This window comes from Aeromonas sp. S5(2024) (assembly GCF_041403025.1).
Taxonomy (GTDB): Bacteria; Pseudomonadota; Gammaproteobacteria; order Enterobacterales; family Aeromonadaceae; genus Aeromonas; species Aeromonas hydrophila.
This window is the reverse complement of the sequence record NZ_JBGLRI010000012.1, coordinates 57260-113993: the sequence shown is the minus strand read 5'-3', so window position 1 is coordinate 113993 and position 56734 is coordinate 57260. Positions and strand designations below refer to the sequence as shown.

Genomic DNA, 56734 nt, shown 5'->3' with positions numbered 1-56734 from the left:
GCCTACTTTGAACCGGTACAGCTGCTGCTGGTCGCGGCCTGCACCTCGACCCTGACGCTGGGGGGGATCGTGGCCTGTCAGGGCAAACTGCCGCTGTTGCTCGGCTACATCAAGAGTCGCCCCCTCTACTATCTGGCACTGGGGGTACTCAACCCCTTCCTCTATTACCTGCTGCTGTTCAAGGCGTATGACCTGCTGCCCGCCCAACAGGCACAGACCCTCAACTACACCTGGGCCATCACCCTCAGTCTGCTGGCGGTGCCCTTCCTAGGTCAGAAACTGCGCCGCCGCGACGGGGTGGCTATCGTGCTCGGCTACTTCGGCGCGCTGGTGATCGCCACCAGGGGGGATGTATTCGGTCTGCAGTTCGACAGCCCCCTCGGCGTCACGCTGGCACTGGTGTCGACCCTGATCTGGGCCGGCTACTGGATCCTCAACACCCGCAACCAGGGCGATCCCATCGTCAGTCTGCTGCTGGGCTTCATCATCAGCCTGCCCTTTATCGTCGCGGCGACCTGGCTGCTCTCGGACTTTGCCATGACCGCCTGGCAGGGGTGGGCCGGCGCCATCTACGTGGGGTTGTTCGAGATGGGTTTTGGCTTCGTGCTCTGGTTGATGGCGCTGCGCCACGCCACCAACACGGCCCCCATCAGCAACCTCATCTTCATCTCGCCGTTTGCTTCGCTGGTGCTGCTCAACCTGCTGATCGGCGAGACAATCCACCCGGCCACCCCGATCGGGTTGGCGCTCATCGTCGCCGCCCTGCTGATCCAGCAGCTGAAATACGGCAGGCGCTACCGCAAGACTAGCGAGCCGCAAGCCTGACATGCAAAGGGCGTATCCACGGATACGCCCTTCGTTCAATCAATCCACTCTAGCGGCTGGTTCTTGGGCAGCCGGATCTCCACCAGCAAGCCCCCCAGCTCGGAGCGCCCCAGCCTGATGGTGCCATGATGCTGGGACACGATCTTGGCGACGATGGCCAACCCCAGGCCACTGCCGCTGCCGGTACGGGCCTCGTTGCCCTGGGTGAAGGGCTTGAGCACCCGGTAGTAATCCTGCTCCGGAATGCCGGGGCCGTCATCCGACAGGCGCAGCCGCACCCAGTGGCCATCGTCCTTGAGCTCGGCCTGCAGCCGGCTTGCGCCATAGCGCAGCGAATTGCCCGACAGGTTGTTGAGGATGCGGCGGATGCTGATGGGGTTGCAGGCCACCCGTACCGCCTCGGCCGGCAACTCGAGCTCCACCTCCAGTCCCTGATCGGTCTGCACCAGCAAGCTGTCGTGGATCAGCTGGGTCAGGTCGATCTGCTGGGTATCCAGCCCCTCGTCCGGCCGAATGTAATCGATGAACTGATCGATGATGCCATTGGACTCGTCAATGTCCGCATTGATGCTCTCCTTGAGGTACTCATCCCCGGAGGACATCATTTCGGTCGCCAGCCGGATACGGGTCAGCGGGGTACGCAGATCGTGGGAGACACCCGCCATCATCAGGTTGCGCTCCTCGATCAGGCCCTTGATGGAACTCGACATGTGATTGAAGGTGCGAGTCAGCCGACGCACCTCCCGCGATCCCTGCTCCCCCAACGCATCGGGGAAATTGCCACGCGCCACCGCCACGGCCCCCGCTTCCAGATCCTCCAGCGGCCGCACCAGCTGGCGGGCAAAGCGCCAGGCGGCGAACAGGGTCACCACCAGCAGCACGCTCATGTAGAGGATCAGCGGTTCAATATCGTCGTCCTCGATCTCGGTCAGCGGGATGCGCACCCACACCTTGTTGGCCTGGGGCGGCTGGATCCAGATGATGTAGTGATCCTGGATCTCGACCCTAACCTTGGTCTTGCCCCCCAGCTCGCGGCTGATGCTCTCTTCCAGATAGGTGTAGGGCTTGGACTCGTTGAGCCCGTGCTGCTCCGCCTCGGTCTGGGTATAGATGTCGCTGCCGGTCGCCACATAGACCAGCGCCTCGGCGTCTTCACTCAGCGCCAGCTGGTTGCTCTCGACCGGGAAGATGAGCTTGACCTGGTTGGCCAGCAGGTGACTGATCTGCTTGACAGTCGGCGCCAGCAGATAGTTGTAGAAGGTGGCATAGGAGACAAACTGATAGACCACCAGCACGGCGGCCAAAAACCAGAGCATGCGGGAGAACATGCTGCTCACTTTCTTCATTCGCCATCACCGTCCGGCACGAACACATAGCCCAGACCCCAGACGGTCTGCAGATAACGGGGCTGCGCCGGATCCTGCTCCAGCAGACGACGCAGGCGGGAGACCTGCACGTCGATGCTGCGCTCGGTGGCGGTATATTCGCGACCGCGGGCCAGGTTCATCAGCTTGTCGCGGGAGAGAGGCTCGCGCGGATGACTCACCAGCACCTTGAGCACGGCGAATTCGCCGCTGGTCAGCGCAACCGGATCACCATCGCGGCTCAGCTCGCGGGTCGCCAGGTTGAGCTGATAGCTGCCAAAGCTCACCACCTTCTCGGCGGTGGAGGGGGCGCCCGGCAACTCGACGGTGTGCCGGCGCAGCACGGCGCGGATCCGGGCCAGCAGCTCACGGGGGTTGAACGGCTTGGGCAGGTAATCATCGGCCCCCATCTCGAGCCCGACGATGCGATCCACCTCATCCCCCTTGGCGGTCAGCATCAGCACCGGGATCTGGTTACCAGCCTCGCGCAGGCGGCGGCAGATGGAGAGGCCGTCTTCCCCCGGCAGCATCAAATCCAGCACCATCAGGCTGAAATTCTCACGGGTCAGCAGGCGGTCGGCCTGTTCACCATTGGCGACGCCCCGAACCACGAACCCCTGTTCGGTCAGGTAGCGCTCCAGCAGGGAACGTAATTTCAAATCATCGTCGACGACCAGAACCTTGTATTGCTGACTCATTGCTTGCCTCTCCTCTCGATATGCTGCCAATACTAGAGCTCGGGCTCGTAACGGCCAAGCCTAAATATGTTACCGGTTATTGCCCATTCAGCTGATTTTGCGCCCCTTCACCCCGCTTCTCATCACTCAGGCATCCCCTCAGACGCCCCAGTTTTTGCTCGACAGCAAGGCGACAACGGATAAGATCTGCCGAGCCATAAGAGGCTCATCAGCCCCACTGACACAGGTAACGACCGATGAAGACCAAGCTGATCACCCGTGAAGGCTACAACAAGCTCAAACAGGAGCTCGATTTCCTCTGGCGCGAGGAGCGCCCCGAGACCACCCGCAAAGTGGCCTGGGCAGCCAGCCTCGGTGATCGCAGCGAGAATGCCGACTACCAATACAACAAGAAACGGCTGCGGGAGATCGACCGGCGGGTCCGTTACCTGCGCAAGTGCCTCGAGGAGCTGGGGATCGTCGACTACTCCCCCGCCCAGGAGGGCAAGGTCTTTTTCGGTGCCTGGGTCGAGGTGGAAAACGAGGAGGGAGAGACCAAGCGCTTTCGCATCGTCGGCTATGACGAGATCTTCGAGCGCAAGGATTACATCTCCATCGACTCCCCCATGGCCCGCGCCCTGCTCAAGAAAGAGGTGGGGGACGAGGCCATAGTACGTACGCCAGTCGGTGACGCCTGCTGGTACATCAATGAGATCAGCTATCCCAAATAAGCCAGCGCCGGCCCAGATGGCCAGATCGGCTGACGAGGCCAGGAGAGACCGAGCATGTCCACCCAACGGGTATGACAAGCGTCGTTTTTGCCGGGGTGGCATCCCGCTGCCCGACCCCATATAGTGCTCACACCCGGCGCCTTGCGGCGCCAACCGGCCCGCGCGGCAGTGGTCCGGCTGGTACCTTGAGTACCGCCAGGACAGACCCCCTGCCCGGCGACATCGCCTCGCGCCTGCCCGTTGACCAGGACCCGACCAAGAGACCCTCGATGCAAAGCCACGTAATAGAACATCAGATTGCCGGTGAGCTGAATGCCCGCCCGGAACAGGTGCAGGCCGCCGTTCGCCTGCTGGACGAAGGCGCTACCGTCCCCTTCATCGCCCGTTACCGCAAAGAGGTGACCGGCGGCCTGGACGACAGCCAGCTGCGTACCCTGGAGAGTCGCCTCGGCTACCTGCGCGAACTGGCGGATCGCCGCCAGGTGATCCTGCGCTCCATCGAAGAGCAGGGCAAACTGACCCCGGAACTGGCCCGCGAGCTGAATGACGCCGACAGCAAGACCCGGCTGGAAGACCTCTACCTCCCCTACAAGCCCAAGCGGCGCACCAAGGGGCAGATGGCCATCGAGGCGGGATTGGAGCCACTGGCCGACCTACTGCTGAGCGACCCGCTGAAAGATCCCGAGCAGGAGGCGGTTCGCTTCCTCAATGCCGAGCAGGGGATCACCGACGGCAAGGCCGCCCTCGACGGTGCCCGCTACATCCTGATGGAGCGCTTCGCCGAGCAGGCGGATCTCCTCGAGAAGCTGCGGGACTACCTATGGCACAACGCCACCCTGCACGCCCGCGTAGTGGCCGGCAAGGAACAGGAAGGGGCCAAGTTCAAGGATTACTTCGAGCACGACGAACCGCTGCACAAGGCCCCCTCCCACCGGGTACTGGCCATGTTGCGCGGTCGCAACGAGGGGATCCTCAACCTGGCGCTGGTTGCCGGCGACGATGAGGGTGCCAGCCCCTGCGAAGGGATCATTGCTCATCACCTCAAGCTCAACCTGCAAAATCGTCCGGCCGACAAGTGGCTGCAGGGGGTGGTGAGCTGGACCTGGAAGATCAAGCTCTCCTTGCAGATGGAGACCGAGCTGATCGGCCGCATCCGCGAGTCAGCAGAAGACGAGGCGATCAAGGTATTCGCCATGAACCTCAAGGATCTGCTGATGGCGGCGCCGGCGGGCATGCGCTGCACCATGGGGCTGGATCCGGGTATCCGCACCGGGGTCAAGGTCGCGGTGGTCGATGCCACCGGCAAGCTGGTCGATCACACGACCATCTATCCGTTCGAACCCAAGCGCCAGGTTGACCAGAGTCTCAAGACCCTGAGCGAGCTGTGCCAGAAGCACAAGGTCGAACTCATCAGCATCGGCAACGGTACCGCCTCGCGGGAAACCGACCGCCTGGTGAGCGATCTGTTCGAGCGCTACCCGGCCGCCAAGGCGCAGAAAATCGTGGTGAGTGAAGCGGGGGCATCGGTCTACTCCGCCTCCGAGCTCGCCTCCCAGGAGTTTCCGGATCTCGATGTCTCCATTCGCGGCGCCGTCTCCATCGCCCGCCGACTGCAAGATCCGCTGGCAGAGCTGGTCAAGATCGATCCCAAGAGCATAGGTGTCGGCCAGTACCAGCACGACGTCGGCCAGAGCCAGCTGGCCCGCCGGCTCGATGCGGTGGTCGAGGATTGCGTGAACGCAGTCGGGGTGGATGTGAATACCGCCTCGGTCGCCCTGCTCAACCGGGTTTCCGGCCTCTCCCAGACCCTGGCCCAGAACATCGTCGCCTACCGCGACGAGAACGGCGCCTTCAAGAGTCGTCAGCAGCTGCTGAAAGTAAGCCGACTCGGGCCCAAGGCATTCGAGCAGTGCGCCGGCTTCCTGCGCATTCGTGGCGGCAGCAACCCGCTGGACGGCTCGGCGGTGCACCCGGAATCCTACCCAGTGGTGGAGCGGATCCTCGCCAAGCTGGAGCAGACCGTGGACAGCCTGCTCGGCAACAGCAGCCTGCTGCGCACTCTCAAACCCGCCGACTACACCGACGAGCAGTTCGGGGTGCCTACCGTCACCGACATCATCGGTGAGCTGGACAAGCCTGGCCGCGACCCGCGTCCCGAGTTCAAGACCGCCACCTTCAAGGAAGGGGTAGAGAAAATCAGCGATCTGGTGCCCGAGATGGTGCTGGAGGGGGTGGTCACCAACGTCACCAACTTTGGCGCCTTCGTCGACATCGGCGTCCATCAGGACGGCCTGGTGCACATCTCCTCCCTCACCGATCGCTTCGTCAAGGATCCCCGCGAGGTGGTCAAGGCTGGCGACATCGTCCGGGTCAAGGTGCTGGAAGTAGACGTACCGCGCAAACGAATCAGTCTGACCATGCGTCTGGATGAAAAAGCCGGCCAGCCAGCACGCAAACCGGCCGAGCCGCGCCACACCGGCAATGCCAAACCGAAGCAGGCACCGCGTCAGAGTCCCCCGGCCGATGGCGCCATGGGCAACGCCTTCGCGGCCGCACTCTCGAAGCTGAAGAAATAAGCCCCCGGAATGCAAAAAGCCCCGCGAGGGGCTTTTTTGTCGCCGTTGTTCAACCTCATTGGGCCAGCGCAGCCAGAATGGCGTCAGCCTCCCGATGGGCTGCCAGTACTTCCCGCAGCCGGTTGAATGCCTTGCAGGCCTCTTGCGGATACTTGCCATAGGAGACCACGCCGGTATGGCTCCAGCCTGCCGCCAACATCACCTTCTTCTTGAAATGGGTGCCTTCGGTACCGCCCCCGCCGAGCTGCATCAAGAACTGCTCCATCTGGAGGTGCGGCGGCGGTACACGGGAGAAGGTGGCAAAATCTTCCGGTTTGACTTCATCAAAGTGCATGACGACTCCTGTGAGCGTGGATGGGATTACCCCTCAGATTAGTTGCAAATGCCTGCTCGCGAGGGAAAAACCGGGCGGAAATACAGTGGAAACCTCAGACACTCAGGCTCAGGTTCTGCTGGGCCGCAGGCTTGACGGCCTGCTGATAACGCTGGGCGATGACCTGGTTGCGCTGCTCCATGTAGCCGTTCAGCACGCCCGTCTTGGCGCTGCCATCGGCAGCCAGGGCGGTATCAGGGTTGGATGAGAGCAGTGCCTTGCGGGCCTGCGCCTCCTTGGCTGCAGCACTTCTGGCTACGCTCAGATCCTGAGAGGAGGGCTCGGCAGGCGCCAGTGCGGCGGCCCGCACCTGTTGCATCTTGGCGATGGTGGCTCTGGGATCGCCGGGGATGGTCCCGATGTCGATGGAGACGCCACCGCCGGTCGCGTAACGCTTGCCATCCGGCCCCATGGCAAATTCATAGGTAGGGCTGCCCGCATACTGACCGCCGGTGCTCTGGTGCGCCTGCTCGTGAGTGCGCACCTCCTGATCCCTGTCGGCCAGCTCCTTGACCTGCAACTCCTGCTTCTGCTGTTGCTCCTGCTGCTTGGGATCCTGCTGCTTGTTGCGCTGACCGTCCTCACCGGTGGCCTCGACGAAGCGATTGTCGATCGCCGCCTGCGGGTTGCCGGTCTGGGAGCCTTCTCGGGCCTGCTGGGAAGTCTGATTGGGATTGGCCTGGCTGGCTCTGGACTTCTCTTTCTGGGAGCCGACTTCGGACTCAGCGTTGAAAGCCTCGCTCTGACGGCTCTGGGGGATGAGTGCCGCGCGACGATTGTCAGTGCGTGCCGATTCCGTCTGCGGTTGCAGCTGGTTGGGAATGATGGTCGGCAGACTGACATTGATGTTCATGTCACACCCGGATGTCGATCAGGGTTCCCATCATGTCGCTGGCGGTCTGGATCACCTTGGCAGAGGCGCCGGCCTGCACCTCGGCACTCTTGAGGTTGACCAACTCATCGGGCAGCTGAACCTTGTCACCGCTCGGGGTATTGAGCCTGGCGATCTGGCTGGACGCCTTGTCGGCGATCTGCTCCGCACGCTGAAAGCCTTGCACACCGCTGTTCAATGCTGAATCTATACGCATGACAACTCTCCTCTGACACTGGATTAATTATCCGTCACGCCAGAGGATTAATGAAGCAAATTGGCTATTTTTCAACCTACAAAATGTTCAATAATTTCAATGAACTGTTGTGGATGGGAAATAAAGGGTGCATGTGAGGCCTTTTCCAGCACCACACTGCGGCTGCCTGGGTAACGCTCGTCCAGCAGAGGGATGGACGCCTTGGGCACCAGCGAATCCAGCCGACCGTAGACCCGCAGCCAAGGCTGGCTCAATGGTGTCAGCTCATCACGCAGATCGACCTCGGCCAGCAAACCGAGTCCGGCCTCCAGCGCCGCCAGCTGGGGAGCGGGCCGCTCCGCCAGCCAGTGGCGCAACTGGCGGATGTCATCCCTGGCATGTTCGCTACCCATGGCCTGGATCGCCAGGAAGCGTTCGATGGTCTGCTTGAAGTCCCCCGCCAGCATCTGGTTGAAACCGGCCAGTACCTTGGGGGCGATCCCCGGCCATTCGTCACGGGCCATGAAACAGGGGGAGCTGGCCACCGTGATGAGGGAGTGCAGTCGCTCGGGATGGCTCAAGGCCAACTGGCTTGCCACCAGGCCACCGAGGGACCACCCCAGCAAATGACACTGCTCCGGCAGGATGGCTGCCACCTGTTCAGCCAGCCAGGGCAGACTGTACGCTACCTCGCCTGCCAGCGGACTGTTGCCAAAGCCGGGCAGATCCACCAGATGGACGCGATAGCGAGACGCCAGGGCCGGCACAATGCCATGCCAGACCGCGCCATTCATTCCCCATCCGTGCAACAGCACCAGATCGGGCCCCTGACCAAACCGCTCAACCGACACGCTCATCTAGACTCAGATCCTGTTCACTCTGTTGGGGTCAGCATGTTAAAGCGGCTGCTCGCCAAAGCAAGTCCGATCCTCGGCCGCCACGCCGATTGGCAGGGCAACTGCCTGCTCTGCCAGCAGCCTTGCGATGTTGACCCCTTGCTGTGCAGCTGGTGCCGGCAGGCACTGCAGCAAGCTGACCACACCTGCCGCTTGTGTGCAGCCCCCTTGCCGGCAATGCATGAAGAACGCCTGCCGATCTGCGGTCGCTGCCAGCGCAGGCCGCCGCCCTGGGAGCGGCTGCAGGTCATCGGTGACTACCGGCCACCCTACCCCATGCTGATCCCCCGGCTGAAGTATTCCGGCCAGATCCTGCTGGCCCCGCTGCTCGCCCGGCTGCTGGCCGATCATCTGGATCTCAGCGAGCCGCCAGAGGCCATCATTCCGGTGCCGCTGCACTGGTGGCGCCAATGGTGGCGCGGCTTCAATCAGGCGGAAGAGATAGCCCTCGCTCTCAGCGAGCTGACCGGCATTCCTTGTGACAAGCGCCTGCTGCGCCGGGTCAGGGCAACCCCGCAGCAAACCAAGCTCAGTGCCGGCCAGCGGCGGCGCAATCTGCGCGGCGCCTTCCAGATCCGCCCCCACGCCTACCAGCACGTGGCGCTGCTCGATGATGTGGTCACCACGGGCGCGACCGCCGGCCATCTCACCCGCTTGCTCCATGAGGGCGGAGTCACAAAGGTGGAAGTGTGGGCCGTCTGTCGCACCCTCAAGCATCTCAAGTAACCATCGGCATGCTACCCAAGCCTTGCCAAGAGAGTTATCATGAATACCCTAGTCGTACACTCAGGTTTATGAGGATAGTGATGATCAGCATTTCCGACACCGCCCAGGCCCATTTCCGTAAACTGCTGGAAAAACAGCCTGATGGCACCAATATCCGGGTGTTTGTGGTCAATCCGGGAACCCAGAATGCCGAGTGCGGCGTATCATATTGCCCACCCGACGCGGTCGATCCGGAAGATCAACACCTGCCCTTCAGCGGCTTCGACTGCCTGGTCGATCCCCTGAGCGCCCCCTTCCTGGTGGATGCCACCATCGATTTCGTCACCGATCAGATGGGCTCCCAGCTCACCCTGAAAGCCCCGAACGCCAAGATGCGCAAAGTGGCCGACGACGCCCCGCTGATCGACCGTATCGAGTACGTGTTGATGTCCGAGGTGAACCCCATGCTGGCCGGTCACGGCGGCAAGGTCACCCTGGTCGAGCTGACCGAGGACAAGCTGGCCATCCTGCAGTTTGGCGGTGGTTGCAACGGTTGTTCCATGGTCGACTACACCCTGAAAGAGGGGATCGAGAAACAGCTGCTGGAGAAATTCCCGGGCGAGCTCAACGGCGTCAAGGATGCCACCGAGCACCAGCGCGGCGATCACTCCTACTACTGATTTTCTGCCCTTGTCGCAAAGACATGCGGCAAAGAAAAGGCCCCGCCAGTTGGCGGGGCCTTTTGCATTCTGCAGCGGGCGGATCACTCGTCCTTCTTGTCTCGCGACAGCAAAGCGATGGCCGCTTCTTTCGGATTCTTGCCTTCGTACAGCACCTTGAAGATCTGCTCGCAGATGGGCATCTCGACGCCACAGCGGGCCGCCAGCAGATGCACCTCCTTGGTGTTGCGATAGCCTTCCACCACCTGGCCGATCTCGGCCATGGCAGTGTTCACATCCTTGCCGGCCCCGAGGGCCAGCCCGAAGCGACGGTTGCGCGACTGGTTGTCGGTACAGGTCAGCACCAGATCCCCGAGCCCCGCCATCCCCATGAAGGTCTTGGCATCTGCCCCGAGCGCGGCGCCCAGGCGCTGCATCTCTACCAGACCCCGGGTGATGAGCGCGGTCCTGGCGTTGGCGCCAAAACCCAGCCCGTCGGAGAGACCGGCACCGATGGCGATGACGTTCTTGACCGCCCCGCCCAGTTGCAGACCGATGAAGTCCGGATTGGTATAGACCCGGAACGAACGGCCGCAGTGCAGCAGCAGGGAGAGATCGTCAGCGAAGTCGTCGTGGGTCGACGCCACCGAGATGGCGGTCGGCAGACCGGCGGCCAGCTCCTTGGCGAAGGTAGGGCCGGAGATCACCGCCAGCGGAATCTCGTCACCCAACACCTCGCGCGCCACGTCTTGCAGCAGGCGGCCGCTGTCCGGCTCCAGCCCCTTGGTGGCCCAGGCGATACGGGTATCCGGGCGCAGGAAGGGTTTGACCTGGGCCAGTACCTGGCCGAACACATGGCTCGGCACCACCAGCAGCAGCACCGGGGCAGCTTGTACCGCCTGTTGCAGATCGGCGGTCAGCTGCAGATCGGCAGGAAAAGGGACATCCGGCAGAAAAGCCTTGTTGCAGCGGTCTTGTTCCAGCTCGGCGACATGGGCAGGGTCGTGACCCCACAGCAGGGTCGGATGACCGTTGCGCGCCAGAGAAATGGCAAGGGCGGAGCCATAAGACCCCGCCCCCAAGACCGAGATAGCGATCTGGTCGGCCATTATCAGGCTTCCGCAGTCGCCTGCTGGGCCTGTGCCTGCGCCATGTGCTGGGCAAACAGAGCATCGAAGTTGACCGGTGCCAGGTTCAGCTGCGGGAAGGAACCCTTGCTCACCAGATTGGACACCGCTTCGCGGGCATACGGGAACAGGATGTTCGGGCAGAAGGCAGCCAGGCAGTGAGCCAGTTGTGGCTCCGGCAGGTTGCCGATGGTGAAGATACCGGCTTGCTGAACTTCACACAGGAAGGCCGTTTCGGTTTCCAGCTTGCAGGTCACGGTCAGGGTCAGCACCACTTCATAGACGCTGTCGGCCAGGATGTTGGTCTTGGTGTCCATGTCCAGCTTAACGTCCGGCTGCCACTCTTTCTGGAAGATGTGCGGGGTATTCGGCGCTTCGAAGGAGACGTCCTTGGTGTAGACGCGCTGGATGTGGAATTCCGGTTGTACTTCCTGGTTGTTGATCTCTTCAGCCATTTTGTTTGATTCCTTTTTATGAAAATAGGTGGGCGCAGGCCCTTAAATCAGCGTTTTTTGGTCACCGGCAGATTCTCTGCACGCCACTGGGCCATGCCACCGCTGAGCACATACACCTGCTTGAAGCCGGCTTTGCTCAATTGGCGACCCGCGCCACCAGCGGTCATCCCCGACTCGCACACCACTATGATGGGGGCATCTTTATGCTTTTCAACCGGGCCCAGATTATTGCTCTGGATCTGGCTGAGCGGCAGGTGCTGGGCACCGGCCAGATGGCCCTTGGCAAACTCTTCCTGACTGCGAATATCCACCACGGTGGCGTTTTCACGGTTGATCAGCAGGGTTGCGGTGTGGTTGTTCACCGACTTCACCGGAGAAAAACGAGCACGCACCGTGGTGTAAACCAGGGTGCCTGCTAGGCCGAACCAGGCTGCGGTCAGCAGCGGGTTGCGGGCCGCAAAATCCAAATACTCTTGCATCTTCTACTATCCAGGGACCAAGACAAGTGCCCGAGTATACATGGGGACCCAGCCAAGATCAGCCATCTTGGCGGCAAAGCGGGAGCGGGCTCCCACCAGACGGGGACGGGGGAAAGCGGCGGCATAAAAAGTGGCATTCAGCCCGCTAGGGCGAGGATTCGTCGAGTGGTGCGACAAGCCGGCGACAAAGCAGAAACAGCTCGGCAACAGCGTGCGGCCCCCACCGGACGGGGCTTGGCTATCAGGTGACTATTTCGGCAGATGTAGTAATATTACGCTAGTTTCACTTCCCGCAATTCATTCCTATCCGAGAGGACATAGCCTTATGTCAACAGCTAAGAAACCTTTGGTTCTGGTCATCATGGACGGTTGGGGCTATAGCACCAAGCAAGAGCACAACGCCGTCGCTGCCGCCAAGACTCCCAACCTCGACCGTCTCGCCCGTGACTACACCAGCACCCTGATCTCCGGCTCCGGCCTGGACGTGGGTCTGCCGGATGGTCAGATGGGGAACTCCGAAGTGGGCCACGTCAACATCGGCGCCGGTCGCATCGTCTATCAGGAACTGACCCGCATCTCCAAAGACATCCAGGACGGCGACTTCTTCCAGAACGTCGAGCTGGCCAAGGCGGTCGATGCTGCCGTGACCAAGGGCAAGGCCGTACACATCATGGGCCTGATGTCCCCGGGTGGCGTGCACAGCCACGAAGAGCACATCATGGGCATGATCGAAATGGCCGCCAAGCGTGGCGCCGAGCAGATCTACTTCCACGCCTTCCTGGATGGCCGTGACGTGCCGCCGCGCTCCGCCCAGTCTTCCATCGAGCAGTTCGATGCCCTGTTCGCCCGCCTGGGCAAGGGTCGCTTCGCCTCCATGATCGGCCGTTACTACGCCATGGACCGCGACAACCGCTGGGATCGCGTGCAACAAGCCTATGACCTGATGACCCAGGGCAAGGGCGAGTTCACCGCCGACAGCGCCAGCGAAGCCCTGGCCGCCGCCTACGCTCGCGACGAGAACGACGAATTCGTCAAAGCCACCCGCATCGGTGCCGCCGCTCCCATGCAGGATGGCGATGCGCTGATCTTCATGAACTTCCGTGCCGACCGTGCCCGCGAGATCACCCGCGCCTTCGTCGACAGCGACTTCACCGGCTTCGCCCGCACCGCCACCCCGGCGCTGAACTTCGTGATGCTGACCGAGTACGCGGCCGACATCAAAACCGCCTGTGCCTACCCGCCGACCGCGCTGGTCAACACCCTGGGTGAATGGCTGGCCAAGCAAGGCAAGACCCAGCTGCGCATCTCCGAAACCGAGAAGTATGCCCACGTCACCTTCTTCTTCAACGGCGGCGAAGAGGCCTGCTTCACTGGCGAAGATCGCGAGATCGTCGCCAGCCCGAAAGTGGCCACCTATGACCTGCAGCCGGAGATGAGCTCCGAAGAGCTGACCGACAAGCTGGTCGGCGCCATCAAGAGCGGCAAGTACGACGTCATCATCTGCAACTACCCGAACGGCGACATGGTCGGCCACACCGGCGTGTTCGACGCCGCGGTCAAAGCCTGTGAAGCGGTCGACCACTGCATCGGTCGCGTCACCGACGCCCTGGCCGAAGTGGGTGGCGAGTGCCTGATCACCGCCGACCACGGCAACGCCGAGAAGATGATGGACGAAGAGACCGGTCAGGCGCACACCGCCCACACCAATCTGCCGGTTCCGCTCATCTATTTCGGTCGCAAGGCCGAGGTGGCTGAAGGCGGCAAATTGTCCGATCTGGCCCCCACCATGCTGACCCTGATGGGTCTGCCGGTACCGCCGGAAATGACTGGCAAGCCCCTGATGATTCTGAAATAATCCTTCCCCATGCGGGGATGCGAAGTTATTTCAACCAAAACCAGTCGCGTCGGCCTGTTGGCCGGCGCGCTGTTTTTTTGTCTGTCGTTCGGGCCGGCCACGGCTTGGGCTGCCAACCAGCAGCTCGGTGCCATGCAGTCCCAGATCAAGGAACAGCAGAAGACCATCAAGCTCAGCAAGCAGGAGCTTGCCAAGCTCAATACCCAGCTCAAGGCTGATGAGCAGGCCATCTCGGCCGCCGCCGCCAAGCTCGAGCAGACCAAGCAGCAGCTCAGAGAGAACCAGCAGAAACTGGTGGGGCTGCAGCAGGACAAGCTGGATCTGGAACAGCAGGCCAGCCATCAGAAGCAGTTGCTGGCCAAGCAGGCGGAGAGCGCCTTCACCGCCGGCAACCACGATTACCTCAAACTGCTGCTCAATCAGCAGGATCCGGCCAAACTGAGCCGCTCCCTCGATTACTACGACTACCTCAACAAGGCTCGCATCGAAGCCATCGAGGCGCTGCGTGCCACCCGCACCAAGCTGGCCAAAAACCAGCAGGCCACCAAAGAGACCGAAAGCCGGCTGCAAAGCCTGCTGAGCGAACAGCAGCAACATCATCAGAGCCTGCTGGCCAGCCAGCAGAGCCGCGCCAAGGTGCGCAACCAGCTGCAGCAATCGGTTCAGGATGACGAACAGAAGCTGAGCAAACTGGTCAAGGCGGAAAAAACCCTGAAAGCCCGGCTGGAAGAGCTGCGCCGCCAGCGGGAAGAGCAGGAACGGCGCGAACGGGCCGAGCGGGAACGCCTCGCCAAGCTGAAGGCGGAGCAGGAGCGGCAGCGCAAGCTGGCAGAGCAGCGCCGTGCCGAGCAACAGCGGCTCGCCGCCCAGCAAAACCAGGCAGCCCAGCAACAGCAGCCGACCGAGGAAGTGGCCAGCAGCAAACCCGAGCGAGGTTCGGGGATCAGCAGTGCCGGCTATTACAGCGGACTCAAGACCAACGGCAGCCTGCGCTGGCCGGTGCAGGGCCCCATCCTCATTGCCTACGGCTCGCCGCGCACCGCCGAACTGAAGTGGAAAGGCACCCTGATCGGCGCCAGTGAGGGTACCCAGGTCAAGGCGGTGGCACCGGGCCAGGTGGTCTATGCCGACTGGCTCGATGGCTTCGGCATGCTGCTGGTGATCGATCACGGCCGCGGCTACATGAGCCTCTACGGTCACAACCAGTCGCTGCTGCGCCAGGTGGGGCAGAACGTGGAACAGGGTGAACCGGTGGCGCTGGTCGGCGACAGTGGCGGCCAGGACAGGCCCGGCCTCTACTTCGAGATCCGCTATCAGGGCGAGGCGATCAACCCCACCAAGTGGCTGGCCAAGCGCTGATCACCGCCACCCGGCCGCCAACCTGTCATCCAAAAAAGCCTGCATCATGCAGGCTTTTTTGATCGCCGCCAGCAGCGGGCATGACGGCAGATGACGAAAACTTACCTCTTTTCCTGCCAGCTCAGGGGAAGACGATCAGCCCGATCTGCTCCAGCAAGGCCTGCTGCTGATCTTCGTTGATCTGCACCCCGTCCAGATTGACCCGCCGCAGATCCAGCCCCGGCAGATCGCACTGGCGCAGGTCACAACCCTGCAGGTTGACGCTGGCCCAGTCTATTTGGCCAAACTCGGATCCGCTGAGATCGGAGCCCGCCAGCGAGGCACCGAACAGGTTGACCCCCTGCCAGCGATTGCCGCTCAATTCGCATTGCTCCAGCAGGCACCCTTCGAAATTGGCGTAACTGAAGTTGTTGCCGGTCAGGTGCGCCTCGCAGAAGTAGCTCTTGACGGTGATCTGGTTGGCAAAGCTGGCGCGGGAGAAGTTGATCCCCAGCGCCTGACAGTCGCGCAGCTCCAGCCCCAGACATTGGCTTTGGCTGCAGTCGGCCATGGTGAGATCGCAGCGCAGGAAGCTGGCCTCGCGCAGGTCGCAACCCTGCAGCAAACAGCTCAGCTCGCGCTCCCGGTCATAGAAGCTGCAGTCGACGAAGCGGCATTCGGCCAGATCGAGCCAGGAGAAGTTGCAGCCGATGAAACGGCAACCCTGGAACTGCTCCCCCTCCAGGTCTTGCTGCTCGAAGCGCACGCCCTCGAAGCACTTGTCCTTGATCATCCCGCGACTCCCCCTGTTGATGGCGTCATATGCTGACTTTGTTAAACAAAAACGGTAATGTTACGTGTAACATTTCTGCCGGATCCCGAGATGAACGACACCCGCAAGCGCCGCCCCACCCTGCAGGACATAGCCGACCTGACCGGGGTCACCAAGATGACCGTCAGCCGCTACCTGCGCGACCCACAGGCCGTGGCCGAGGGCACCCGCGAGCGGATCGCCGCCGCGGTGGAAGAGCTCGGCTACATCCCCAACCGGGCACCGGACATTCTCTCCAACGCCACCAGCAAGGCGATCGGCATCCTGATCCCCTCCCTCTCCAACCAGGTCTTCTCCGCCGTGGTGCACGGCATCGAGTCGGTGACCCGGCCCGCCGGCTACCAGACCCTGCTGGCCCACTACGGCTACAGCCCGGAGCGGGAAGAGGAGCAGGTCGCCTCCCTGCTCTCCTATCACGTGGATGGGCTGATCCTCTCCGACAGCCAGCACACCGAGCGCACCCGCAAGATGATCGCCACCGCCGGCATCCCGGTGGTGGAGACCATGGATCTGCCGCAGAACCCCATCGACATGGTGATCGGCATGGATCACCGGGCGGCCGCCCGGGCCATGGTAACAGAGATGCTGCGCCGGGGCCGACGCAAGCTGGTCTATCTCGGCGCGCGGCTCGACGTGCGCACCCAACTGCGGATGGAAGGCTACTACCAGGCGATGCAGGACTTCGGCCTGAGCGGCCAGCACCTGCTGACCGAGCAATCCTCCAGCTTCACCCTCGGCGGCCAGCTGCTGGAGCAGGCGCTGGTGCGCTATCCCGACCTGGACGGCCTGTTCTGCACCAACGATGACCTGGCCGTGGGCGCCCTGCTGCAGTGTCAGGCCAAGTGGATACCCGTGCCCCAGCAGATCGCCATCGCCGGCAGCAACGCCCTCGACATCGGCCACGCCATGACCCCCAAGCTGGCCAGTATCGTCACGCCGCGCAAGGAGATCGGCCGTGCGGCCGCCACCATGCTGCTGGCCCGCCTCAACGGCCAGCCGCTAGCCGACACCCGGCTCGACATGGGCTTCTCCCTGTACGAAGGGGACAGCCTGGGCTGAGGGCCAGATCCCCGCCATGCAGCCAAAACAGAGCGGGCCACCCGAGGGTGGCCTGCTTGCTTGGCAAACGGAAGGTCCGGCTCACGCCGGCGTCAAATCAGGATACGACCAGGGCGACGGCTTCGCGGGAGAGGCGGGTCACCTCTTCCCAGTTACCGTTCTTGACGGCCTCTGCCGGCAGCATCCAGGAGCCGCCGACGGTGGCGACGCATTTCAGCGCCAGGTAGTCGGCCACGTTTTTCGGGCCAATGCCGCCGGTAGGGCAGAACTTCACCTGGGGCAGCGGCGCGGCGATGGCGGAGAGCGCCTTGGTGCCGCCGTTCGCCTCGGCCGGGAAGAATTTGAGGTGGTCGTAACCCGCTTCCAGCGCCTGCATCACCTCGGACGGGGTGGCCACGCCCGGGATCAGCGGCGCCGTGCTGTTGGCCGCGTGGGCCAGCAGGGCCGGGGTCATCCCCGGGGAGATGACGAAGCGGGCACCGGCGGCCACGGCGGCGTCAAACTGCGCGCAGTTGAGCACGGTACCAGCACCGACCATGGCGTCCGGCATCGCCTTGGCGATGAGGGCGATGGCCTCCAGCGCAACCGGGGTGCGCAGGGTGATCTCGAACACCGAGATGCCGCCGTCCAGCAGCGCCTTGGCCATCGGCAGGGCTTGCTCCAGCTCATTGATGACCATCACGGGTACCAGCGGGGAGGCGGCAAACACCTCGGCCGGGGTCACTTTCCAGTTCTGCATAGCTCTTCCTTAGTCAGCTCTTAATCAAAGATGGTGGCGCCGCACTCGGCGCTCGATACCGCGCGACGCATCACGCTGAACAGTTCACGGCCCCACCCCTCTTGTTCCAGAGTGAGGTCGATCTCGGCCTGGGTACGGCCACTCAAGTCGGTCAGGCAGTCGAGGCTGCCGTTGACCGCGTCAACCCGTAGCAGGTCGCCATCGGCAAGCAGGCCGATGGCCCCGCCGTGCAGCGCTTCTGGGGTGACGTGGATGGCGGCCGGGATCTTGCCGGAGGCACCGGAGAGACGGCCATCGGTGACCAGCGCCACCTTGTAACCCGCCTTCTGCAGGTTGCCGAGCACCGGCATCAGCTTGTGCAGCTCCGGCATGCCATTGGCGGCCGGGCCATTGTGGCGCACCACGATCACGGCGTCCTGATTGAGATCGCCCGCCTTGTAGGCCGCCTCCACCGCATGCTGGGAGGAGAAGACCCGGGCCGGCGCCTCGATGACCCGATACTCGGGAGCCACGGCGGAGACCTTGACCACGGCGCGGCCCAGATTGCCCGCCAGCAGCTTGGTGCCGCCGGTGGCCTGAAATACGCTGCCGGAAGGCGACAACACGCCCGCATCGCCGCTCTCGCCCACCGGCTGCCATACCAGCTGGCCATCCACCAGTGCCGGACGGCTGAGGTAATCCTGCATCTCGCCAAAGACCGGGGTGGCGTCCAGGTGGATCAGCCCCTCTTGCGCCAGCCGGCGCATCAGGCCGGGCACACCGCCCGCCTGTTCGAAGGCGTTGACGTCGGCCGGGCCGTTCGGGTACATGCGCACCAGCAGCGGCACCACGTCGGAGAGATCGCTGATGTCGTCCCAGGTCAGGTGCAGGCCGGCGGCGCGGGCCAGCGCCACCATGTGGATGCTGTGGTTGGTGCTGCCGCCGGAGGCAAGCAGGGCCACCAGCCCGTTGACCAGCGAGCGCTCGTCGATCACCGCACTCAGGGGGCGATAGGCCGGGGAACCCGGGATCATGGCGCTGATGCGGCGGGCCGCCTCCTCGGTGAGGGCGCGGCGCAGCTCGCTGTGCGGGTGCACGAAGGCGGAGCCCGGCAGCATCAGGCCCATGGCCTCGAACACCAGCTGGTTGGTGTTGGCAGTGCCGTAGAAGGTACAGGTGCCCGCCGCGTGGTAGGCACCGCACTCCATCTGCAGCAGGGCTTCACGGCCCACTTCGCCGGCTGCGTACTGCTGGCGCACCTTCACCTTCTCGTCGTTGCTGATGCCGCTCGCCATCGGACCGGCCGGCACGAAGGCGGTGGGCAGGTGAGCGTGGGAGAGCGCCCCCATGATCTGGCCCGGCGCAATCTTGTCGCAGATACCGAGCAGCAGGGTGGCATCGAAGGTGTTGTGGGAGAGCGACAGCGCGGTCGCCTGGGCGATCAGGTCGCGGGAGAACAGAGACATGTCCATCCCCGGCTGCCCCTGGGTCACGCCGTCACACATGGCGGGCACGCCACCGGCCACCTGGGCGCTGTGGCCCAGCTCGGCCAGCGCGGCCTTGATGATGTCCGGATAGCCCTGATAGGGCTGATGGGCGCTCAGCATGTCGTTGTAGGCGGTGACGATGCCGACGTTGGCGCGGGTCATGTCGAGGATGCGCCCCTTCTCGTCACAGCTGGAAGCGGCCACGGCATGGGCCAGGTTGCCGCAGGCCAGCGCGGCGCGGGTCTTGCCCTGATCGGCCTGACGCTGGATGCGGGCCAGGAAGGCCTGGCGACGGGCGGCACTGCGCTCGCGAATGCGGGCGGTGACGCTGGAAATGACCTGATGGATCATTGGGCTTGCTCCAATGCTGTGACGGCGCGATCAACCACCTGTTCGAAGGTGCCGTCGATATCGATGTGGAATACACCGGCTTCGCCGTCCGGGCGCTCCAGGGTATCGAACTGACTTTGTACCATGCTTTCGCGCATGAAGTGGCCCTTGCGGGCCCGCATCCGCTCGAGGATCAGCGGCTGGCTGCCGTCGAGGAAGAGGAAGCTGACCGACTCGTTGCCTTCACGGATCTGGTCGCGGTACTGCTTCTTGAGGGCCGAGCAGACGATGACGCCCACCTCGTTCTTCTGCTCCAGGCTGTAGGCCGCGTCACGGATCCGCTCCAGCCAGGGGGCGCGGTCCTCGTCGTTGAGCGGGTTGCCGCCGGCCATCTTCTGGATATTGGCCCTGGGGTGCAGATCATCACCGTCGATGAACTTGGCGCCCAGCACGTCGGCCACCTTGAGGCCCACGCTGGACTTGCCGCTACCACATACACCCATCACGATAATGCTCTTACCCGCCATTGTTTGACCTCTATCTCATTTTTCAAAAAACGTGCTGCCGATGGGTTCTAACTTAGCACGTTACCGGTAACATGTTACCGGTAACAACAAGAATTGTGAAGTCTGCCACAGACTGAGCGCACTCATAGTCACCTGGGCAATCGAGTTTGAGCCCTGGCCATAAATCTAAATAAATCATAAAGATATGGTCTGCCGATGGATCGGCAGGGTGTCGACACTGAACTTGGAACAAGGAATGCACAACAATGTCTGACCTCTCCCTGATCATGACGGCCGCCGGCTCCATCGTGCTGCTGCTCTTTCTGGTGATGAAGGCCCGCCTGCACGCGGTCGTCTCGCTCATCCTGGTCTCCATGGTGGCGGGGCTCGCCGCCGGCATGAACCCGGCCGACATCGCCGCCACCATCCAGAAAGGGATGGGCGGCACCCTCGGCTTCGTCGCCGTGGTGGTGGCACTGGGCGCCATGTTCGGCAAGGTGATGGAAGTCACCGGCGCCCTCGACCGGGTGGCCCACACCCTGCTCGGCAAGTTCGGCGTCAAGCGCGCCAACTGGGCCATGGCGCTGACCGGCTTCGTCTGCGCACTGCCGCTGTTCTTCGACGTGGCCGTGGTGCTGCTGATCGGCGTCGCCTTCGCCATCGTCCGCCGTGGCGGCGGCAGCGTGGTGAAGATCGGCATCGCCCTGCTGGCGGGCATCGCCACCTGCCAGGCCTTCCTGATCCCGGCGCCGGGCCCCATTCTGGTGGCATCCCAGCTGGGTGCCGACTTCGGCTACATGATCCTGTTCGGCCTGATCGCCGCCGTTCCGGCCCTGATCCTGGCCGGCCCGCTGTTTGGCGAGCTGATCAGCAAGGTGGTGGATGTGCCGCTGCCGGCCGACGCCCAGAGCAGCGCCCACGACGACGGCCAGAACCTGCCCTCCTTCGGGCTGGCCATGGGCCTCATCGGTCTGCCGCTGCTGCTGATCGGTCTCAAGACCATCGTCGGCCGCTTCGTCGAGGCCGGCACGCCCCTGCACGGCTGGCTGGAGTTCATCGGCCACCCCTTCACCGCCATCATGGTCGCCTGTCTGGCCGCCTTCTACCTGCTGGGGATCCGTCGCGGCATGTCCCGTGACGAGGTGATGAACGTCTGCAACAGCGCCATCCAGCCGGCCGGCGTCATCATCCTGGTGACCGGTGCCGGTGGCGTGTTCAAGCAGATCCTGGTGGATTCCGGCGTGGGTGCCGCTCTTGGCAACATGCTGGCGGACTCCGGCCTGCCCATCGTCGCGCTGGCCTTCATTCTGGCGGCCGCGGTGCGGGTCATTCAGGGTTCCGCCACCGTCGCCATGCTGACTGCCTGCGGTCTGGTGCTGCCGATACTGGAGCCGCTCGGCCTGAACGGCGCCCAGCTGGCGGCGGTCACCATCGCCATCGGCGGCGGGGCCATCGTGCTCTCCCACGTCAATGACTCCGGCTTCTGGCTGGCCAACCGCTACCTCGGCCTCACCGAGAAGCAGACCCTGCAGACCTGGACCGTGATGGAGACCATCATCGGCACCACCGGCGGCGTGATGGCGATGATCATCTACAGCTTCCTCTGATCGCAACCGTGCGGAAAAAGGCCTCCAATGTGAGGCCTTTTTCATCTTTATGACGATTCTTTCTTTGGCTAACAGGGCGAGATTGCTAGAATCGCCTATCCATCGCTCCGAGTGGAACGCTTAACGCAGTGATTTCAGGTTTCTCTATGCATTCATCGGCACATTATCGACAGCTGCTGGCGCGCCTGCCCCAGATCGCCGTCGCCGCAGACCAGTTTGAAGTGCTCAACAGCGCCAAGGACTTCAAGAGCCGGATCCTTTCGCTCATCGCCAGCGCGCGTCAGCGCATCTATCTGGTGGCGCTCTATCTGCAGGATGACGAGGCGGGACGGGAGATCCTCTCCGCCCTCTACGCCGCCAAGCAGCGCAACCCGGCCCTCGACGTCAAGGTGTTCGTCGACTTCCACCGTGCCCAGCGCGGCCTGATCGGCAAGGGCAAGCAAGGCGGCAACCACCTGATGTATCAGGAGATGGCCGCTCGCCACGAGCACCAGATCGCCATCTACGGCGTGCCGGTGAAGGGGCGTGAACTGCTCGGGGTGCTGCACCTCAAGGGCTTCATCTTCGATGACATCCTGCTCTACTCCGGTGCCAGCCTCAACGACATCTACCTGCACCAGCAGGATCGCTACCGTTTCGACCGCTATCACCAGATCACCAGCCCGGAGCTGACCCGCAGCATGGTCAACTACGTGGATGACCTGTTCCTGCGCAGCGAGGCAGTGCAGCGGCTGGATCGCACCGACATCCCCAGCGCCAAGCAGCTGAAGGGGCCGATCCGCCGCTTCAAGCACAACCTGCGCCTCGGCCAGTACCGCTTCGACACCATGCCGGTCAACAGCCAGGAGGTGGCCATCACCCCGATGAGCGGCCTGGGCAAGCGCGGCAACCAGCTCAACAAGATGATCCGTACCCTGGTGCGGGCCACCGAGCGGGAGATCTTCATCTGCACCCCCTACTTCAACCCGCCCAAGGAGTTGAACAAGGATATCGAGGCCCTGCTCAAGCGCGGCTGCAAGGTGACCATCGTGGTGGGCGACAAGACCGCCAACGACTTCTTCATTCCGCCGGAGGAGAAATTCTCCACCATTGGCGGTCTGCCCTATCTGTATGAGACCAACCTGCGCAAGTTCGCCGAGCGCAACCAGCATCACATCGATGCCGGCCGTCTCAACCTGATGCTCTGGTGCTGCGAGCGCAACTCCTACCACCTCAAGGGGATTTTCGTGGATGACGAGTGGGCCCTGCTCACCGGCAACAACCTCAATCCCCGCGCCTGGGCGCTGGATCTGGAGAACGGCCTGCTGGTCTACGATCGTCGTCACCTGCTGCGGCCCCAGTTCAACGCCGAGCGCGAGAACATCCTGGCCAACACCAAGCGCATCAGCCACTTCGATCAGATCGAGCAGATCCAGGACTACCCGGATCAGGTACGCAAGCTGCTGGCCCGGATCCACAGGGTCAAAGCCCACATCCTGCTCAAGCGCATCATCTGACCGGGACGCATCGCACCCTCAGGGATCCCCACAAGGGCCTGCCGCACATCGGCAGGCCCTTGTCATTGTGGGCTCAGCTCCCCACCAGCTGAGCCCCAACCGCACGACGCGGCTTGCGTCGAGACAGCAATAAACCCTATCATCTGGACATATTTACAGTGTTTTCGGGCATCTAATTGATGAAATTGGATAAAATCTCCCTCGACAGCCTCAAGGGCGTCGGCAGCAAGATGCAGGAAAAGCTCGAGCGGCTGGGGCTGGCCACGGTGCAGGATCTGCTGTTCCACCTCCCCCTGCGCTACGAGGACCGCACCCAGGTGTGGCCCATCGGCGATCTGCCGCCCGGCCTGCACGGCGCCGTCGAGGGGGAGATCCAGGACACTCAGCTGGTGATGGGGCGTCGCCGCATGCTGGTCTGCCGCATCAGCGACGGCACCGGCACCCTCACCCTGCGCTTCTTCAACTTCACCGCTGCCCAGAAGAACAGCCTGAGCCCGGGCCGGCTGATGCGCTGCTTCGGCGAGGTGCGCCCCGGCAAGTACGGGCTGGAGATGGCCCACCCCGAGTACAAGCTGCTCGGCGAGGAGCAGGCCGGCCAGACCGAAGAGGTGCTCACCCCCGTCTACCCGACCACCGAAGGGCTGCGCCAGCTCACCCTGCGCAGCCTCACCGATCAGGCGCTGGCCCAGCTCGACCTCTACGGCGTGGAGGAGCTGCTGCCCGCCGGCCTCTATCCCCAGCAGATCGATCTGGCCGCTGCCCTGAAGCTGCTGCACCGTCCGCCCCCCTCGGTGGCGCTGGCCCTGCTCGAGAGCGGCCAGCACCCGGCCCAGCAGCGGCTGGTGCTGGAAGAGCTGCTGGCCCACAACCTCTCGGTCTTGAAGGTGCGGGCCCAGGCACAAACCCAGCTGGCTCGCGCCCTCAAACCGGCACCTGCGCTGGTCGAACAGCTGCTCGGCGCCCTGCCGTTCACCCCCACCGGCGCCCAGAGCCGGGTGGTGGCGGAGATCGGCCGGGATCTGCAACAGAGCCACCCCATGATGCGGCTGGTGCAGGGGGACGTGGGCTCAGGTAAAACGCTGGTCGCGGCGCTGGCCGCCCTGCAGGCCATCGGCAACGGCTGCCAGGTGGGGCTGATGGCGCCGACCGAGCTGCTGGCCGAGCAGCACGCCATCAACTTCGCCAAGTGGCTGGAACCGCTCGGTATCGGGGTCGGCTGGCTGGCGGGCAAGCAGAAGGGCAAGGCGCGAGAAGAAGCGCTGGCCGCCATCGCCGATGGCAGCGTCAAGATGGTGGTAGGTACCCACGCCATCTTCCAGGAGCAGGTGGTGTTCCAGCGCCTCGCCCTGGTCATCATCGACGAACAGCACAGATTCGGCGTGCATCAACGGCTCGCCCTGCGGGAAAAAGGGGAGCGGGAAGGGGTACATCCCCATCAGCTGATCATGACCGCTACCCCCATCCCCCGCACCCTGGCGATGACCGCCTATGCCGACCTCGACACCTCTATCATCGACGAGCTGCCGCCGGGCCGCACCCCCATCACCACGGTGGCGCTGCCCGACAGCCGCCGCCAGGACGTGATCGAACGGGTTAGACTGGCCTGCGAGGAGGGCAAGCAGGCCTACTGGGTCTGCACCCTGATCGAGGAGTCGGAGGTACTGGAGTGCCAGGCCGCCGAGGACACCGCCGCCGAGCTGCAGAACCTGCTGCCCGGCCTACACATCGGGCTGGTACACGGCCGGATGCGGCCGGTCGAGAAACAGCGGGTGATGGAAGAGTTCAAGGCGGGCATACTGCAACTGCTGGTCGCCACCACCGTCATTGAGGTGGGGGTGGACGTGCCCAACGCCAGCCTGATGATCATCGAGAACCCGGAGCGACTGGGGCTGGCGCAGCTGCACCAGCTGCGCGGCCGGGTCGGGCGTGGCTCGGTGGCCTCCCACTGCGTGCTGCTCTATCATGCCCCCTTGTCCAAGACGGCCCAGAGCCGGCTCGGGGTGTTGCGGGAAACCAACGACGGCTTCCTCATCGCCCAGCGGGATCTGGAGCTGCGCGGCCCGGGCGAGCTGCTCGGCACCCGCCAGACCGGCCTGGCCGATCTCAAGATCGCCGATCTGGTACGCGACCAATCGCTCATCCCGCAGGTGCAGAAGATGGCGCGCTTCTTGATGGACCGCCATCCAAGCCATGTCGAGCCCTTGATACGGCGCTGGCTCGGTCTGCGGGATCACTATTCCAATGCTTGACCAAGGCAGATGCATAAGATGGTCACATTGCCTGATGGACCGCCACCCGAGCCATGTCGAACCCTTGATACGACGCTGGCTCGGCCTGCGGGACCACTACTCCAATGCCTGACCAAGCAACAGAAACAGGAGGAAAGCACTGATGAATTCCTGGCTGCGCGGCCTGCTCTACACCCTTGCCTTCCTGTTGCTCTTTGTCTGGGTCGGGCTCGGCCTGTTCGACGCCGAGCGCGCCAAGGGGCCCATCGCCGGCTGGCTCAGCCAGCAGACCGGCGTGCCTGTCACCATAGGCCGGCTGGTGTTCAACCCGCTTCACCCCTACACCCTGCTGGCAGAGCAGGTGAGTTACGGCAACGCCGTGACCCTCGACAAGATCTATCTCGAGATAGAGAGCATCGACTGGCTGAGCCGCGATGTGCGCATCGCCCATCTCGATCTCATCCGCCCGGCCATCAAGCTGCCGCTGCCCAACCAGCTGCCGAGCCTGCCGGTGCACTCCCTCACCATCGCCGACAGCACCATCGACCGGCTCAGCCTGGAGAGCGACGGGCTGACCCTGCGCGGTCTCAACGCCACCCTGAGCGACTGGCAGCTGCTCAATCCGGTGCGCCCGCCCCAGGCCAACCTGACCCTCAACATAAATGAGCTGGCGACCCCGGCCTGGGCCCTCTCCCGCCTCAACCTGGCCGGCCGGCTGGAAGGTCAGGTGCTGAGCACCGACAAGCTGACCGCCAACCTGTTCGACGGTCTGCTCGAGACCGGCATGGTGCTCGACTGGCCCGCCCGCAGCCTGCGGCTGAACAACCTCAAGACCCAGGGCATGCGCATCGAGTGGGGCACCCTTGCCAAAGCCGAATCCCCCCTGCGCCAGGTCAGCCTGGATCTCGGCCAGATCCGGGATCTCAGCTTCAACGACATCGAGCAGGAGCTGGCCCTCAACAACCTCAACGGCCAGCTGACCGCCTTCAACTGGCAGGCCGGCAGCACGCCCAGCGGCTACTTCTCAGGGACCCTCGGCGATCTCGGCCGTGGCCTGTTCCAGCTGGAATCCATCCAGGGCAAGGTCGCCTTCTCGCCCCAGCAGCTGGATGCCGAGTTGCAGGGCAAGGCCTATGAAGGGGAGTTCAATCTGGAGCTCTCCCTCGATCCCCTGCAGCAGAAGCTGACCCTCAAGGACATGGCGCTGAGCGGCATGGACATCAGCTTGCCGGAAGGGTGGTGGCAGGATTGGCAGCGCTGGCGACCGCAACAGATCGACATCCGCAAGCTGGCCTTCGACAAGCTCAAGGTGCTCTCCTTCGACGATACCCTGCCCCTGTCGCTGACCGGCTGGCAGTTCTATCTCACCGATCTCAGCCTGCGTAGCAACCAGCCGGGGCCGCTGCTGGGCCGGGCCCGCCTCGAGAGCGCCTGGTTCGAACTGGTGTGGGACGGCCTCAGCGCCCGCAACGGCGAGCTGGATGGCGAGCTGACAGCCGGCTCCTGGCAGCTCAACAAGCTCACCAGCTCGCTGCCGGATGAGGGCAGCCTCAGCCTGAGCGGCCAGTGGGGACGTGAGCCGGGCCAGACCAGCCGGTTGCAGCTCAAGGGCGAGAAACTGGATCTGGTGCAGTGGGGCAAGATCCTCCACTCCCCCGTCTCCTTCGCCGGCAAGATGGATCTGAGCGCCGATCTGCAGGCGCTGCACGGCGGCACCCCGGGCGCCTGGCGCAGCTCCCTGCAGGGGAACATTGCGCTTGATGCCACCGAGCCGTTCTGGGACAAGGTGAAGATAGATCCGCTACTGGATCAGTGGTTCAAGCAGGCGGCGGCACCAACCCTCAGCCCGACCGAGCTCTGGCAGGCGATGCAGGAGGGTGACACCCCCTTCTATCGCATCAAGCTGCAGGGCAAGGTAGCGCAGGGCCAGCTGAAGATCGAACAGGCCGGCGCTTCCACCATCACCCACCTGCTGGGGGTGCAGGGCAGCGTCGATCTGGTCAATGAGCAGTGGCAGCTGGATTTGGGCGTCCTCAACGGCCAGCACTGCGCCGAGCTGCTCGGCCAGTGGCGCGGGAAGCTCGCCGAGCCGACCCTCAGCTGGGGCTTCCAGCAAAAACCGGACGGCTGTGGCTGGGAAACCGGCGTGCGCTACCCGCCCCAGGGCAACAGCAGCCCGCTCTGGCGACCGGCGCCGAAGGCCCCGGCCGCGCAGGCGGCCAATGGCTAGTCGACAGAAAGCAACAAGGCCTCGTGATGAGGCCTTGTTGCTTGATGGGATCCCGCGCGGGGCTACTGGCCCGGCCGCTTCACCGGCTGCACCACGTAGTGACCGAGGAACTCGGCCGCCAGCTTGTCGCCGCTGAACAGCTTGATCTTGAGGCTGAACTTGGCGGATTCACCGCCCTTGAGCGGCTCGAGCACGGCAGGCATGCCTTCGCGCGCCACCCGCGCCTCCGGCTCCTCCTTGACCGGCCGGTAGTACTTGATGTTGCCCTCCGCCAGAACGGTATCCCCCACCAGCCCCGCCTCCTTGAGCTGCAGCCAGATCAGGCCCCAGCCCGCCAGCACGCACTGGCTGTAGATGCTGCCGGCGAACATGGTGTCGTGCACGTTGAGATTGGCCGCCAGATTGGCCTTGAGGTGGAAGGTCTGGCCGTCGTAGTGGGTGATGTGCACCCCCATCTTCTCGCTGATGGGAATGCCGCGCGACCAGCGGGTGGTAAGGTCCTGGCACCACTCCGGCCGGTACTGGATGGTCTGTAGCGGGCTCAGGGACTTGATCATCTGGCGGTGCGGGATGCGGCCGAAGGAGACGGGGCCTTCCCCCACCTCGAGAAAGCCGCACTTGCGGTAGAACTCCACCGCCTCCTGGCGCGCATTCATCACCAGCCGCTTCACCTTCTCGCTGCGGGCCAGCTGTTCGAGATCTTCCACCATGCGGGCACCCAGCCCCTGACCACGAAATTCGGGGCGCAGCGCCATGAAGCGGATCTGGGCCTCGTCACCGCCGACAAACAGCCGCCCCACCGCGATGGGCGTCCCGTCGGGGGCCAGCATCAGCCGGTGAATGGCGACGGTATCGTATTCATCCCGCTCGGAACCGACGGGCAGATTGAAGGGTTTACGCAGTAGTTCCCAGCGCAACTGGTAGTAAGCGTCCAGCTCGGCTGCCGTTTGAGGAGTGACTACCCGGTACATAAAACGCTCCTTGAGTTAGCGCCGACGGACAGACGGAAGGGCTTGCGCACCCATGCCTCCCAGCTCAACGGATAATGGGCATCCGGTTCGGCTGCCGTCTGGGGGGTGACCACCCGGTACATAGTTCCATCCTTGAGTTACACTGGTCGAAAACCATCTTGCCGTGCAAATTCATGGACTTCAATCTGCAAGCGTACCAAGCCGACCACTTATTGCACCTCAGCGCCAAGCCCCAGCGCCGGCTCACCGTGCAGGAAAATGCCCATCATCGCTGGCTGGAGATCGACGGCGTGGTGCAGTCGGCCATGTCCCTGGCCGAACCCGCCACCCTCTGCCTGCCGCACCAGCAGGTGATCGCCTGTCTGCTGCCCGAGCAGGCCGGCAGCATCCTCGAGCTGGGGCTGGGGGGCGGCGATCTCACCCGCCATCTGCACCAGCGCTGGCCCGATGCCCGTCACGAGTGCGTCGACCTCGACGAAGAGGTGATCACCCTCTATCAGCTGTTCTTTCAGCCCGACCACCACCCGCAGCGTACACCGACCCTGCACCAGGCCGATGCCCTCGCCTTTCTGGAGCAGAGCGAGGCGCAGTACGACCTCATTCTGCTCGACCTGTTCAGCCAGGACGGCAATCCGCCGCTGCTGTTCCAGGAGCGGATCTATCAGGCGCTGGCCCCCCGCCTGAACGGCGAGCTCATCATCAACCTGCTGCCGCGCACCCGCCTCGAGCTGACCCGGGTGCTGATGCTGCTGGAGCAGTGGGTCGGCCCCACCACCCCCTACCCGGTGCCGGGGCTGCGCAACGTCCTGCTGCACACGGCCCCCCGCTACGAGCTGGCGTCAGACCTGTAGCCAGAAGGTGACCGGACCGTCATTGACCAGCGCCACCTTCATGTCGGCCGCGAAGCGGCCGGTGGCGGTCGGGATGCCGCTGGCAGCGGCCTGCGCCACGAAGTAGTCGTACAACCGCTCGGCCTCGACCGGATGGGCGCCGCCGGAGAAGCTGGGCCTCATCCCCTTGTTGGTATCCGCCGCCAGGGTGAACTGGGAGACCACCAGCAGGCCGCCGCCGGCCTGGCTTACGTTGAGGTTCATCTTGCCATTCTCGTCGGAGAAGATGCGGTAACCGCTCACCTTGTGCAGCAGCTTGTCGGCCTTGGCCTCGTCATCCCCCTGCTCCACCCCGAGCAGCACCAGCAGACCCTGGCCGATGGCCCCGGTCACCTCACCCTCTACCGTTACGCTGGCCTCGCTGACCCGCTGAATCAGTGCAATCACATCCCTCTCCTCTCAAAACGAAACGACCGCCCCATCTGCTGATGGGAGCGGTCGTCGATGCTAACAGCAAGGGACCGGATCAGGCCAACTCATCGGCACCCGGTCGCTCATATTCACCGAGGCAGGCGGTGGTTTCCGCGCCAAGCAAGACCACCAACCAGCTCAGGTAGACCCATACAAACAGGATGGGGATGGTCGCCAGCGCGCCATAGATAGCCTGATAGGAGGGGAAGTTGGTGATGTAGATGGCAAAACCGCGCTTGGCCAGCTCGAACAGGGTGGCCGCCACCAGAGCACCGATGAAGGCGTGCATCAGCCGCACCTTGCAGTTGGGCACCACGGTATAGACCAGCAGGAAGGTGAGCACCGAGAACAGGAACGGCAGGCCGCGCAGCAACAGATAGCCGATGCCGAACAGGCTCTCGGCCCCGAACAGCCGCAGCGAGAAAATGTAGGAGGAGATGGCGATGCTGGCTCCGATGAGCACCGGGCCCAGCGTCAGGATCATCCAGTACATGGCGAATGCCTGGGCCAGCGGCCGGCTCTGGGTGGAGCGCCAGATGTAGTTGAGGTTCTTGTCGATAGCCGAGATCAACATCAGCGCCACCACGATCAGGGCGCCGATGCCGACTGCCGTGGTGTTGGTGGCGTTGGCCACGAAGCCGTCGATGTACTCCTTGAGCATCTCGCCGGCGGTCGGCACGAAGTTGTGATAGACGAACTGCTCCATCGCCTGCTTCAGACTCTGGAACACCGGAAAGGCCGACATCATGCCGAATACTACGGCGATCATGGGCACCAGGGAGAGCAGGGTCACATAGGCCAGATAACCGGCGGTGACCGTCAGCCTGTCCTGCTGGAAACGGCCCCAGACGAACTGGGCGAAGTGGCCACCATCGTGGCGTAAAAAAGAGAGGGCATGGCCAAGACGGCCGCCGAATTTCTGCTGCATTGTCGCTCCCAACGTCTTCATAGTGCAGACATTGTGTCAGATAGCATGGTCATTTGACCACCCATGGGCCGGCCGGGTGCGACTCGCACCGGCACCTGCAACCGCCTGCCCGCAACGAGCAGGCATAAAAAAAGAGGCCCGAAGGCCTCTCTCTGTCTGTCGATGAACAGATATCAAGCACGACCGGCGCGCTTGCGATCCATCTCGGTCAGCAGTTTCTTGCGGATACGGATGCTCTTCGGAGTGACTTCAACCAGTTCGTCGTTGTCGATGAACTCCAGAGCCTGTTCCAGCGACATGCGGATCGGCGGAGTCAGCACCTGGGCTTCGTCGGTACCGGAGGCACGCATGTTGGTCAGCTGCTTGCCCTTCAGGCAGTTTACAGTCAGGTCGTTGGAACGGGAGTGAATACCGATCACCTGGCCTTCGTACACTTCGGTCGCGTGACCGATGAACAGACGACCGCGGTCTTGCAGACCGAACAGGGCATAGGTCAGCGCCTTGCCGGTAGCGTTGGAGATCAGCACGCCATTCTGACGCTCGCCGATGCTGCCACCCTTGTGCGGACCGTAGTGGTCGAAGGTGTGGTACAGCAGACCGGTACCGGAAGTCAGGGTCATGAACTCGGTCTGGAAGCCGATCAGGCCACGGCTCGGGATCATGAAGTCAAGGCGAACACGGCCTTTGCCATCCGGGGTCATGTTGGTCATCTCGCCCTTACGCAGGCCGAGTTGCTCCATCACGGAACCCTGGTGCGCTTCTTCCACGTCCACAGTTACGGTTTCGAACGGTTCTTGCAGAACGCCGTCTACGGTGCGCAGGATAACTTCCGGACGGGATACCGCCAGCTCGTAACCTTCGCGACGCATGTTTTCGATCAGGATGGACAGGTGCAGTTCACCACGGCCGGAGACACGGAACTTGTCCGGATCATCGGTCTCTTCCACGCGCAGGGCCACGTTGTGGACCAGCTCCTGGTTCAGACGCTCCAGGATGTTGCGGGAGGTCACGAACTTGCCCTCTTTGCCGGCGAACGGTGAAGTGTTGACCTGGAAGGTCATGTTCACGGTCGGCTCGTCAACGGAGAGCGGCGGCAGCGCTTCAACGGCGCCGTTGTCACAGATGGTGTCGGAGATCTTCAGCTCGCCCAGACCGGTGATGGCGATGATGTCGCCAGCTTGCGCATCGGCCACTTCGGTACGGGACAGACCCAGATAACCCAGCACCTGACCGACCTTGCCGGTACGGGACTTGCCGTCGGCACCAACGATGGTGACCTGCTGGTTGGTCTTGACGCGACCACGGGTGATGCGGCCGATACCGATGACGCCAACATAGGAGTTGTAGTCCAGCTGGGAGATCTGCATCTGGAAACCACCGTCGGCATCAGCCTTGGGCGCTTCCACGTTGTCGACGATGGCCTGGAACAGCGGTTCCATGTTATCGGACTCAACGTCCTGATCCATGGTGGCCCAACCGTTCAGTGCAGAGGCGTAAACAACTTTGAAGTCCAGCTGTTCGTCGGTGGCACCCAGGTTGTCGAACAGATCGAATACCTGATCCATTACCCAATCAGGACGAGCACCCGGACGGTCGATCTTGTTGATGACCACGATCGGCTTCAGACCCTGGGCGAATGCTTTCTGGGTCACGAAACGGGTTTGTGGCATCGGGCCGTCAACGGCGTCAACCAGCAGCAGCACGGAGTCAACCATGGACAGTACGCGCTCTACCTCACCACCGAAGTCGGCGTGACCCGGGGTATCAACGATGTTGATGCGGTAGTCGTTCCAGCGGATCGCAGTGTTCTTGGCGAGAATGGTGATGCCACGTTCCCGTTCCAGATCATTGGAGTCCATGATCCGTTCCTGGCCTTCCGTGGAGCGGTCCAGGGTGCCGGACTGCTGCAGCAGCTTATCAACCAGAGTCGTTTTGCCGTGGTCAACGTGCGCAATAATCGCAATATTGCGTAAATTCTCTAACATTCTCGCCTCAATCACCGGGTAAAATTGGGCGCTAATTGTACTCTCGCCTTTGTGATCTGCCTAGCAGAATTGCAGTACATTCGCGCACAACAGGGGATCAGGATCATAGACCTTCCGATCAAAGCCTGCTTAGATGGGGGCTGACCGTATAACGCGCACCATTTTAGTGCACCAAAACGATCCATGGATGCACTACTTTGAGGCGTAACGCGCTGAGATGGCGGGTCTCAGGACTGGCTTATCGCCCCAAATGCCCTGAAATCAAGCTGTCACAAACTTGGCACGATACTGGCTTATGTGAATGTGATGACGCATTCACCCTAAGAGTTTTAACACCGGAGGTTACTTAGCATGTCAGCCCAGAACGTTTTGGCCCTGATCCAGGAACACGAAGTCAAGTTTGTCGACCTGCGCTTTACCGACACCAAGGGTAAAGAGCAGCACGTATCCATCCCTTCCCATCAGGTTGACGAAGATTTCTTCGAAGACGGCAAGATGTTCGATGGGTCCTCCATCGGCGGCTGGAAGGGCATCAACGAATCAGATATGGTGCTGATGCCGGATGCGGCCTCCGCCAAACTGGATCCGTTCACCGAAGAGACCACCCTGAACATCGTCTGTGACGTGCTGGAACCGGCCACCATGCAGGGCTACGACCGCGATCCGCGCTCCATCGCCAAGCGTGCCGAAGACTTCCTGAAGTCCAGCGGCATCGCCGACACCGTGCTGTTCGGGCCGGAGCCGGAATTCTTCATGTTCGACAACATCACCTTCTCGAACACCATGGGCCACAGCTTCGTGAAGATCGAATCCGAAGAAGCCGCCTGGAACTCCGGTACCGATTACGAGCACGGCAACAAGGGTCACCGTCCTTTCGTCAAGGGTGGCTACTTCCCGGTTGCACCGGTTGACTCCTCTCAGGACATCCGTGCCGCCATGTGTCTGGTGCTGGAAGAGATGGGACAGGTCGTTGAAGCTCACCACCACGAAGTGGCGACTGCCGGTCAGAACGAGATCGCGACCCGTTTCAACACCCTCACCCTGAAAGCGGATGAAGTGCAGGTGCTGAAGTACGTGATCCACAACGTGGCCCACGCCTACAACAAGACCGTCACCTTCATGCCGAAACCCATGTTCGGTGACAACGGCTCCGGCATGCACTGCCACCAGTCCCTGGCCAAGAACGGCGTCAACCTGTTCGCCGGCGACCTGTACGGCGGTCTGTCCGAGATGGCGCTGCACTACATCGGCGGCATCATCAAGCACGCCAAGGCCATCAACGCCTTCGCCAACCCGACCACCAACTCTTACAAGCGTCTGGTACCGGGTTATGAAGCACCGGTCATGCTGGCCTACTCTGCCCGCAACCGCTCTGCCTCCATCCGTATCCCGGTCGTGCCGAGCCCGAAAGCTCGCCGCATCGAAGTCCGCTTCCCGGATCCGGCTGCCAACCCGTACCTGGCCTTCGCAGCCCAGCTGATGGCCGGTCTGGACGGCATCATCAACAAGATCCACCCGGGCGATGCCATGGACAAGAACTTGTATGACCTGCCGCCGGAAGAAGCAGCCGAAGTGCCGACCGTGGCCGGCTCTCTGGACGAAGCCCTGGCCGCGCTGGATGCGGATCGCGAGTTCCTGACCCGCGGCGGCGTATTCAGCGACGACTTCATCAACTCCTACCTGGAGCTGAAGCAGCAGGACGTTGACCGCGTGCGCATGACCCCGCACCCGCTGGAGTTCGAACTGTACTACTCCGTTTAATCCGGAACCCAGCTCAGAACTTGACCAAACCCGCCGACAGGCGGGTTTTTTCTCTGATAGGATTAAGCAAAATCCCGTCAAGGAGAGATGGATGAAAAACGCCAACCCAGTATGGATGCTGAGCCTGTTGCTGCTGGCCGCCACCAGCGCCCAGGCTGCCAAGGTATACTCCTGGACCGACAGCCAGGGGGTCGTTCACTACACGGATGCCCCTCCCCCCGGCCAGAAAGCCAAGGAGGTCGATCTGCGCGTCGCCCCCTTCATCGGCAGTTCCCCCCGCTCGGTGCAAGTTGACAACTTCAACAGCCTGACCGGCGTCGACGCCAAGAAAGAGAAGGAAGCGGCCAAGCTGGTGATCGAACTGCTCTCCCCGGAACAGGGCAGCACCCTGCGCGACAACACCGGCAACGTGGTGTTTCAGGGTCAGATCAGCCCCCAACCGCCGACCCAGTACGATGTGCGCCTGACCCTGGACGGCAAGGCTGCCCCCATCGTTAAAAACTCGCTCGCCATTCGGGTCGAAAACCTCGATCGCGGTGCCCATGAGGCCCAGCTCGAGCTGCTCGCCAAAGACGGTACGATCCTTGCTAAATCCAAGCCAGTCACCTTCTACCTGCACCGGGCCAGCATCGATCCTGCACCCAAAGTGACCCCCCTCAACAACAAGGGGTGATCCTGTGCCTCGATACGGGTAGACTAAATGCACCACATTGGTGCATTGCTGGTGTATAGCACCGTTTTAGGGAGAAATCTGTGCCAACCCGCCCGGATCAAGCCAAGATACTGCTCGATAACTTGCTGACCGCCGTCATCCTGATGGATGAGCGGCTCTGCATACAATTCGTCAACCCGGCCGCCGAGCAGTTGCTCTCCCTCAGTCAGCGCCGGCTGATCGGTATCGAACTGCCCCACCTGCTGGAGCACATCTCCCTCGATCTGCAGCGGCTAAAGCAGTGCCTCAGCTCGGGGCAGGGCTTCACCGACAGCGAAGTCACCCTGGTGGTGGAAGGGGAGCCCAGACTGGTGGAGATGAGCGTCAGCCCGCTGGCCGATCATGAGCAGCGGCTGATGGTGGTGGAGCTGCGCAAGATCGACCAGCAGAAGAAGATCAGCCAGGAGCTGCAGCAGCATGCCCAGCAGCAGGCGGCCAAGGAGCTGGTACGCGGCCTGGCCCACGAGATCAAGAATCCCCTCGGCGGTCTGCGCGGCGCGGCCCAACTGCTGCAAAAGGAGCTGCCCGACCCCGCCCTGCGCGAATACACCGGTATCATCATCGAACAGGCCGATCGGCTGCGAGTGCTGGTCGACCGGTTGCTCGGTCCCCAGCGCCCGGGTCGTCACCAGATGCACAACGTCCACTCGGTACTGGAGCAGGTGCGTCGGCTGGTAGAGCTGGAGCTGCCGCCGACGGTGCGCATCGAGCGGGATTACGATCCCAGCATCCCAGAGTTCGAGATGGAGCCGGACCAGCTGCAACAGGCCTTCCTCAACATGGTGCGCAACGCCGCCGAGGCCATCGGCGAGCAGACTGGCCTCATCCGCATCAAGACCCGCACGGCCTTCCAGATCACCATCCATGGCCAGCGCTACCGACTGGCGGCCGAGATCAAGATCATCGACAACGGCCCCGGCATCCCGGATGCCATCCGCGACACCCTCTTCTATCCGATGATCACCGGCAAGGAGGGGGGCACCGGGCTCGGCCTCTCCATCGCCCAGAACCTGATCGACCAGCACAAGGGGCGGATCGACTGCATCAGCTGGCCCGGCCACACCGAATTCACCATCTTTCTACCGCTTCGCAAATAAGGGAACGTCATGACAGCAAAAGTGTGGATCGTCGATGACGACAGTTCTATCCGCTGGGTGCTGGAGCGCACCCTCGGCAGTGAAGGTTTCGAGTGCGAGAGCTTCGCCGATGGCGAGGCGCTGCTGAGCTCGCTGGAGATGCGCTCGCCAGACGTGATCCTCTCCGATATCCGCATGCCCGGCATCGACGGCCTCAGCCTGCTTGAGCAGATCCATCGCCGCCAGGCCGACCTGCCCATCATCATCATGACCGCCCACTCGGATCTCGACAGCGCGGTCAATGCCTACCAGCGCGGCGCCTTCGAATACCTGCCCAAGCCGTTCGACATCGACGAGGCGGTCACCCTGGTGCGCCGCGCCGAGAATCATCTCAAGGAGCAGCGTACCAAGCGCAAGGCACGCCAGCAGGATCCGGCCAGCAGCCCGGAGATCATCGGCGAGGCACCGGCCATGCAGGAGGTGTTCCGCGCCATCGGCCGGCTGTCACGCTCCAGCATCTCGGTGCTGATCAACGGCCAGAGCGGCACCGGCAAGGAGCTGGTCGCCCATGCCCTGCACAAGCACAGCCCGCGCGCCCACAAGAACTTCATCGCTCTCAACATGGCCGCCATCCCGAAAGATCTCATCGAATCGGAACTGTTCGGCCATGAGAAAGGGGCCTTCACTGGCGCCAACAACATTCGCCACGGCCGCTTCGAACAGGCCGACGGCGGCACCCTGTTTCTCGACGAAATCGGCGACATGCCGCTGGATGTGCAGACCCGACTGCTCCGGGTACTGGCCGACGGCCAGTTCTACCGGGTCGGCGGCCATCAGCCGGTGCAGGTGGATGTGCGGATCATCGCCGCCACCCACCAGAATCTGGAGAAGCGGGTGGCAGACGGCGAGTTTCGGGAAGACCTGTTCCACCGCCTCAATGTCATCCGGATCCACATTCCCGCCCTCAAGGAGCGGCGTGAGGACATTCCCCAGCTGGCCCAGCACTTCCTGCTGCGCGCCGCCAAGGAGCTGAACGTGGAGGCCAAGAGCCTGCATCCGGATACCCAGGCCTACATCAGCCGCCTGCCCTGGCCGGGCAACGTGCGCCAGCTGGAGAACGTCTGCCGCTGGCTTACCGTGATGGCCTCGGGCCAGGAGGTGCTGGTGAGCGATCTGCCCACCGAGCTGCTCACCCCCATCACCAGCACCGCCGAACCGGGTCAGCCGGCCCTGTCCGGCGGCTGGCAGCAGCAGTTGCAGGACTGGGTCGCCGCCAAGCTGGCGCTGGGGGAGACCGATATCCTGGCCGATGCCCTGCCCCAGTTCGAGCGGATCATGCTGGAAACCGCGCTGGATCATACCCATGGTCACAAACAGGAGGCGGCCCGCCTGCTCGGTTGGGGGCGCAACACCCTCACCCGCAAGCTGAAGGAACTCGACCTCTCCTGAGTCCTTGGGAAAAACGATTCCCATCACGCCTTGGCAAATCACCGACCAATAAGACCCCGTTTGATTTCAAACGGGGTATCTTTTTTGAGATCCCTGCCTAGAATGGCAGGCTTTCACACCCGACTCGAAGAAGGCGCCATCATGATTGACAGATCTCTTCCCCTGACCGACCTGCACCGCCATCTGGACGGCAACATCCGCCCGCAGACCATCCTCGAGCTGGGCCGTCAGCACAATATCCAACTGCCCGCCTTCGAGCTGGAGGCGCTGCGCCCTCATGTGCAGATCGTCGAGAATGAACCGAGCCTGGTCGCCTTCCTCAAGAAGCTGGACTGGGGCGTGGCCGTACTGGCCGATTACGACGCCTGCCGCCGGGTCGCCTACGAAAACGTGGAAGATCTGCTGCGCGCCGGTATCGACTATGCCGAACTGCGTTTCAGCCCGGCCTACATGGCGATGGCCCACAAGCTGCACCCACAGGGCGTGGTCGAAGCCATCATCGACGGCGTGGCGGCCGGCAGCCGCGACTTCGGCATCAAGACCAACCTGATCGGCATCATGAGCCGCACCTTCGGCACCGAGCAGTGCAAACAAGAGCTGGATGCCTGTCTGGCCCATCGTGATCGGCTGGTCGCCATCGATCTGGCCGGCGACGAGCTGGGCTTCCCGGGCGAGCTGTTCACCGACCACTTCCGCCGGGTACGTGATGCGGGCATGCGCGTCACCGTGCACGCCGGTGAAGCCGCCGGCCCCGAGAGCATGTGGCAGGCCATTCGCGAGCTGGGTGCCGAACGTATCGGCCACGGCGTCAAAGCCATTCAGGATCCGGCCCTGATGGCCTATCTGGCCGAGCACCGCATCGGCATCGAGTCCTGCCTCACCTCCAACGTTCAGACCACCACGGTGGCGAGCCTGACCGAACACCCGATCCGCCAGTTCCTGGCCGCCGGCGTGCTGGCTTGCCTCAACACCGACGACCCGGCGGTGGAAGGCATCGACCTGCCCCACGAATACGAGGTAGCGGCCCCGGCTGCTGGCATGACGGTGAGCGAGATCCGCACCGCCCAGCAGAACGGCCTGACCCTGGCCTTCCTGAGCGAGGCCGAAAAGGCCGAGCTGAGCGCCCGTGCAGCCCGCCGCTGAGTGCAGCCAAGCCCAATAAAAAAACCGCCTCTCGGCGGTTTTTTTATTTTCCAACAGCATCGACCGGCTTAGATCACCCGGGAGAACTGCTGCTGACGCGCCTTGCTCCGCAGGTAGACATCGAAACACATGCAGATGTTGCGGATCAGCAGCTGACCGGTGGAGACCACCTCCAGCCCCTCTTCGGTCATCCGCACCAGGCCGTCATCGATGAAGGTCTGCAGCAGCTTGAGATCCTCCGCAAAGTACTCCTTGAACACCAGGCCATGGGCCTGCTCGACGGCGGCAAAGTTCAGGCGAAAATCGCAGATGAGGCGCTTGATCACCTCGCGGCGGATCAGGTCGTCCTGATTGAGAGAGCACCCCTTCCATTGGGCATGCCCCAGCGTTTCCACCTGGTCATAGTAGGCCTTGAGCTCTTTCTGGTTCTGGGAATAGGCATCGCCAATCATGCTGATGGAAGAGACCCCCAGCCCCAGCAGATCGCAATCCCCCTGGGTGGTATAGCCCTGGAAGTTGCGGTGCAGCTTGCCCTCACGCTGGGCTACTGCCAGCTCGTCGTCCGGCTTGGCGAAGTGATCCATGCCGATGAACTGATAACCACGGCCGGTCAGGAAGGCGATGGTGTCCTGCAGCATGGCCAGTTTTTCCTGCGGCGCCGGCATGTCCGCCTCTTTCAGCTTGTGCTGAGCGGCAAAACGGCTGGGCAGGTGGGCATAGTTGAAGATGGAGAGGCGGGCCGGGTCGGTCTTGAGCACCTCTTCCAGGGTGTGATGGAAGCTCTCCCGGTTCTGGTGCGGCAGGCCGTAGATGAGATCCAGGTTGGTGGAACGAAAGCCCAGTTCGCGGGCCCGTTCCAGCATGGCGCGGATGAAGTCGTTGTCCTGCTCGCGGTTGACCGCGACCTGGACCTCCTTGTTGAAGTCCTGCACGCCGAGGCTGATGCGGTTGAAGCCGATCTCCCGCAGCACGTCCAGCATGGAGAGTTCGATCTCGCGCGGATCCACCTCGATGCTGATTTCGCCCTCTTCGGCGAAGTGGAAATGCTCACGCAACATGGCCATCAGCCGGCGAGTCTGGGGTTCATCCAGATAGGTGGGCGTGCCGCCGCCCCAGTGCAACTGGGTCACCAGCCGCTGTTTGAACAGCGGAGCCTGCGCCTTGATCTCCTGCTCGAGAAAATCGAGGTACTGATCGGCCTTGTGGCGGTGACGGGTGATCACCTTGTTGCAGCCGCAGTAGTAGCAGAGCTTGTGACAGAAGGGGATATGTACGTAGAGCGACAGGTTGCGCGCCGGATACTGGCTCGCGGCCTGGACGAAGTCCGGATAACCGAAACCCTCGTTGAACTCCAGCGCAGTGGGATAGGAGGTGTAACGCGGACCGCTGTAGTTATACTTCTCGATCAGGGCCTGATCCCACACAATCTGTTCTGCTTGCACGCTTGCTTCCTCTTTTTTGTTATCGGCTCACCGGCTTAACTGAAAATCCTTCAGTCTGGCCACATCCTCGAGGATCTGCGCCTCCAGCTCGGCCTCATAGCCACTGCGTTCGAGATCCATCTTCATTACTTCATTGCGCTTGAGGGCCCGTCTCGCCTCATGAGTCGGCATCTCCTTCACCTTCTCGTAGAGACCGTACAAACCCGGAAATTCGCCGGCAAAGGCGCGACCGCCCTTGATCTGCAACGCATCCAGCAGATTGGTCAACCGGATGGCGCCCTCGGAGTAGTCGCACTGACCATCCCGTACCGCATGGGCAATGACCCTGACACTCTCGAGGATCCGTTCATTGCGGGCCGCGATAGCCTGCTGCTGACTGTCGTGCTGGCGCTTGAGACGTGCCAGCAGGGTACCGGCATACCACGCCAGTCCCAACAAAATCAGGCCGCCCAACAAGGCGGCCAGCATCCATCCACTCATCACTTTTTCTTCGGCTCAGGCTTGAGCTCTGGCTGATAGTCGACCTGGGTGAAACGGTCCCACAACTCCTCTTCGGAGGCTGGTTGACCCGGCTCGTCAAAGTCGACCTCATCAAAGTCAGCTTCGTCTTCGTCATCATCGGTGTCGATGATGCCAAGCTCGTCCATCAGCTCCTGATAGCGGTCAACCCGCTGATCTACCCAGGCCTGCTCGGCTGCTTCCAGGGTCTCACCGGCATCGAGCCGATCCAGCAGGTCATTCAGGCGATCATCATTCTCGATGGAGGCCAGCTCCTGCTCCGCCGTCATCACCAGCTTCTTCTCTTTGACCTGCTTGGGCGCGACCGGCTTGCTGCTCTTCTCTTCCACGATCAGGGCAACCGGCTTGCGGGAACCGATGCGCGGATCCTTGGCCTGTTTGGTTCCACTCTTCTTGCCGGCCTGCTCGACCTGCTGGCGGGATCCTGCCTTCAAGCCCTTGCGCTTGGCGGCGCGTTTGCGCTCACGGCCTTCCTGGGCACTGGCATCTGATTCTTTGCGCTTACCGGCAGGTTTGCGATTGGGTTGTTTAGCCGACATGAATGAATGACTCCGACAAATAACTGGATTGAAACCCGTTTCCGGTTCGAAAAGGTCCGGAAGAGGATGCTGACACGGGGGACGATGGATTAGAAACAGAGCGGGATCCCGCACCAATCCGGCCATAAGTGGCCTTCGAATACCGCAGGATCGGCATCCTCTGGGCATGTTGCTGGTATTTTGACACAGAATGACCAAGCGGGTTAATGACCCAAAAGAAAAAAGGCAGCCGAAGCTGCCTTGATATGTTTATGCGAGTCCCATCCCTGGCGGCAAATCACCCTTGTCCATGGTGATACTTCTGCGCATCATATCTTGTGTATGGTCATCCTGACCTTAATTGGTCGATCCTGAATGTGCGTGTGCTTGCCTGACCCATGCAGACGACGTCCGGCTATCTTCTGGGGTGGTTGCTTCCCGCAGCCCCGCTCTTCCTGAACGGTCACCATCCTGGTCTTTCAATCCATTGCCTGCCACTTGCGTGGCCCTTGGCATCCAGCCTCATCGACATCCTGTCTTCACGACATCCCGGTCGTGAACCGCCGCGTGGGCCATTCCATGCATCCACTGTATCAATTTAATAAAGTGACTCAATCCATCAGGAACGTTTTCAAACGGAGATAAACGACTTATTGTCATTTAACATATTGAAATTAATGAATTACTAAGCATTTTTCTAAAAATTTTTAAGCCCTGGCCAGGCTGATGAATGGGAGATCTCTTACAACAATGCGAGAAAAAATTGGCCAAATGGTGTTAAAGGCCAAAAAGAAACGAGGAGCCGGCGGCTCCTCGTCAATATCAATGAGATAATATCATCCAGCTTGATCAGTGCAGACCTGCCACATATTTGGACAGTACTTCGATATCCTGATCGGTCAGCTTCTTGGCAACGTCCCGCATCATGCTGTTCGGGTCGTTGTCACGAGCAGCGGCCCTAAAAGCCGTGAGCTGAGCCTTGATGTAGGCAGGATGCTGGCCGGACAGGCTCGGATACTTGGCCTGCTCGACGCCCGAGCCGCGCGGACCATGACAGGCAGTACAGGCAGCCAGACCACGGCTCATGTCCCCTCCCATGTACAGCGCCTTGCCTGCAGCGACGGCGTCATCGGGTACCGCGAGCGGCGTCACCTTCTGACTGGAGAAGTAAGCTGCCAGGTCTTCCATGTCCTGTTCAGACAGAGGAAGCGCCATCGGCCCCATGATGGGTGCAACCCGGCCAGTTTGACCAGAAGCTGCAGCCTTCAGTTCAACTAACTGCTTTTTGATATATGATGCGTGCTGACCAGCAATCTTGGGGTACATATCGACTAGGCTGTTGCCGTCCGGTCCATGACAAGCCGCGCAAACGGCCGCCTTGGTTTGTCCCGCAGCGGCATCGCCCTTGGCTTGTGCCATCCCCGTTACGCCAACCATCAGAGCAAGAGTAATGACTAGGTTCTTCATGGCGTTCCAACTTCTCGTTATTAGGCTTCCAGATCCCATGCCGCTGAAGGCATGTTAAAATAAACGCGTTTAAGCGACGCCATTTTACACGATTTCACAAAAAAGTAACTCTATAACCCTCTATCTCTATGGGGAATTTACGTTGGATACACAAACTCTGAATTTCAATAAGGTGCATTTTGTGACCAGCGCACCCGACATCCGTCACCTGCCAAATGATGGGGGTGTCGAGATTGCGTTTGCCGGCCGTTCCAACGCCGGTAAGTCATCTGCATTGAATACCTTGACCAAGCACAAGAACCTAGCTCGCACCAGTAAGACGCCGGGACGCACCCAGCTGATCAACCTGTTTGAGCTGGAACCGGGCAAGCGTCTGGTCGACCTGCCGGGCTACGGTTATGCGCAGGTTCCGCTGGAAATGAAGCTCAAGTGGCAAAAGTCGCTGGCGGAATATCTGCAGCGTCGTGAGTCATTGAAAGGTCTGGTGATCCTGATGGACATCCGCCATCCGCTCAAAGATACCGATATGAATATGCTGGAGTGGAGCTCTCACCGCAAACTGCCGGTCATGCTGCTGTTGACCAAAGCCGACAAGCTGAGCCCAGGTCCGCGCAACAATCAGGTCATCAAGGTACGTCAGGCCGTAGCCGAGCTGGGTCCGCAGATCCAGGTGGAAGCCTTCTCTTCCCTGACCCAGATCGGGGTCGAAAAACTGGCACAGACGCTGACTGGCTGGTATCTCGCAGGCGCCGATGAGATGGCTGACGATGAGCAAGCACCGCTCGAGGAGTAAGCTACGTCCTGTATACACCACAACCAAACCCTGCAATTGGCGGAGCAGCTCCTCCGCTGATTGAAAGGCTTTCAGTCTGCTTGCCATAACCCCCTCTCGCCAGTGACATCGCCCACTCCCTACGATGAGTTCTTGAAACATCATTTTTATCAATGGGATAAATAGTTAATTCTATATAACAATTAACTTTTCATCCCATTGGCAACGTTTTCAAAAATAGATGCCGGCGGGGGCACTCCCTCATCAAATAAGTACCAAAGTGAAATTTTATTACAAAGCAGTCAATGGAAAGGATAAAAATGAGGCCGGTTCTGCAAACGCAGTACCGGCCTTAAACAATCAGTTCAAAAATTGGGAAGAAGCTAAATCTTGAGAACAAAGACGACTGGTTTTCCTCAAGAAGCCCTTTCATTCTAACAAACATTCGCCAACATTAAAGCATTTACTCTAAACGCAACCCATAAAAAAACACCCCGATGATGACTCACCGGGGTCGCTATTCAGCCACATTCAATTACGTGAAATAAAAGGTCTGAAAGATAGAACATCTTACCTCTGTACCCTACGTTGCTAACTGTATAGCAAAGCAGCAGAAAGTGAAAGTAATTTATGTAATTAAGTTTCACGAAAAATGAATTACATAAATCATGTTACTTTTCATATAGATAAAAAAATCCCCAGTACGAATACCGGGGAGTTATAAAGGTGACTAGCTAGCACTTCCTCAACTATCTAGTTAGTCAGCACAACTTGGCGCAAGTTCCGCTGCTTTGAGAAAAAACTTGAAAAAATCAGAGGTAGATGGCGCCATCTTCTGCAAACTCTTGTTCCTCAATGAGTTTTTCAGCAATTTCCTCGATGTCAAAACGCACGCTTTCGAAGGCACGCAGGATGTCTTCCTCTCTGGCGAGGGAGAGCCCGGTCATTTTCTCCAGACGCCGGCGACTGATGTAGCAATCCACCAGCGCCCCCATCTTCTGGGCAGGAAAGTGGATCCGCTGTTCATGCGCTTGCCAGTCGGCCAGCTCGGGAAACAAGATACCTTGATTCATAGGGCCCCCAGATTTCGTTTCAGTTCTCTCAATACCTGTTTAGTCCCTGGCCGGATTCCGCGCCACACGGTAAAGGCCTCTGCCGCCTGTTCCACCAACATGCCGAGGCCATCTACGGTCTGGCGAGCCCCCTGCCCTTTGGCCCAGGCGATAAAGGGGGTATCGGTCGCGCCATACATCATGTCGTAGATGGCAATATCGGCATGGATCAGCGCCGGAGGGAGCGGCGGCAGCTCCCCCTGCAGGCTGGCGGAGGTGGAGTTGATGATCAGATCGAAATGGCCGCTCAGCCGCTCATAGGTCTGGGCACTGACCGCCCCTAGATCGCGAAACTCGGCAGCCAGCTGCTCCGCCCTGGCGTGAGTACGGTTGGCAATAACCAATGCTTCGGGTTGCTCGGCCAGCAGCGGTGCCAGCGCACCGCGCGCCGCGCCACCCGCCCCCAGCAGCAGGATCCTGCTGCCGGCAAGTGCCACACCATGCGCCTTGAGATCGGCCACCAACCCGGCACCATCTGTGTTGTCACCCAGCAGTACGCCATCATCGGTCAGCTTGATGGTGTTGACGGCCCCCGCCCGCCGGGCCCGAGGGCTCAGTCGATCGACCAGGGCAAATGCCTGCTCCTTGAAGGGGACGGTGACATTGCATCCCTTGCCACCCTGGGCAAAGAAGTCTCTCAGACTGGTGGCGAACTCTTCGACGGCCGGCTCGGCCAGACCATATTCCAGCTCTTGCTGGGTTTGTCTGGCAAACAGGGTATGAATAAAGGGAGATTTGCTGTGGCGCACCGGGTGGCCAAAAACCAGATAACGATCCATCAAAAAGTTCCTTCAGAGGGCAATCTCCCGATTTAACGGGTTTTCGCACTCAGGAACAAGCCGAATATCGGCCAATAAGAAGGGGCCATCATGGCCCCTCTGGTCACAACCACTCGCGCGGTTTTAGGTAGTCAGTGTAGAGCAATGCTTCCGGGCTGCACGCTGACGGCTGCCAGTCATATTCCCAGCGCGCCAGCGGCGGCATCGACATCAGGATCGACTCGGTACGCCCGCCAGTCTGCAAGCCGAACAGGGTTCCACGGTCATACACCAGATTGAACTCCACATAGCGGCCACGACGATAGAGCTGGAATTCCCGCTCCCGTTCGCCATAAGCCAGCGCCTTGCGGCGCTCGACAATCGGCAGGTAGGCATCGAGATAGCCCTTGCCGACCGCCTGCATAAAGGCGAAACAGTCGGCAAACGGCCAGCGATTCAGATCATCGAAGAAGAGGCCGCCGACGCCGCGCGTCTCGTCCCGGTGCTTGAGGAAGAAGTAGCGATCACACCAGGATTTGAACTCGGGATAAATGTCGGTGCCGAACGGCTGACAAAGATCGAAGGAGACCTGATGCCAATGCCGCACGTCCTCTTCGAACGGATAAAACGGGGTGAGATCGAAGCCGCCACCAAACCACCAGATCGGCTCCTCACCCTCTTTCTCGGCGATGAAGAAGCGCACATTGGCATGGCTGGTCGGCACGTACGGATTGTGTGGGTGGATCACCAGCGACACCCCCATGGCCTCAAACCGGCGGCCCGCCAGTTCCGGCCGATGGGCCGTCGCCGAGGCAGGCATGGCATCGCCATGAACGTGGGAGAAATTGACCCCTCCCTGCTCGATCACCGCACCGTGACGCAGCACACGAGTGCGACCACCACCACCTCCTTCGCGGCGCCAGGCATCTTCCACAAAGTGTCCGGTGCCGTCGGCCAGTTCCAGACCACGGCAGATCTCGTCCTGCAACTGCAGCAGGAAGGCCTTGACCTGGGCCACATCCGGTTTGCTCATCTTGTCTCCAGTCAGCCAGGATCGTCGCCTGACCCTATTATTGTGATGTCGCCGGATGGGCTAAGCCGATCCGCATTGCCGCTCTCCGAGCGGTTCAAGAGGGGCGAATGATGGCGCCGGTTCTGGCATCCTTGATCTCGGACGGATTGGCCTGTCCCCCCACTTCGCCGGGCAGGATATAGGCCAGCTGACTCGCCAGCAATTCGCCGATGTCCGCCACCTGGCGGGCCGGCTCTTCACCGGTCAGGTTGGCACTGGTAGAGACCAGCGGCTTGCCAAAGGCACGACACAGCCCTTGTACCTGCAGATGGGACGTCACACGCACCGCCAGGGTAGTGAACTGACCGGTCAGCCAGGCAGGGGTATTGCTGCGCGCCGGCATGATCCAGGTGAAGGGACCAGGCCAGCTCGCTTCCACCCGGGCCAGCTGCTCGCTGGTGAGCTGGTCCAGATCGATGTAATCCTGCAACTGAGCCAGATCGGCAGCGATCAGGATCAACCCCTTCTCCACCGGGCGTTGCTTGATCGCCAGCAGACGGTGTACCGCCGATTCGGAGTCAGGATCACAACCCAGGCCAAATACCGCCTCGGTCGCATAGGCAATCACCCCATCGCGCTGGAGGGCGGCAACTGCAAGTTCAAATTCATTGGGCATAAAAAATGCGACAGCCGGGCTGTCGCCTCATCATTGATTAACATTGAGCCTACGGAACGGCGACCCTGGCGTCCCTCCCTCATCGACCAGCGAGGGGCTGATGGCGAACGGGGTGGTGGTTGCCGTCTCGGAGCTTACTTGAGCAGGGCCTGCAAGGCGGCGTCCTTGGCCAGTACCTCGTCGGCATTTTTCTGGCGTTCTGCCTGCACCTTGGCCGCCAGTTCATCATCCTCCACTGCCAGCATCTGAGCTGCCAGATAGCCTGCATTCTTGGCGCCGGCCTTGCCGATCGCCACGGTCGCCACCGGCACCCCGCCCGGCATCTGCACGGTGGAAAGCAGCGCATCCAGCCCCTTGAGCGGGCCGCCATCGATGGGCACACCGATCACGGGACGAGTCGTGATACCCGCCACGGCGCCTGCCAAGTGAGCGGCGAGGCCGGCGGCACAGATAAAGACCTTGCAACCACGGGCTTCGGCGTCGGTCACGTACTGATGAGTCGCAGCCGGTGTACGGTGTGCGGAGGTCACTTTCACTTCTACCGCGATATCGAATGACTTGAGCACCTCGAGGGTGGTCTGCATCACCGGAAAATCAGAATCAGAGCCCATCAATACGGCAACAAAAGGTTTATTCATGGTGGGAATTTCCTTACTCCAAGTGGGGGGTTGAAGTTCGCCGAAAACGTTTCAATTTGTTTGTGGCGGCCGGATTATACCTGCTCGCTCTGGTGGCCGCATTTCTTTTGCGGGCAGATCCAGCGCAGGGCTCCCCTCACCTTTTTCTCGACCATGATACCCCAGCCACATTGCGGGCAAGGCATGGGGACCGGCTTGTCATTCACCACATATTTGCAATGGGGGTAACCGTCGCAAGAGTAGAACTGCTTGCCATAGCGAGAGGTTCGGCTGATGAGGTGCCCCTTGCCACACTCCGGGCAGAGGATCTGGGTATCATCGCTCTCCTGCAGGGATTCGATGTGCTGGCAGGCCGGATACTGGGTGCAGCCGACAAACAGGCCATAACGCCCCTTCTTGATCGCCAGCGGCTGGCCACAATCCGGGCAGGCCGAGCCCTCAAGCACCTTCTCGATGTCACGACCAGATGGGGTCAGGGAGCGGATGTAATCGCAGGCAGGATAGGCGGAGCAACCGAGGAAGGGACCATGCTTGCCCTGGCGGATCACCAGTTCAGCCCCACACTGCGGGCACGGTTCGCGCTCGAAGGCATGTTCGTGGGCTGAAAAGAGGTGATGATCGATTTTTGACATGGGCCGCGCCTTGAAATCCAGATGACCTGAATTCTACCAGCGCGGCACCGGGCTGTCAGTGGATGACACCGTCTGACTCGTCAAACACCAGCTCTTCCATCTGCTGGTAGGCATTTTCACTGCCCGGTACGTTGAACAGCACCATCATGACGACCCACTTCAGATCGTCCAGCTCGATATCCGGTTTATCAAGCTCGAGCAGGCGCTCGATGCAGATTTCGCGGGTTTCGGCATTGAGTACCTGGGCTTGTTCCAGAAACAGCAGGAAACCGCGGCACTCGGTGCTGAGGCGTGCCAGTTCTTGTGGAGCATAGATACGCATGGAGCCTTGCGCGCTGGCGGCCACGTAGACCTCCCGCTCGCTGTCATGCAGGTTGGCCAGTCGCTCCAGCCAGTTGAGCGCCTTCTCGATCTCGTCTTTGTCGAAACCTGCCCGGCTCAGTTCGTCGGTGAGTTCATTCTGCTCGACCATCACATCTGCATCGCTGTGGATGTAGGTCTCGAAAAGGTACATCAATACATCAAACATGATTCGCCCTCCTCGCTCTGACGTATCCACCGGCTACCGCCATCACTGCACCGGCCAGCTCCAGCTCTACCAACCTGCCCAATACCACTTCGACAGGAAGCTGGGACCGTTCGGCAACGGTATCCACGCTCGTGGTCTCATAATCTACGTTATCCAACAAATCGGCATAAGGCAATTCGCTATTATTCGAATGCTCAGACAAGTCAGCCACTTGCTGCAGCAGACCGACAAATCCGGGCAGCTCTTCCACTATATCGGCCGCGCTCAATACAAGTTTGGCCCCCTGCTGGATTAATTTGTTGCAACCCAGTGCCTGCACGTTTTGCGGGGCACCAGGGACGGCAAAGACCTCTCGCCCCTGTTCCAATGCATAACGGGTCGTGATGAGCGAACCACTCTGCTCGGCCGCCTCTACCACCAGGGTACCCAGCGACAAGCCGCTGATGATGCGATTGCGTCGTGGAAAGTGCTCGGCCAGCGGTCCCTTGTCGGGTGCCAGCTCGGAGATAAGCAAGCCGCCTTGCGCCAGGATTTCCATGGCCAACCCCTGATGACGCTTCGGGTAGAGGCAGTCGAGCCCTGAGCCCAGCACGGCCAGGGTAGTTCCCCCTGCCGCCAATGCCTGCTGATGACACACCCCATCGATGCCAAGCGCCAGTCCGGAGGTGATGGCCAGCCCGCAGGCGACCAGCTCACTGCAGAGGCGGGCAGCATTGTCCTTGCCGGCATAGGTAGGATGGCGCGTGCCGACCATCGCCAACTGAGGAACAGACAGGGCAGCCAGGTCGCCACGGCAGTAGAGCAACAGCGGGGCGGCAGGGATCTCTTTGAGCAAAGCGGGATAGGCGGGGTCATCCGGACACAGGAGATGATTGTCGGGCTCGGCGGCCCAGCTCAGCGCCTGTTCGACAACCGGCTGGGGCCACCTCATCTGCTGGATTTGAGCGCTCTGCAGACCAAGGGATCGCAGGGTGCCGTCATCGGCGTCGAACAAGGTGACGATGTCACCGCCAAAATGGGCCAGCAGGCGAGCGGCGGTGACCGGACCAATGCCGGTGACGGCATCCAGCGTCAACCACTGCGCGAGTCGCCCGGATGGAAGATACACGTCAGAAGTTGCTGACCTGATAACCGGTGCTGACCATGTCCTGACTCTGCAGGATCAGGCCATAACTCAGCTTGTCGTACACCTTGAACAGCATGACCCGGGCCACGGCCTCCGACGGCAAAGGTGGCTTGCCGGCCGAATAGAACGCCTTGTCATAGACCGAGGAGTACTCCCGGTAGGCGACCTTGCCATTCTTGCTCACCAGCCGGGCACCGGGGCGCAGAATCTCCAGCACATCACCGGGGGCAACCTGATCACGTATGCCCTTGTTGATGAGCACGACGTCGAACTTGCCACCGCCGCGAGCCTTGCTCGGCAAGTCAACGATATAGCCGGGCGAGATGACGGGGGCAGCCTTGGGAATGAACACGGCGGAGAGGCTCTCCTGCGGCGGGAACGGCATAAGCTTGTCCCCCTGATACACCTCGCGCTGGTTGTGGCTGAGGGTAACCCGGGTGCGGCCGTCTGGCAGCAGGGCTTCCGCCCTGGCCGTGCCGACGAAGACCGCCTCTTGCCCCAGCTGTTCGCCACTCTTCTTGTCTTTGTAGATGGTCCCCGGATGATAGATGCCATAGTCCTGACCCGGGATCAGCGAGCCCTGTACGTAGAGGGTATCCCCCTCCAGCATGCCGATGTGTGCCTCATCATTGCCCAGCACATAAGGCAGCTGCTTTGCCTGCTGGCTGTCAGCCAGAATATGATCGGTTTGCAGGAAAGGGCCGATCTCGCTGAGCGGCAGGGTTGGAATGGGGTTGGCCTTGTTCTCGTAACGACTCTTGGGAGAGAGGTGAACAACCTGCTTGCCACCCTGCATCGCCTTGCCAAGCCGCGGTTCGCCGTTGACCCAGCTCAGATGCAGCACATCGCCCGGGTAGATCCAGTGCGGATTGGCGATCTGCGGGTTGATGTTCCAGAGCCTTGGCCATAGCCAGGGTTCTGCCAGATACTGGCCGGAAATATCCCAGAGGGTATCGCCTTTTTGCACCACATAGGTCTCGGGATAACCCGCTTTCAGTTTCAGCTGGTCGGCCAGCACGCCCTGGCTCAGGGTGGCCAACAGACAGGCGAGGATGGTTTGCTTCAGATACATAACACTCCCTGTTACTTCTGCGCGCAAAGTGTTGCTGTTTTTTGTCGGCGTAAATGACTAGAATTACGCCAATATTGACTGCATTTATACGAAACTAAAGAAAAAACTATGGCCATTCTAGATGTATTGCGTTTCCCCGATGAGCGTCTGCGTACCGTCGCAGCCCCTGTCGAGACCTTTACACCCGAGTTACAACACATTGTAGATGATATGTTCGAAACCATGTACGCGGAGGAAGGCATCGGCCTCGCCGCCACTCAGGTCGACATTCATCAGCGCATCATAGTGATCGATGTCTCTGAAAACCGTGAAGATCCTCTGGTATTGATCAACCCCGAGATCATCGAGCAGGCCGGCAGCACCGGCATCGAGGAAGGGTGCCTCTCCGTGCCCGGCAGCCGTGCCCTGGTGCCCCGCGCCGAGTGGGTCAAGGTGCGTGCCCTGGATCGCCACGGCAAGGCATTCGAGCTGGAAGCAGACGATCTGCTCGCCATCTGCATCCAGCATGAGATGGACCATCTGGTCGGCAAGCTGTTTGTGGATTACCTGTCCCCGCTCAAGCGCCAGCGCATTCGCCAGAAGCTGGAAAAGATGGCCCGTGAAGATCGCAAAGTCCTCTGAGGATCTGCCCCGTTGAATAAGCTGAAACTGATTTTTGCCGGTACTCCCGACTTCGCCGCCCGTCACCTGGCGGCGTTGTTGTCTTCCGACCACGAGGTCGTCGCCGTTTATACCCAGCCCGACAAACCTGCCGGCCGCGGCCAGAAGCTCACCGCCAGCCCGGTCAAGGAGCTGGCGCTGGCCCACGGCCTGCCGGTCTATCAACCCGCCTCCCTGCGCAAGGAAGAGGCCCAGGCCGAACTGGCCGCCCTTGACGCCGACCTGATGGTAGTGGTCGCCTACGGCCTGATCCTGCCGAAGGCCGTGCTCGACACTCCGCGTCTGGGTTGCATCAACGTGCACGGCTCCCTGCTGCCGCGCTGGCGCGGTGCCGCCCCGATCCAGCGTTCCATCTGGGCGGGCGATGCCGAAACCGGCGTCACCATCATGCAGATGGATGTGGGGCTGGATACCGGCGCCATGATCCGCAAGGTGAGCTGCCCCATCGCCGCCGACGAAACCTCCGCCAGCCTCTATGACAAGCTGGCCGGACTGGGCCCGCAGGCACTGGTCGACACCGTCAATGCCATGGCTGCCGGCAACACCGCCGCCGAAGCGCAGGACGATGCACAGGCCAACTACGCCGAGAAGCTCTCCAAGGAAGAGGCCCGCATCGACTGGGCCATGGAAGCCGTCGCCATTGAACGCTGCATCCGCGCCTTCAACCCCTGGCCCATCAGCTGGTTTGAAGTCGCCGGCCAGACCGTCAAGGTATGGCAGGCCGAGGTCGTCGCACAGGATCACGGCCAGGCGGCCGGTACCCTGCTCAAGGCCGACAAGCAGGGGATCGACATCGCCACCGGCAAGGGCGTGCTGCGCCTGCTGACCCTGCAGCCACCCGGCAAGAAGGCCATGTCCGTGACGGACCTGCTCAACTCTCGCCGCGACTGGTTTGAACCCGGCACGCAATTGAATTGAACTGAATTGACACAAGGCGGGGCCCAGGCCCCGACTTGCGCATCTAAGGTACCACTATGAAAACACGCGCACAGGCTGCTCTCGTCATTCAACAGGTGCTGGATCAGGGCCAGTCCCTCTCCGCTGTTCTGCCTGCTGCCCAGGAGAAGGTTGCGCCCCGCGATCGCGCCCTCCTGCAAGAACTCTGCTACGGCACCCTGCGCTGGCTGCCCCGTCTCGATGCGGCGGTCGGCGAGATGATGGACAAGCCGCTCAAGAACAAGAGCCGCATCTTCCACTACCTGATCTTGGTCGGTCTCTATCAGCTCATCTACACCCGCATTCCGGCTCACGCCGCGGTGGCCGAGACCGTCAACGCCGTCAAGCTGCTCAAGGGCACCTCCTTGCGCGGCCTCATCAACGGTGTACTGCGCAACTTCCAGCGCAGCGCCGAAGTCATTCTGCTGCGCATCGATCGTGTCCCCAGCATTCGTCTCGGCCACCCGGAGTGGCTCACCAAGCGGCTGCGCCAGGCCTATCCGGATGAGTGGGAATTCATCATGGAGGCCAACAACCAGCGCCCGCCCATGTGGATCCGCAACAACAGCCAGCGCCAGAGCCGCGAGCAGATGCTGGCCCGCATGGCCGAGGCCGGCATCAATGCGATGGCCGGTGAAGAGGGTGAGGATTGCATCCTGCTGGAACGTCCCTGCGACGTGACCAAGCTGCCCGGCTTCGAGGTCGGCGACTGCTCGGTACAGGATGGCGCAGCACAACAGGCCGCCGCGCTGCTCGATCCGCAGCCGGACGAGTGGGTGCTGGATGCCTGCGCCGCCCCCGGTGGAAAAACTGCCCACCTGCTGGAGCGCCAGCCCGCGCTGGCTGGCGTAGTCGCCGTCGATGCCGACGACAACCGCCTCAAGCGGGTGCAGGAGAACCTGGATCGCATCGGCCTCACCGCCAAGGTGATCCACGGTGATGCCAGCACACCGGACCTGTGGTGGCCGGAGGGTCAGTTCGACCGCATCCTGCTGGATGCCCCTTGTTCCGCCACCGGCGTCATCCGCCGTCACCCCGACATCAAGTGGCTGCGCCGGGATCAGGACATCCGCGAGCTGGCCGAGCTGCAACACCGCATTCTCGGCGCCCTCTGGTCGAAACTGAAAAGCGGCGGTACTCTGCTGTATGCCACTTGCTCCGTGCTGCCGGAAGAGAACCGCGACCAGATCCGCGCCTTCCTCGCGGCCACCCCGGACGCCACCCTGGTACCACTGCATGCGCAGGACACCCCGGAGTGTCCGGGTCGCCAGTTCCTGCCGGGCGAGGCCGAGATGGACGGCTTCTACTATGCCAAGCTGATCAAGCGGTAAGCAGGGCCATCATCACGACGGGTGCCGCTTGCGGCACCCATTACTGCCCAACATCGAGCGCGCTTTCCCTATGAGATTCATCCTGTTGATGACCGTCCCCACGCACCCTGGCCGCCGTTGCAACGGCGACGCTCATGAGGCCGTCCTATGAAGATCATCATTCTGGGTGCCGGTCAGGTCGGCGGCACCCTGGCCGAGAACCTGGCCGGCGAGAACAACGACATCACCATCGTCGACACCGACAGCGACCGGCTGCGCGAGCTGCAGGACAAGTTCGACCTGCGGGTAGTGAACGGCCACGGCGCCCATCCCAAGGTGCTGCGCGAAGCGGGCGCCCAGGATGCCGACATGCTGGTCGCGGTCACCAACAGCGACGAGACCAACATGGTCGCCTGCCAGGTGGCCTACTCCCTGTTCAACACCCCCAACAAGGTGGCGCGGATCCGCTCGCCGGCCTATCTGGTGGAGCGGGATCGATTGTTCCTGCCCGAATCCGTGCCGGTGGATCACCTGATCGCCCCCGAGCAGCTGGTGACCGACTACGTGCGCCGCCTGATCGAGTACCCGGGCGCCCTGCAGGTGGTGGACTTCGCCGGCGGCAAGGTGGGTCTGGTGGCGGTCAAGGCCTACTACGGCGGCCCGCTGGTGGGCAACGCCCTCTCCACCCTGCGCGATCACATGCCCAACATCGAGACCCGGGTGGCGGCGATCTTCCGTCAGGGCCGCTCCATCCGCCCGCAGGGCACCACCATCATCGAGGCCGATGACGAGGTGTTCTTCGTGGCGGCGGCGGGCCATATCCGCGCCGTGATGTCGGAGCTGCAGCGGCTCGAGAGCCCCTACCGGCGCATCATGATCGTCGGCGGCGGCAACATCGGTGCCGGCCTCGCCCGCCAGCTGGAGAAGCGCTACAGCGTGAAGCTGATCGAGCGCAACCAGAAGCGGGCGGAGCAGCTCTCCGAGGTGCTGGAAAACACCATCGTCTTCTGCGGCGACGCGGCGGATCAGGAGCTGCTGGCGGAGGAGCACATCGACCAGATCGACGTCTTCATCGCGGTGACCAACGAGGACGAGGCCAACATCATGTCGGCCCTGCTCGCCAAGAAGATGGGCGCCAAGAAGACCATGGTGCTGATCCAGCGCAGCGCCTACGTGGATCTGGTGCAGGGCGGCTCTATCGACATCGCCATCTCGCCGCAGCAGGCCACCATCTCGGCCCTGTTGACCCACGTACGCCGGGCCGACATTGCCAACGTCTACAGCCTGCGCCGCGGCGCGGCCGAGGCCATCGAGGCGATCGCCCACGGTGACGAGAACACCTCCAAGGTGGTCGGCAAAACGGTGGGCGAGCTCAAGCTGCCGCCCGGCACCACCATCGGCGCCATCGTGCGCGGTGACGAGGTGCTGATCGCCCACGACCGGACCCAGATCCAGCAGGATGACCACGTGGTGATGTTCCTGGTGGACAAGAAGTACATTCCGGAAGTGGAACGTCTGTTCCAGCCAAGTCCCTTCTTCCTGTAATCTGCCCATGCACCCAGGCAGCACAACCCGGACCCGGCACAGCCTCTACCAGGGATTGTCCGGGTCTTTTGTCAATCAACGACCAGGTTATCTTGCATGATCAAGCTGCGTCCCATCATCTTCACCCTCGGGCTGGTGCTCTCCAAGCTGGCCCTGTTCATGTGGCTGCCCACCCTGCTGGCCCTGCTGACCGGCTCCGAGGGGTTCGTCGAGTTTCTCAAGTCGGTGCTGATCACCCACGGTGCCGCCCTGCTTTGCCTGCATTACGGCCGCAAGGCGGTGTTCCACCTCGGCGTGCGGGAGATGTTTCTGCTCACCACCTCGGTCTGGGTGGTGGCCTGCATCTTCGGCGCCCTGCCCTTCTTCTTCATCAACCACATCGACTTCACCGACGCCTACTTCGAGACCATGTCGGGGGTCACCACCACCGGCTCCACCGTGCTGTCGGGGCTCGACGGCATGGCCCACAGCATATTGCTGTGGCGCTCCATCCTGCAGTGGCTGGGCGGGGTGGGCTTCATCGTGATGGCGGTGGCGGTGCTGCCCTACCTCAACGTGGGCGGCATGAAGCTGTTCCAGACCGAGAGCTCGGATTGGTCCGACAAGAGTGCGCCGCGCGCCAAGACGGTGGCCAACAACATAGTGCTGGTCTACCTGGTGCTCTCCATGCTCTGCTTCCTGGCCTACTGGGTGAGCGGCATGACCCTGTTCGAGGCGGTCAACCACTCGATGACCACCCTCAGCACCGGCGGCTACTCCACCTCCGATCAATCCATGTCCCACTTCTCCAACTCGGCGCACTGGATCGGTACCGTCTTCATGTTCCTCGGCGGCCTGCCCTTCCTGCTCTACGTGCAGAGCCTGAGCCGGCGCGACAACAGCCTGCTCAAGGACGCCCAGGTACAGGGTTTCTTCTGGCTGGTGGTCTGGGTCACCGTGGTGGTCACCTTCTACCTGTGGCTAAGGGACATCTACGGCTTCATGGATGCCCTGCGCATCAGCTGCTTCAACATCGTCTCTGTGCTCACCACCACCGGCTTCGGGCTTGGTGACTTCGGCACCTG

Annotated in this window: 54 protein-coding genes (2 of these 54 cut by a window edge); 24 read left to right on the top strand and 30 right to left on the bottom strand. The window is 61.8% G+C overall.

Translation table 11 applies throughout. From position 1 onward, the window contains the following. Positions 1 to 825 carry the 3' portion of a DMT family transporter gene (locus ACB032_RS19680; protein WP_371138603.1) on the top strand. 90 nt of this gene lie to the left of the window's left edge, so 825 of the gene's 915 nt are visible here — the last part of the coding sequence; its start codon lies beyond the left edge, outside the window; its stop codon occupies positions 823 to 825. 35 nt (positions 826 to 860) lie between these two features. Here ACB032_RS19680 and envZ read toward each other — a convergent pair whose 3' ends face one another. Next, complete coding sequence (gene envZ, locus ACB032_RS19675; RefSeq protein ID WP_017410611.1) at positions 861 to 2171, bottom strand: two-component system sensor histidine kinase EnvZ; 1311 nt, start codon at positions 2169 to 2171, stop codon at positions 861 to 863. Then, positions 2168 to 2887, bottom strand: coding sequence for a two-component system response regulator OmpR (ompR, locus tag ACB032_RS19670; protein ID WP_005307934.1), 720 nt, complete (start codon positions 2885 to 2887; stop codon positions 2168 to 2170). Before ompR ends, envZ begins: the two co-directional genes overlap by 4 nt. Positions 2888 to 3123: 236 nt before the next feature. On the opposite strand from ompR, the gene greB reads away from it, so the two are divergent. Both greB and ACB032_RS19660 read left to right on the top strand, forming a co-directional pair. Beyond that, a complete protein-coding gene (gene greB, locus ACB032_RS19665; protein ID WP_011704309.1) occupies positions 3124 to 3597 on the top strand; it encodes a transcription elongation factor GreB in 474 nt (157 codons plus the stop codon). Between the two features lie 269 nt (positions 3598 to 3866). After that, the gene (locus tag ACB032_RS19660) at positions 3867 to 6173 is read left to right on the top strand and encodes a Tex family protein (protein WP_371138602.1); all 2307 of its coding nucleotides are present in this window, start codon (positions 3867 to 3869) and stop codon (positions 6171 to 6173) included. A 55-nt stretch (positions 6174 to 6228) separates the two neighbouring features. Here ACB032_RS19660 and ACB032_RS19655 read toward each other — a convergent pair whose 3' ends face one another. The 4 genes from ACB032_RS19655 to bioH form a co-directional block, all read right to left on the bottom strand. After that, positions 6229 to 6507 (bottom strand): hypothetical protein, encoded by a 279-nt coding sequence (locus ACB032_RS19655; RefSeq protein WP_011704307.1) that lies wholly within the window; start codon positions 6505 to 6507, stop codon positions 6229 to 6231. Positions 6508 to 6601: 94 nt separating this feature from the next. Beyond that, entirely contained in the window at positions 6602 to 7399 is a 798-nt protein-coding gene (locus ACB032_RS19650; protein ID WP_286042186.1) for a putative metalloprotease CJM1_0395 family protein, read from the bottom strand. A 1-nt stretch (position 7400) separates the two neighbouring features. Further along, entirely contained in the window at positions 7401 to 7634 is a 234-nt protein-coding gene (locus ACB032_RS19645) for a flagellar hook protein FlgE (RefSeq protein WP_042065963.1), read from the bottom strand. Positions 7635 to 7705: 71 nt separating this feature from the next. Further along, positions 7706 to 8470: a pimeloyl-ACP methyl ester esterase BioH gene (gene bioH / locus ACB032_RS19640; RefSeq protein WP_371138601.1), complete on the bottom strand. Its 765-nt coding sequence runs from the start codon at positions 8468 to 8470 to the stop codon at positions 7706 to 7708. A gap of 36 nt (positions 8471 to 8506) precedes the next feature. On the opposite strand from bioH, the gene ACB032_RS19635 reads away from it, so the two are divergent. Further along, the gene (locus ACB032_RS19635) at positions 8507 to 9235 is read left to right on the top strand and encodes a ComF family protein (protein ID WP_371138600.1); all 729 of its coding nucleotides are present in this window, start codon (positions 8507 to 8509) and stop codon (positions 9233 to 9235) included. Positions 9236 to 9315: 80 nt separating this feature from the next. After that, positions 9316 to 9894 (top strand): Fe-S biogenesis protein NfuA, encoded by a 579-nt coding sequence (gene nfuA, locus ACB032_RS19630; protein ID WP_011704302.1) that lies wholly within the window; start codon positions 9316 to 9318, stop codon positions 9892 to 9894. Between the two features lie 83 nt (positions 9895 to 9977). Here the strand turns inward: nfuA and gpsA are convergent, their stop codons facing one another. From gpsA to ACB032_RS19615, 3 genes are read right to left on the bottom strand one after another with little or no spacing between them, the layout of a single operon-like run. Further along, positions 9978 to 10982 carry an NAD(P)H-dependent glycerol-3-phosphate dehydrogenase gene (gene gpsA, locus ACB032_RS19625; RefSeq protein ID WP_371138599.1) on the bottom strand — a complete coding sequence of 335 codons (1005 nt, stop codon included), beginning with the start codon at positions 10980 to 10982 and terminating at the stop codon, positions 9978 to 9980. A 2-nt stretch (positions 10983 to 10984) separates the two neighbouring features. Beyond that, positions 10985 to 11455 carry a protein-export chaperone SecB gene (gene secB, locus ACB032_RS19620; protein ID WP_011704300.1) on the bottom strand — a complete coding sequence of 157 codons (471 nt, stop codon included), beginning with the start codon at positions 11453 to 11455 and terminating at the stop codon, positions 10985 to 10987. Between the two features lie 47 nt (positions 11456 to 11502). Beyond that, positions 11503 to 11934 carry a rhodanese-like domain-containing protein gene (locus ACB032_RS19615; protein ID WP_005307875.1) on the bottom strand — a complete coding sequence of 144 codons (432 nt, stop codon included), beginning with the start codon at positions 11932 to 11934 and terminating at the stop codon, positions 11503 to 11505. 325 nt (positions 11935 to 12259) lie between these two features. Between ACB032_RS19615 and gpmM the strand changes: the two genes are divergently transcribed. Then, positions 12260 to 13789 carry a 2,3-bisphosphoglycerate-independent phosphoglycerate mutase gene (gpmM, locus tag ACB032_RS19610; protein ID WP_016349104.1) on the top strand — a complete coding sequence of 510 codons (1530 nt, stop codon included), beginning with the start codon at positions 12260 to 12262 and terminating at the stop codon, positions 13787 to 13789. A 9-nt stretch (positions 13790 to 13798) separates the two neighbouring features. Further along, positions 13799 to 15148, top strand: coding sequence for a murein hydrolase activator EnvC (gene envC / locus ACB032_RS19605; RefSeq protein ID WP_323967672.1), 1350 nt, complete (start codon positions 13799 to 13801; stop codon positions 15146 to 15148). Positions 15149 to 15269: 121 nt separating this feature from the next. Here the strand turns inward: envC and ACB032_RS19600 are convergent, their stop codons facing one another. Next, positions 15270 to 15920, bottom strand: coding sequence for a Qnr family pentapeptide repeat protein (locus ACB032_RS19600; RefSeq protein WP_219255893.1), 651 nt, complete (start codon positions 15918 to 15920; stop codon positions 15270 to 15272). Between the two features lie 90 nt (positions 15921 to 16010). On the opposite strand from ACB032_RS19600, the gene ACB032_RS19595 reads away from it, so the two are divergent. Continuing rightward, a complete protein-coding gene (locus tag ACB032_RS19595) occupies positions 16011 to 17018 on the top strand; it encodes a substrate-binding domain-containing protein (protein ID WP_371138604.1) in 1008 nt (335 codons plus the stop codon). Positions 17019 to 17115: 97 nt separating this feature from the next. On the opposite strand, the gene ACB032_RS19590 is transcribed toward ACB032_RS19595, so the two are convergent. Genes ACB032_RS19590 through ACB032_RS19580 form a run of 3 tightly spaced genes read right to left on the bottom strand, consistent with a single transcriptional unit; the run spans position 17116 to position 20080 of the window. Continuing rightward, on the bottom strand, positions 17116 to 17757 hold the full coding sequence (locus tag ACB032_RS19590; RefSeq protein ID WP_371138598.1) for a bifunctional 4-hydroxy-2-oxoglutarate aldolase/2-dehydro-3-deoxy-phosphogluconate aldolase: 642 nt from the start codon (positions 17755 to 17757) through the stop codon (positions 17116 to 17118). A 20-nt stretch (positions 17758 to 17777) separates the two neighbouring features. After that, positions 17778 to 19574 (bottom strand): phosphogluconate dehydratase, encoded by a 1797-nt coding sequence (gene edd / locus ACB032_RS19585; protein WP_371138597.1) that lies wholly within the window; start codon positions 19572 to 19574, stop codon positions 17778 to 17780. Further along, complete coding sequence (locus ACB032_RS19580; protein ID WP_039215262.1) at positions 19571 to 20080, bottom strand: gluconokinase; 510 nt, start codon at positions 20078 to 20080, stop codon at positions 19571 to 19573. Before ACB032_RS19580 ends, edd begins: the two co-directional genes overlap by 4 nt. Positions 20081 to 20325: 245 nt before the next feature. Between ACB032_RS19580 and gntU the strand changes: the two genes are divergently transcribed. The 4 genes from gntU to ACB032_RS19560 all read left to right on the top strand — a co-directional run bounded on the left by gntU (position 20326) and on the right by ACB032_RS19560 (position 27620). After that, entirely contained in the window at positions 20326 to 21666 is a 1341-nt protein-coding gene (gntU, locus tag ACB032_RS19575; protein WP_371138596.1) for a gluconate transporter, read from the top strand. Between the two features lie 146 nt (positions 21667 to 21812). Next, positions 21813 to 23162, top strand: a complete 1350-nt coding sequence (pssA, locus tag ACB032_RS19570) for a CDP-diacylglycerol--serine O-phosphatidyltransferase (RefSeq protein WP_371138595.1) — start codon at positions 21813 to 21815, stop codon at positions 23160 to 23162. Positions 23163 to 23341: 179 nt separating this feature from the next. Continuing rightward, positions 23342 to 25411: an ATP-dependent DNA helicase RecG gene (gene recG, locus ACB032_RS19565; RefSeq protein WP_371138594.1), complete on the top strand. Its 2070-nt coding sequence runs from the start codon at positions 23342 to 23344 to the stop codon at positions 25409 to 25411. A gap of 142 nt (positions 25412 to 25553) precedes the next feature. Further along, positions 25554 to 27620 (top strand): AsmA-like C-terminal region-containing protein, encoded by a 2067-nt coding sequence (locus tag ACB032_RS19560; RefSeq protein ID WP_371138593.1) that lies wholly within the window; start codon positions 25554 to 25556, stop codon positions 27618 to 27620. Between the two features lie 62 nt (positions 27621 to 27682). Here ACB032_RS19560 and ACB032_RS19555 read toward each other — a convergent pair whose 3' ends face one another. Then, the gene (locus ACB032_RS19555) at positions 27683 to 28591 is read right to left on the bottom strand and encodes a YiiD C-terminal domain-containing protein (protein ID WP_371138592.1); all 909 of its coding nucleotides are present in this window, start codon (positions 28589 to 28591) and stop codon (positions 27683 to 27685) included. 173 nt (positions 28592 to 28764) lie between these two features. Between ACB032_RS19555 and ACB032_RS19550 the strand changes: the two genes are divergently transcribed. Beyond that, positions 28765 to 29442: a spermidine synthase gene (locus ACB032_RS19550; protein ID WP_044801139.1), complete on the top strand. Its 678-nt coding sequence runs from the start codon at positions 28765 to 28767 to the stop codon at positions 29440 to 29442. Here the strand turns inward: ACB032_RS19550 and dtd are convergent. From dtd to typA, 3 genes are all read right to left on the bottom strand, one after another. After that, positions 29431 to 29868 carry a D-aminoacyl-tRNA deacylase gene (dtd, locus tag ACB032_RS19545; protein ID WP_045790865.1) on the bottom strand — a complete coding sequence of 146 codons (438 nt, stop codon included), beginning with the start codon at positions 29866 to 29868 and terminating at the stop codon, positions 29431 to 29433. The two genes, ACB032_RS19550 and dtd, sit on opposite strands and share 12 nt — an antisense overlap. Before the next feature lie 79 nt (positions 29869 to 29947). Then, positions 29948 to 30820 carry a virulence factor BrkB family protein gene (locus tag ACB032_RS19540; protein WP_011704286.1) on the bottom strand — a complete coding sequence of 291 codons (873 nt, stop codon included), beginning with the start codon at positions 30818 to 30820 and terminating at the stop codon, positions 29948 to 29950. A gap of 173 nt (positions 30821 to 30993) precedes the next feature. After that, on the bottom strand, positions 30994 to 32805 hold the full coding sequence (typA, locus tag ACB032_RS19535) for a translational GTPase TypA (protein WP_011704285.1): 1812 nt from the start codon (positions 32803 to 32805) through the stop codon (positions 30994 to 30996). A gap of 351 nt (positions 32806 to 33156) precedes the next feature. Between typA and glnA the strand changes: the two genes are divergently transcribed. The 5 genes from glnA (at position 33157) to add (ending at position 38946) form a co-directional block, all read left to right on the top strand. Further along, complete coding sequence (glnA, locus tag ACB032_RS19530; RefSeq protein WP_011704284.1) at positions 33157 to 34566, top strand: glutamate--ammonia ligase; 1410 nt, start codon at positions 33157 to 33159, stop codon at positions 34564 to 34566. Between the two features lie 91 nt (positions 34567 to 34657). Further along, the gene (locus ACB032_RS19525; protein WP_024944671.1) at positions 34658 to 35239 is read left to right on the top strand and encodes a DUF4124 domain-containing protein; all 582 of its coding nucleotides are present in this window, start codon (positions 34658 to 34660) and stop codon (positions 35237 to 35239) included. A gap of 80 nt (positions 35240 to 35319) precedes the next feature. Then, the gene (glnL, locus tag ACB032_RS19520) at positions 35320 to 36375 is read left to right on the top strand and encodes a nitrogen regulation protein NR(II) (protein ID WP_011704282.1); all 1056 of its coding nucleotides are present in this window, start codon (positions 35320 to 35322) and stop codon (positions 36373 to 36375) included. Positions 36376 to 36384: 9 nt separating this feature from the next. After that, positions 36385 to 37803: a nitrogen regulation protein NR(I) gene (glnG, locus tag ACB032_RS19515; RefSeq protein WP_010635441.1), complete on the top strand. Its 1419-nt coding sequence runs from the start codon at positions 36385 to 36387 to the stop codon at positions 37801 to 37803. Between the two features lie 141 nt (positions 37804 to 37944). Next, positions 37945 to 38946, top strand: a complete 1002-nt coding sequence (gene add, locus ACB032_RS19510) for an adenosine deaminase (protein WP_045791089.1) — start codon at positions 37945 to 37947, stop codon at positions 38944 to 38946. Between the two features lie 68 nt (positions 38947 to 39014). On the opposite strand, the gene hemN is transcribed toward add, so the two are convergent. The 4 genes from hemN to ACB032_RS19490 form a co-directional block, all read right to left on the bottom strand. Next, positions 39015 to 40388: an oxygen-independent coproporphyrinogen III oxidase gene (hemN, locus tag ACB032_RS19505; protein WP_371138591.1), complete on the bottom strand. Its 1374-nt coding sequence runs from the start codon at positions 40386 to 40388 to the stop codon at positions 39015 to 39017. Between the two features lie 27 nt (positions 40389 to 40415). Continuing rightward, positions 40416 to 40856: a DUF2489 domain-containing protein gene (locus ACB032_RS19500; RefSeq protein ID WP_016349087.1), complete on the bottom strand. Its 441-nt coding sequence runs from the start codon at positions 40854 to 40856 to the stop codon at positions 40416 to 40418. A gap of 11 nt (positions 40857 to 40867) precedes the next feature. After that, on the bottom strand, positions 40868 to 41446 hold the full coding sequence (yihI, locus tag ACB032_RS19495; protein ID WP_371138590.1) for a Der GTPase-activating protein YihI: 579 nt from the start codon (positions 41444 to 41446) through the stop codon (positions 40868 to 40870). Between the two features lie 828 nt (positions 41447 to 42274). Next, positions 42275 to 42892: a cytochrome c gene (locus ACB032_RS19490; protein ID WP_016349084.1), complete on the bottom strand. Its 618-nt coding sequence runs from the start codon at positions 42890 to 42892 to the stop codon at positions 42275 to 42277. 142 nt (positions 42893 to 43034) lie between these two features. Between ACB032_RS19490 and yihA the strand changes: the two genes are divergently transcribed. Continuing rightward, the gene (yihA, locus tag ACB032_RS19485; protein WP_029302461.1) at positions 43035 to 43685 is read left to right on the top strand and encodes a ribosome biogenesis GTP-binding protein YihA/YsxC; all 651 of its coding nucleotides are present in this window, start codon (positions 43035 to 43037) and stop codon (positions 43683 to 43685) included. 791 nt (positions 43686 to 44476) lie between these two features. On the opposite strand, the gene ACB032_RS19480 is transcribed toward yihA, so the two are convergent. From ACB032_RS19480 to ACB032_RS19440, 9 genes are all read right to left on the bottom strand, one after another. Then, a complete protein-coding gene (locus ACB032_RS19480; protein WP_371138589.1) occupies positions 44477 to 44737 on the bottom strand; it encodes a DUF1488 domain-containing protein in 261 nt (86 codons plus the stop codon). Then, positions 44734 to 45555 (bottom strand): shikimate dehydrogenase, encoded by an 822-nt coding sequence (aroE, locus tag ACB032_RS19475; RefSeq protein WP_371138588.1) that lies wholly within the window; start codon positions 45553 to 45555, stop codon positions 44734 to 44736. Before aroE ends, ACB032_RS19480 begins: the two co-directional genes overlap by 4 nt. A 103-nt stretch (positions 45556 to 45658) precedes the next feature. After that, positions 45659 to 46567 (bottom strand): oxygen-dependent coproporphyrinogen oxidase, encoded by a 909-nt coding sequence (gene hemF / locus ACB032_RS19470; protein WP_371138587.1) that lies wholly within the window; start codon positions 46565 to 46567, stop codon positions 45659 to 45661. 94 nt (positions 46568 to 46661) lie between these two features. Continuing rightward, a complete protein-coding gene (locus tag ACB032_RS19465) occupies positions 46662 to 47222 on the bottom strand; it encodes a Sua5/YciO/YrdC/YwlC family protein (RefSeq protein ID WP_244089335.1) in 561 nt (186 codons plus the stop codon). Positions 47223 to 47356: 134 nt separating this feature from the next. Continuing rightward, positions 47357 to 47860: a 5-(carboxyamino)imidazole ribonucleotide mutase gene (gene purE, locus ACB032_RS19460; RefSeq protein WP_371138586.1), complete on the bottom strand. Its 504-nt coding sequence runs from the start codon at positions 47858 to 47860 to the stop codon at positions 47357 to 47359. A gap of 74 nt (positions 47861 to 47934) precedes the next feature. Next, positions 47935 to 48492 (bottom strand): type I DNA topoisomerase, encoded by a 558-nt coding sequence (locus ACB032_RS19455; RefSeq protein ID WP_017410581.1) that lies wholly within the window; start codon positions 48490 to 48492, stop codon positions 47935 to 47937. 55 nt (positions 48493 to 48547) lie between these two features. Beyond that, positions 48548 to 49021 carry a DUF494 family protein gene (locus ACB032_RS19450; RefSeq protein ID WP_011704269.1) on the bottom strand — a complete coding sequence of 158 codons (474 nt, stop codon included), beginning with the start codon at positions 49019 to 49021 and terminating at the stop codon, positions 48548 to 48550. Then, the gene (gene dprA / locus ACB032_RS19445) at positions 49014 to 50129 is read right to left on the bottom strand and encodes a DNA-processing protein DprA (RefSeq protein WP_371138585.1); all 1116 of its coding nucleotides are present in this window, start codon (positions 50127 to 50129) and stop codon (positions 49014 to 49016) included. Before dprA ends, ACB032_RS19450 begins: the two co-directional genes overlap by 8 nt. Before the next feature lies 1 nt (position 50130). Continuing rightward, positions 50131 to 51219 carry a LysM peptidoglycan-binding domain-containing protein gene (locus ACB032_RS19440; RefSeq protein ID WP_201976120.1) on the bottom strand — a complete coding sequence of 363 codons (1089 nt, stop codon included), beginning with the start codon at positions 51217 to 51219 and terminating at the stop codon, positions 50131 to 50133. A gap of 108 nt (positions 51220 to 51327) precedes the next feature. Between ACB032_RS19440 and def the strand changes: the two genes are divergently transcribed. From def to ACB032_RS19415, 5 genes are all read left to right on the top strand, one after another. After that, positions 51328 to 51840: a peptide deformylase gene (def, locus tag ACB032_RS19435; protein WP_011704266.1), complete on the top strand. Its 513-nt coding sequence runs from the start codon at positions 51328 to 51330 to the stop codon at positions 51838 to 51840. 12 nt (positions 51841 to 51852) lie between these two features. Next, positions 51853 to 52797, top strand: a complete 945-nt coding sequence (fmt, locus tag ACB032_RS19430; protein ID WP_371138584.1) for a methionyl-tRNA formyltransferase — start codon at positions 51853 to 51855, stop codon at positions 52795 to 52797. Positions 52798 to 52853: 56 nt separating this feature from the next. Continuing rightward, the gene (rsmB, locus tag ACB032_RS19425) at positions 52854 to 54146 is read left to right on the top strand and encodes a 16S rRNA (cytosine(967)-C(5))-methyltransferase RsmB (protein ID WP_371138583.1); all 1293 of its coding nucleotides are present in this window, start codon (positions 52854 to 52856) and stop codon (positions 54144 to 54146) included. 147 nt (positions 54147 to 54293) lie between these two features. After that, positions 54294 to 55670, top strand: coding sequence for a Trk system potassium transporter TrkA (trkA, locus tag ACB032_RS19420; RefSeq protein WP_011704263.1), 1377 nt, complete (start codon positions 54294 to 54296; stop codon positions 55668 to 55670). 96 nt (positions 55671 to 55766) lie between these two features. Further along, positions 55767 to 56734 carry the 5' portion of a TrkH family potassium uptake protein gene (locus ACB032_RS19415; protein WP_024944658.1) on the top strand. It continues 475 nt past the right edge of the window, so 968 of the gene's 1443 nt are visible here — the first part of the coding sequence; its start codon is at positions 55767 to 55769; its stop codon lies beyond the right edge, outside the window.

Bases quoted from the DNA above. Each gene is read 5' to 3' on its own strand.
- envZ (WP_017410611.1), bottom strand. From the start codon at position 2,171: ATGAAGAAAGTGAGCAGCATGTTCTCCCGCATGCTCTGGTTTTTGGCC.
- ompR (WP_005307934.1), bottom strand. From the start codon at position 2,887: ATGAGTCAGCAATACAAGGTTCTGGTCGTCGACGATGATTTGAAATTA.
- greB (WP_011704309.1), top strand. From the start codon at position 3,124: ATGAAGACCAAGCTGATCACCCGTGAAGGCTACAACAAGCTCAAACAG.
- ACB032_RS19660 (WP_371138602.1), top strand. From the start codon at position 3,867: ATGCAAAGCCACGTAATAGAACATCAGATTGCCGGTGAGCTGAATGCC.
- ACB032_RS19655 (WP_011704307.1), bottom strand. From the start codon at position 6,507: ATGCACTTTGATGAAGTCAAACCGGAAGATTTTGCCACCTTCTCCCGT.
- ACB032_RS19650 (WP_286042186.1), bottom strand. From the start codon at position 7,399: ATGAACATCAATGTCAGTCTGCCGACCATCATTCCCAACCAGCTGCAA.
- ACB032_RS19645 (WP_042065963.1), bottom strand. From the start codon at position 7,634: ATGCGTATAGATTCAGCATTGAACAGCGGTGTGCAAGGCTTTCAGCGT.
- bioH (WP_371138601.1), bottom strand. From the start codon at position 8,470: ATGAGCGTGTCGGTTGAGCGGTTTGGTCAGGGGCCCGATCTGGTGCTG.
- ACB032_RS19635 (WP_371138600.1), top strand. From the start codon at position 8,507: ATGTTAAAGCGGCTGCTCGCCAAAGCAAGTCCGATCCTCGGCCGCCAC.
- nfuA (WP_011704302.1), top strand. From the start codon at position 9,316: ATGATCAGCATTTCCGACACCGCCCAGGCCCATTTCCGTAAACTGCTG.
- gpsA (WP_371138599.1), bottom strand. From the start codon at position 10,982: ATGGCCGACCAGATCGCTATCTCGGTCTTGGGGGCGGGGTCTTATGGC.
- secB (WP_011704300.1), bottom strand. From the start codon at position 11,455: ATGGCTGAAGAGATCAACAACCAGGAAGTACAACCGGAATTCCACATC.
- ACB032_RS19615 (WP_005307875.1), bottom strand. From the start codon at position 11,934: ATGCAAGAGTATTTGGATTTTGCGGCCCGCAACCCGCTGCTGACCGCA.
- gpmM (WP_016349104.1), top strand. From the start codon at position 12,260: ATGTCAACAGCTAAGAAACCTTTGGTTCTGGTCATCATGGACGGTTGG.
- envC (WP_323967672.1), top strand. From the start codon at position 13,799: ATGCGGGGATGCGAAGTTATTTCAACCAAAACCAGTCGCGTCGGCCTG.
- ACB032_RS19600 (WP_219255893.1), bottom strand. From the start codon at position 15,920: ATGATCAAGGACAAGTGCTTCGAGGGCGTGCGCTTCGAGCAGCAAGAC.
- ACB032_RS19595 (WP_371138604.1), top strand. From the start codon at position 16,011: ATGAACGACACCCGCAAGCGCCGCCCCACCCTGCAGGACATAGCCGAC.
- ACB032_RS19590 (WP_371138598.1), bottom strand. From the start codon at position 17,757: ATGCAGAACTGGAAAGTGACCCCGGCCGAGGTGTTTGCCGCCTCCCCG.
- edd (WP_371138597.1), bottom strand. From the start codon at position 19,574: ATGATCCATCAGGTCATTTCCAGCGTCACCGCCCGCATTCGCGAGCGC.
- ACB032_RS19580 (WP_039215262.1), bottom strand. From the start codon at position 20,080: ATGGCGGGTAAGAGCATTATCGTGATGGGTGTATGTGGTAGCGGCAAG.
- gntU (WP_371138596.1), top strand. From the start codon at position 20,326: ATGTCTGACCTCTCCCTGATCATGACGGCCGCCGGCTCCATCGTGCTG.
- pssA (WP_371138595.1), top strand. From the start codon at position 21,813: ATGCATTCATCGGCACATTATCGACAGCTGCTGGCGCGCCTGCCCCAG.
- recG (WP_371138594.1), top strand. From the start codon at position 23,342: ATGAAATTGGATAAAATCTCCCTCGACAGCCTCAAGGGCGTCGGCAGC.
- ACB032_RS19560 (WP_371138593.1), top strand. From the start codon at position 25,554: ATGAATTCCTGGCTGCGCGGCCTGCTCTACACCCTTGCCTTCCTGTTG.
- ACB032_RS19555 (WP_371138592.1), bottom strand. From the start codon at position 28,591: ATGTACCGGGTAGTCACTCCTCAAACGGCAGCCGAGCTGGACGCTTAC.
- ACB032_RS19550 (WP_044801139.1), top strand. From the start codon at position 28,765: ATGGACTTCAATCTGCAAGCGTACCAAGCCGACCACTTATTGCACCTC.
- ACB032_RS19540 (WP_011704286.1), bottom strand. From the start codon at position 30,820: ATGCAGCAGAAATTCGGCGGCCGTCTTGGCCATGCCCTCTCTTTTTTA.
- typA (WP_011704285.1), bottom strand. From the start codon at position 32,805: ATGTTAGAGAATTTACGCAATATTGCGATTATTGCGCACGTTGACCAC.
- glnA (WP_011704284.1), top strand. From the start codon at position 33,157: ATGTCAGCCCAGAACGTTTTGGCCCTGATCCAGGAACACGAAGTCAAG.
- ACB032_RS19525 (WP_024944671.1), top strand. From the start codon at position 34,658: ATGAAAAACGCCAACCCAGTATGGATGCTGAGCCTGTTGCTGCTGGCC.
- glnG (WP_010635441.1), top strand. From the start codon at position 36,385: ATGACAGCAAAAGTGTGGATCGTCGATGACGACAGTTCTATCCGCTGG.
- add (WP_045791089.1), top strand. From the start codon at position 37,945: ATGATTGACAGATCTCTTCCCCTGACCGACCTGCACCGCCATCTGGAC.
- ACB032_RS19500 (WP_016349087.1), bottom strand. From the start codon at position 40,856: ATGCTGGCCGCCTTGTTGGGCGGCCTGATTTTGTTGGGACTGGCGTGG.
- yihI (WP_371138590.1), bottom strand. From the start codon at position 41,446: ATGTCGGCTAAACAACCCAATCGCAAACCTGCCGGTAAGCGCAAAGAA.
- ACB032_RS19490 (WP_016349084.1), bottom strand. From the start codon at position 42,892: ATGAAGAACCTAGTCATTACTCTTGCTCTGATGGTTGGCGTAACGGGG.
- ACB032_RS19480 (WP_371138589.1), bottom strand. From the start codon at position 44,737: ATGAATCAAGGTATCTTGTTTCCCGAGCTGGCCGACTGGCAAGCGCAT.
- aroE (WP_371138588.1), bottom strand. From the start codon at position 45,555: ATGGATCGTTATCTGGTTTTTGGCCACCCGGTGCGCCACAGCAAATCT.
- hemF (WP_371138587.1), bottom strand. From the start codon at position 46,567: ATGAGCAAACCGGATGTGGCCCAGGTCAAGGCCTTCCTGCTGCAGTTG.
- ACB032_RS19465 (WP_244089335.1), bottom strand. From the start codon at position 47,222: ATGCCCAATGAATTTGAACTTGCAGTTGCCGCCCTCCAGCGCGATGGG.
- purE (WP_371138586.1), bottom strand. From the start codon at position 47,860: ATGAATAAACCTTTTGTTGCCGTATTGATGGGCTCTGATTCTGATTTT.
- ACB032_RS19455 (WP_017410581.1), bottom strand. From the start codon at position 48,492: ATGTCAAAAATCGATCATCACCTCTTTTCAGCCCACGAACATGCCTTC.
- ACB032_RS19450 (WP_011704269.1), bottom strand. From the start codon at position 49,021: ATGTTTGATGTATTGATGTACCTTTTCGAGACCTACATCCACAGCGAT.
- ACB032_RS19440 (WP_201976120.1), bottom strand. From the start codon at position 51,219: ATGTATCTGAAGCAAACCATCCTCGCCTGTCTGTTGGCCACCCTGAGC.
- def (WP_011704266.1), top strand. From the start codon at position 51,328: ATGGCCATTCTAGATGTATTGCGTTTCCCCGATGAGCGTCTGCGTACC.
- rsmB (WP_371138583.1), top strand. From the start codon at position 52,854: ATGAAAACACGCGCACAGGCTGCTCTCGTCATTCAACAGGTGCTGGAT.
- trkA (WP_011704263.1), top strand. From the start codon at position 54,294: ATGAAGATCATCATTCTGGGTGCCGGTCAGGTCGGCGGCACCCTGGCC.